At 39.4% G+C, this 57,671-nt stretch carries 49 protein-coding genes (2 of these 49 only partly in view); 23 read left to right on the forward strand and 26 right to left on the reverse strand.

Annotated elements, in window-relative coordinates; all coding sequences use genetic code 11:
• A protein-coding gene (locus tag H5126_RS03480; RefSeq protein WP_182720739.1) for a sulfurtransferase crosses the window boundary here: on the forward strand, nt 1–306 show its final stretch. Its footprint begins 528 nt before the window's first position; 306 of the gene's 834 nt are visible here — the last part of the coding sequence; its start codon lies beyond the left edge, outside the window; it ends in the stop codon at nt 304–306.
• A gap of 449 nt (nt 307–755) precedes the next feature.
• Here the strand turns inward: H5126_RS03480 and H5126_RS03485 are convergent, their stop codons facing one another.
• Entirely contained in the window at nt 756–1,115 is a 360-nt protein-coding gene (locus tag H5126_RS03485) for a DUF5522 domain-containing protein (protein ID WP_182720738.1), read from the reverse strand.
• Nucleotides 1,116–1,158: 43 nt separating this feature from the next.
• On the opposite strand from H5126_RS03485, the gene H5126_RS03490 reads away from it, so the two are divergent.
• Nucleotides 1,159–1,485: a hypothetical protein gene (locus H5126_RS03490; RefSeq protein ID WP_182720737.1), complete on the forward strand. Its 327-nt coding sequence runs from the start codon at nt 1,159–1,161 to the stop codon at nt 1,483–1,485.
• Between the two features lie 94 nt (nt 1,486–1,579).
• On the opposite strand, the gene H5126_RS03495 is transcribed toward H5126_RS03490, so the two are convergent.
• On the reverse strand, nt 1,580–2,548 hold the full coding sequence (locus H5126_RS03495) for a class 1 fructose-bisphosphatase (protein WP_182720736.1): 969 nt from the start codon (nt 2,546–2,548) through the stop codon (nt 1,580–1,582).
• A 154-nt stretch (nt 2,549–2,702) separates the two neighbouring features.
• Between H5126_RS03495 and H5126_RS03500 the strand changes: the two genes are divergently transcribed.
• Entirely contained in the window at nt 2,703–5,132 is a 2,430-nt protein-coding gene (locus H5126_RS03500) for a zinc-dependent metalloprotease (RefSeq protein WP_182720735.1), read from the forward strand.
• A 98-nt stretch (nt 5,133–5,230) separates the two neighbouring features.
• On the opposite strand, the gene H5126_RS03505 is transcribed toward H5126_RS03500, so the two are convergent.
• Both H5126_RS03505 and rapA read right to left on the reverse strand, forming a co-directional pair.
• A complete protein-coding gene (locus tag H5126_RS03505) occupies nt 5,231–6,004 on the reverse strand; it encodes a YggN family protein (RefSeq protein WP_024605080.1) in 774 nt (257 codons plus the stop codon).
• A 326-nt stretch (nt 6,005–6,330) separates the two neighbouring features.
• Nucleotides 6,331–9,225 carry an RNA polymerase-associated protein RapA gene (gene rapA, locus H5126_RS03510; protein WP_024595181.1) on the reverse strand — a complete coding sequence of 965 codons (2,895 nt, stop codon included), beginning with the start codon at nt 9,223–9,225 and terminating at the stop codon, nt 6,331–6,333.
• Nucleotides 9,226–9,530: 305 nt separating this feature from the next.
• On the opposite strand from rapA, the gene H5126_RS03515 reads away from it, so the two are divergent.
• Genes H5126_RS03515 through H5126_RS03525 form a run of 3 tightly spaced genes read left to right on the forward strand, consistent with a single transcriptional unit; the run spans nt 9,531 to nt 15,672 of the window.
• Nucleotides 9,531–10,928, forward strand: coding sequence for a PhoH family protein (locus tag H5126_RS03515; RefSeq protein ID WP_182720734.1), 1,398 nt, complete (start codon nt 9,531–9,533; stop codon nt 10,926–10,928).
• 51 nt (nt 10,929–10,979) lie between these two features.
• Nucleotides 10,980–14,789 (forward strand): PAS domain-containing hybrid sensor histidine kinase/response regulator, encoded by a 3,810-nt coding sequence (locus tag H5126_RS03520; protein WP_182720733.1) that lies wholly within the window; start codon nt 10,980–10,982, stop codon nt 14,787–14,789.
• Nucleotides 14,773–15,672: a diguanylate cyclase gene (locus H5126_RS03525; RefSeq protein WP_024605076.1), complete on the forward strand. Its 900-nt coding sequence runs from the start codon at nt 14,773–14,775 to the stop codon at nt 15,670–15,672. Before H5126_RS03520 ends, H5126_RS03525 begins: the two co-directional genes overlap by 17 nt.
• Before the next feature lie 66 nt (nt 15,673–15,738).
• Here the strand turns inward: H5126_RS03525 and H5126_RS03530 are convergent, their stop codons facing one another.
• Entirely contained in the window at nt 15,739–16,119 is a 381-nt protein-coding gene (locus H5126_RS03530; protein WP_024596200.1) for a DUF3192 domain-containing protein, read from the reverse strand.
• A 185-nt stretch (nt 16,120–16,304) separates the two neighbouring features.
• Nucleotides 16,305–17,249, reverse strand: a complete 945-nt coding sequence (locus H5126_RS03535; RefSeq protein ID WP_182712855.1) for a D-2-hydroxyacid dehydrogenase — start codon at nt 17,247–17,249, stop codon at nt 16,305–16,307.
• A 388-nt stretch (nt 17,250–17,637) separates the two neighbouring features.
• On the opposite strand from H5126_RS03535, the gene H5126_RS03540 reads away from it, so the two are divergent.
• Together H5126_RS03540 and H5126_RS03545 are read left to right on the forward strand one after the other, a co-directional pair.
• Complete coding sequence (locus tag H5126_RS03540) at nt 17,638–18,771, forward strand: 1-acyl-sn-glycerol-3-phosphate acyltransferase (protein ID WP_154903727.1); 1,134 nt, start codon at nt 17,638–17,640, stop codon at nt 18,769–18,771.
• Nucleotides 18,772–18,876: 105 nt separating this feature from the next.
• On the forward strand, nt 18,877–19,122 hold the full coding sequence (locus tag H5126_RS03545; protein ID WP_182720732.1) for a DUF1289 domain-containing protein: 246 nt from the start codon (nt 18,877–18,879) through the stop codon (nt 19,120–19,122).
• Here the strand turns inward: H5126_RS03545 and H5126_RS03550 are convergent.
• Nucleotides 19,119–19,817 carry an ABC transporter substrate-binding protein gene (locus H5126_RS03550; RefSeq protein WP_182720731.1) on the reverse strand — a complete coding sequence of 233 codons (699 nt, stop codon included), beginning with the start codon at nt 19,815–19,817 and terminating at the stop codon, nt 19,119–19,121. The genes H5126_RS03545 and H5126_RS03550 overlap by 4 nt on opposite strands.
• A 119-nt stretch (nt 19,818–19,936) precedes the next feature.
• Here H5126_RS03550 and H5126_RS03555 point away from each other — a divergent pair, with 119 nt between their 5' ends.
• The 3 genes from H5126_RS03555 to H5126_RS03565 are packed head-to-tail and all read left to right on the forward strand — an operon-like array spanning nt 19,937 to nt 25,084.
• Nucleotides 19,937–20,140: a DUF3283 family protein gene (locus tag H5126_RS03555; protein WP_024596204.1), complete on the forward strand. Its 204-nt coding sequence runs from the start codon at nt 19,937–19,939 to the stop codon at nt 20,138–20,140.
• A gap of 14 nt (nt 20,141–20,154) precedes the next feature.
• A complete protein-coding gene (locus tag H5126_RS03560; RefSeq protein ID WP_182720730.1) occupies nt 20,155–20,556 on the forward strand; it encodes a GNAT family N-acetyltransferase in 402 nt (133 codons plus the stop codon).
• Between the two features lie 25 nt (nt 20,557–20,581).
• The gene (locus H5126_RS03565; RefSeq protein WP_182720729.1) at nt 20,582–25,084 is read left to right on the forward strand and encodes an EAL domain-containing protein; all 4,503 of its coding nucleotides are present in this window, start codon (nt 20,582–20,584) and stop codon (nt 25,082–25,084) included.
• Nucleotides 25,085–25,100: 16 nt separating this feature from the next.
• Here H5126_RS03565 and H5126_RS03570 read toward each other — a convergent pair whose 3' ends face one another.
• Together H5126_RS03570 and H5126_RS03575 are read right to left on the reverse strand one after the other, a co-directional pair.
• Nucleotides 25,101–26,054 carry an ion transporter gene (locus tag H5126_RS03570; RefSeq protein ID WP_182720728.1) on the reverse strand — a complete coding sequence of 318 codons (954 nt, stop codon included), beginning with the start codon at nt 26,052–26,054 and terminating at the stop codon, nt 25,101–25,103.
• Nucleotides 26,054–28,723 (reverse strand): bifunctional acetate--CoA ligase family protein/GNAT family N-acetyltransferase, encoded by a 2,670-nt coding sequence (locus H5126_RS03575; protein ID WP_182720727.1) that lies wholly within the window; start codon nt 28,721–28,723, stop codon nt 26,054–26,056. The genes H5126_RS03570 and H5126_RS03575 overlap by 1 nt, the downstream gene beginning before the upstream one ends.
• A gap of 114 nt (nt 28,724–28,837) precedes the next feature.
• Between H5126_RS03575 and H5126_RS03580 the strand changes: the two genes are divergently transcribed.
• Nucleotides 28,838–29,554, forward strand: a complete 717-nt coding sequence (locus H5126_RS03580) for an SIMPL domain-containing protein (RefSeq protein ID WP_182671393.1) — start codon at nt 28,838–28,840, stop codon at nt 29,552–29,554.
• A gap of 320 nt (nt 29,555–29,874) precedes the next feature.
• Nucleotides 29,875–30,318: a hypothetical protein gene (locus H5126_RS03585; RefSeq protein ID WP_039488311.1), complete on the forward strand. Its 444-nt coding sequence runs from the start codon at nt 29,875–29,877 to the stop codon at nt 30,316–30,318.
• On the opposite strand, the gene H5126_RS03590 is transcribed toward H5126_RS03585, so the two are convergent.
• From H5126_RS03590 to H5126_RS03625, 8 genes are all read right to left on the reverse strand, one after another.
• The gene (locus H5126_RS03590) at nt 30,301–30,969 is read right to left on the reverse strand and encodes a hypothetical protein (RefSeq protein WP_182720726.1); all 669 of its coding nucleotides are present in this window, start codon (nt 30,967–30,969) and stop codon (nt 30,301–30,303) included. The two genes, H5126_RS03585 and H5126_RS03590, sit on opposite strands and share 18 nt — an antisense overlap.
• 90 nt (nt 30,970–31,059) lie before the next feature.
• Entirely contained in the window at nt 31,060–32,895 is a 1,836-nt protein-coding gene (locus H5126_RS03595; protein WP_182720725.1) for a DUF885 family protein, read from the reverse strand.
• 79 nt (nt 32,896–32,974) lie between these two features.
• The gene (gene hemW / locus H5126_RS03600; RefSeq protein WP_182720724.1) at nt 32,975–34,111 is read right to left on the reverse strand and encodes a radical SAM family heme chaperone HemW; all 1,137 of its coding nucleotides are present in this window, start codon (nt 34,109–34,111) and stop codon (nt 32,975–32,977) included.
• Nucleotides 34,108–34,707, reverse strand: a complete 600-nt coding sequence (rdgB, locus tag H5126_RS03605; RefSeq protein ID WP_182720723.1) for an RdgB/HAM1 family non-canonical purine NTP pyrophosphatase — start codon at nt 34,705–34,707, stop codon at nt 34,108–34,110. Before rdgB ends, hemW begins: the two co-directional genes overlap by 4 nt.
• A gap of 4 nt (nt 34,708–34,711) precedes the next feature.
• Complete coding sequence (locus tag H5126_RS03610; RefSeq protein ID WP_154903714.1) at nt 34,712–35,155, reverse strand: DUF4426 domain-containing protein; 444 nt, start codon at nt 35,153–35,155, stop codon at nt 34,712–34,714.
• Nucleotides 35,156–35,215: 60 nt separating this feature from the next.
• Entirely contained in the window at nt 35,216–35,749 is a 534-nt protein-coding gene (locus tag H5126_RS03615; RefSeq protein ID WP_002962568.1) for a YggT family protein, read from the reverse strand.
• Between the two features lie 26 nt (nt 35,750–35,775).
• Nucleotides 35,776–36,597: a pyrroline-5-carboxylate reductase gene (proC, locus tag H5126_RS03620; protein ID WP_039488316.1), complete on the reverse strand. Its 822-nt coding sequence runs from the start codon at nt 36,595–36,597 to the stop codon at nt 35,776–35,778.
• Nucleotides 36,598–36,614: 17 nt separating this feature from the next.
• A complete protein-coding gene (locus H5126_RS03625; RefSeq protein WP_002962566.1) occupies nt 36,615–37,328 on the reverse strand; it encodes a YggS family pyridoxal phosphate-dependent enzyme in 714 nt (237 codons plus the stop codon).
• Nucleotides 37,329–37,330: 2 nt separating this feature from the next.
• On the opposite strand from H5126_RS03625, the gene H5126_RS03630 reads away from it, so the two are divergent.
• The gene (locus H5126_RS03630; protein WP_024596218.1) at nt 37,331–38,371 is read left to right on the forward strand and encodes a type IV pilus twitching motility protein PilT; all 1,041 of its coding nucleotides are present in this window, start codon (nt 37,331–37,333) and stop codon (nt 38,369–38,371) included.
• Between the two features lie 9 nt (nt 38,372–38,380).
• The gene (locus H5126_RS03635) at nt 38,381–39,517 is read left to right on the forward strand and encodes a PilT/PilU family type 4a pilus ATPase (RefSeq protein ID WP_002961946.1); all 1,137 of its coding nucleotides are present in this window, start codon (nt 38,381–38,383) and stop codon (nt 39,515–39,517) included.
• 74 nt (nt 39,518–39,591) lie between these two features.
• Here the strand turns inward: H5126_RS03635 and ruvX are convergent, their stop codons facing one another.
• The 6 genes from ruvX to H5126_RS03665 all read right to left on the reverse strand — a co-directional run bounded on the left by ruvX (nt 39,592) and on the right by H5126_RS03665 (nt 44,019).
• Nucleotides 39,592–40,041 (reverse strand): Holliday junction resolvase RuvX, encoded by a 450-nt coding sequence (gene ruvX / locus H5126_RS03640; protein WP_002961947.1) that lies wholly within the window; start codon nt 40,039–40,041, stop codon nt 39,592–39,594.
• 37 nt (nt 40,042–40,078) lie between these two features.
• The gene (locus H5126_RS03645) at nt 40,079–40,636 is read right to left on the reverse strand and encodes a YqgE/AlgH family protein (protein ID WP_002961948.1); all 558 of its coding nucleotides are present in this window, start codon (nt 40,634–40,636) and stop codon (nt 40,079–40,081) included.
• Between the two features lie 115 nt (nt 40,637–40,751).
• Nucleotides 40,752–41,702, reverse strand: coding sequence for a glutathione synthase (gshB, locus tag H5126_RS03650; RefSeq protein WP_154903711.1), 951 nt, complete (start codon nt 41,700–41,702; stop codon nt 40,752–40,754).
• Nucleotides 41,703–41,756: 54 nt separating this feature from the next.
• The gene (gene rsmE / locus H5126_RS03655; protein WP_002961950.1) at nt 41,757–42,491 is read right to left on the reverse strand and encodes a 16S rRNA (uracil(1498)-N(3))-methyltransferase; all 735 of its coding nucleotides are present in this window, start codon (nt 42,489–42,491) and stop codon (nt 41,757–41,759) included.
• Nucleotides 42,492–42,559: 68 nt separating this feature from the next.
• Nucleotides 42,560–43,060, reverse strand: coding sequence for a hypothetical protein (locus H5126_RS03660; protein ID WP_082007357.1), 501 nt, complete (start codon nt 43,058–43,060; stop codon nt 42,560–42,562).
• A gap of 65 nt (nt 43,061–43,125) precedes the next feature.
• Nucleotides 43,126–44,019 carry a hypothetical protein gene (locus tag H5126_RS03665; protein ID WP_002961952.1) on the reverse strand — a complete coding sequence of 298 codons (894 nt, stop codon included), beginning with the start codon at nt 44,017–44,019 and terminating at the stop codon, nt 43,126–43,128.
• A 77-nt stretch (nt 44,020–44,096) separates the two neighbouring features.
• On the opposite strand from H5126_RS03665, the gene glnE reads away from it, so the two are divergent.
• Complete coding sequence (gene glnE / locus H5126_RS03670; RefSeq protein ID WP_182721488.1) at nt 44,097–46,892, forward strand: bifunctional [glutamate--ammonia ligase]-adenylyl-L-tyrosine phosphorylase/[glutamate--ammonia-ligase] adenylyltransferase; 2,796 nt, start codon at nt 44,097–44,099, stop codon at nt 46,890–46,892.
• Between the two features lie 71 nt (nt 46,893–46,963).
• Here the strand turns inward: glnE and H5126_RS03675 are convergent, their stop codons facing one another.
• The 3 genes from H5126_RS03675 to tolC all read right to left on the reverse strand — a co-directional run bounded on the left by H5126_RS03675 (nt 46,964) and on the right by tolC (nt 49,974).
• Entirely contained in the window at nt 46,964–47,536 is a 573-nt protein-coding gene (locus H5126_RS03675) for a toxin co-regulated pilus biosynthesis Q family protein (RefSeq protein ID WP_002961954.1), read from the reverse strand.
• A 41-nt stretch (nt 47,537–47,577) separates the two neighbouring features.
• Nucleotides 47,578–48,507, reverse strand: a complete 930-nt coding sequence (gene lpxL / locus H5126_RS03680; RefSeq protein WP_002961955.1) for an LpxL/LpxP family Kdo(2)-lipid IV(A) lauroyl/palmitoleoyl acyltransferase — start codon at nt 48,505–48,507, stop codon at nt 47,578–47,580.
• A 111-nt stretch (nt 48,508–48,618) separates the two neighbouring features.
• Nucleotides 48,619–49,974, reverse strand: a complete 1,356-nt coding sequence (gene tolC / locus H5126_RS03685; RefSeq protein ID WP_182721142.1) for an outer membrane channel protein TolC — start codon at nt 49,972–49,974, stop codon at nt 48,619–48,621.
• 151 nt (nt 49,975–50,125) lie between these two features.
• On the opposite strand from tolC, the gene H5126_RS03690 reads away from it, so the two are divergent.
• From H5126_RS03690 to parC, 7 genes are all read left to right on the forward strand, one after another.
• Entirely contained in the window at nt 50,126–50,752 is a 627-nt protein-coding gene (locus tag H5126_RS03690) for an NUDIX domain-containing protein (RefSeq protein ID WP_182721141.1), read from the forward strand.
• A gap of 26 nt (nt 50,753–50,778) precedes the next feature.
• Nucleotides 50,779–51,237 (forward strand): DUF1249 domain-containing protein, encoded by a 459-nt coding sequence (locus tag H5126_RS03695; RefSeq protein ID WP_002961958.1) that lies wholly within the window; start codon nt 50,779–50,781, stop codon nt 51,235–51,237.
• Complete coding sequence (locus H5126_RS03700; RefSeq protein ID WP_002961959.1) at nt 51,224–52,009, forward strand: metallophosphoesterase; 786 nt, start codon at nt 51,224–51,226, stop codon at nt 52,007–52,009. Before H5126_RS03695 ends, H5126_RS03700 begins: the two co-directional genes overlap by 14 nt.
• Entirely contained in the window at nt 51,994–52,554 is a 561-nt protein-coding gene (locus tag H5126_RS03705; protein WP_002961960.1) for a YqiA/YcfP family alpha/beta fold hydrolase, read from the forward strand. The genes H5126_RS03700 and H5126_RS03705 overlap by 16 nt, the downstream gene beginning before the upstream one ends.
• 107 nt (nt 52,555–52,661) lie before the next feature.
• Nucleotides 52,662–54,551 carry a DNA topoisomerase IV subunit B gene (gene parE / locus H5126_RS03710; protein WP_002961961.1) on the forward strand — a complete coding sequence of 630 codons (1,890 nt, stop codon included), beginning with the start codon at nt 52,662–52,664 and terminating at the stop codon, nt 54,549–54,551.
• A 29-nt stretch (nt 54,552–54,580) separates the two neighbouring features.
• Nucleotides 54,581–55,675 carry a sorbosone dehydrogenase family protein gene (locus tag H5126_RS03715; RefSeq protein WP_024605067.1) on the forward strand — a complete coding sequence of 365 codons (1,095 nt, stop codon included), beginning with the start codon at nt 54,581–54,583 and terminating at the stop codon, nt 55,673–55,675.
• A gap of 10 nt (nt 55,676–55,685) precedes the next feature.
• Nucleotides 55,686–57,671, forward strand: the 5' portion of a protein-coding gene (parC, locus tag H5126_RS03720; protein WP_024605066.1) for a DNA topoisomerase IV subunit A. It continues 309 nt past the right edge of the window; the window shows 1,986 of its 2,295 coding nt (coding positions 1–1,986); the start codon lies at nt 55,686–55,688; its stop codon lies beyond the right edge, outside the window.

Consider the following 57,671-nt stretch of genomic DNA (forward strand, 5'->3'; position numbering starts at 1 on the left):
ACAGGCGAAGAAAGTGAACCCCGAAAAGGCATGCGTAGCGGGCATATCCCAAATAGTCGCTCGTTGCCTTTTATGGATTTACTTAATAAAGGTGAAGCCAAACCACTTGCCGAAATTAAAGCGATATTTAGTGACGTGGTTGATGATGCGCGGCAGTTACAGTTTAGCTGTGGCTCAGGTATTACAGCGTGTGCTTTAGCGTTATTTGCTACTGAATGTGGTTACAGTAATTTAAGCGTTTATGATGGTTCGTGGAGTGAGTGGGGGGCAAGTGATTCATTACCCATCGCCACAGGAGAAAAGTAGATGTGTTGTGGGTTTAGAGCTTGCTCACGTTAAAGCCGCAGCGTCTCTAAACCTCTTTGTAAATAACAGTACTTAAAAATATTACTCACAAGGAGAAGTGAAAGAGAAGAAAATGAGAAGGTAAAAACCAGTGCTTGCTCGTATTTGAATACTCTTTTTATACAATCACTTACTCTAAAAGCGCAGCGCCTCTAAACCTTCTTGTGAATAACAGTACTTAAAATATTATTCACAAGGAGAAGTGAAAGAGAAGAAAATGAGAAGGTAAAAACCAGTGCTTACTCGTATTTGAATACTCTTTTTATACAATCACTTACTCTAAAAGCGCAGCGCCTCTAAACCTCCTTGTGAATAACAGTACTTAAAAATATTATTCACAAGGAGAAGTGAAAGAGAAGAAAATGAGAAGGTAAAAACCAATGTTTGCTCGTATTTGTATTAAGTAGTTTTTACTTTCTAAAACCATAAGGGCAATTTTTACAACCATTTTTGCAGCACGAACCACGCTTTAAAAAAAACCACTTACTAAATACCATGTAACCATTTTGCATGGTGTAGTCGAGCCCTTCAATTAAATTGTCGTTACCTCTATATTGCTTTGCAAAGTCTATTTGGGTTTTAATAGGTTGTGTATAAACACCCTCTAAAAAAGTATTTATTTTATTAAGCGTGCACTTGCGGCATAAACAACTTGTTGCTGTGATATCAAGCGGTAAAATAGCCGGCAGCTCATTGCACCAACACGCTGATATATCGTCTACATTACACGTTAGAGTACTGTGGCACTGAGTGCAGTTAAGTTGAGTCATTATAATTCTTTTTAGTAACAGTGAGCCAAGAATAACAAATATTATGAATACACAAAAAGCATTAGCTGAATTTATTACATTTGGTGAGCAAAGGGACGAAGCTATATCGGTTATCGTTTCAAGCCCTGCTGATAGCAATCAAACTCATTATACTCTCTCAACCGAGGTTTTAATTGATGTACTTAAGCGCTGTTTAAGTAACGAAATAGACTTAGATGATTTAGAGCTTTGGGCAAACGTAATTGAATTGCGAGATGACATTGATTGTGCTGAGCACGAAGGTTTTATTTATGCGCTCAGTAATAGCGAGCAAATGGGAGAGCTTAATCATCAAAAGCTTGCTCAAATAGTTGCATTAGTAAAAGTTTGATTTGTTTAAAAAGCGAGGTATAAAACCTCACCCACAAAAAACCGCACTTCAATTGAATGCGGTTTTTTAAATTGAGGACAACCGTTTTAAGCGATTATTTATGATATCCCAAGCACGTTTCTACTTCGTTTGTAGAACCTAAAATAACGGCTACTCGCTGGTGGATTGCATCAGGCTGAATATCCATAATACGCTCGGTACCGGTTGATGCGATACCGCCAGCTTGCTCTACTAACATAGCCATTGGGTTTGCTTCATAAAGTAGGCGTAATTTATTTGGCTTTTTAGGATCTTTGGTGTCGGTAGGGTAAGTAAATAAACCGCCACGGCTAAGCACGCGATGTACATCGCCCACCATTGCTGCAATCCAGCGCATATTAAAGTTTTTAGCGCGCGGGCCTGTATCGCCTGCTAGCAAATCATTGATATAGTTTTGCATAGCTGGCTGCCAATGGCGTTGGTTAGACGTATTAATGGCAAATTCGTTTGTATCAGCAGGGATTTCGGCAAAATCTTGTGTAAGTAAAAAGCTGCCTTGTGTTTTATCAAGAGTAAACATGCGCGTGCCTTTACCTGTAGTCAGCGCAAGCATTGTTGATGGCCCGTAAAGTACGTAACCTGCAGCAACTTGCTTATGGCCTGGCTGCATAAAAATGCTTTGATCAGCAGCGTCAGAGCCTTCAGGCGCTTCCATAATAGAAAATATAGTACCCACAAGTGAGTTAATATCCGTATTTGACGAGCCATCGAGTGGATCAAATGCCACTATAAATTTAGCGTCTGGGTTACCTGCTACTGTGTAGTCTTCTTCTTCAGAGGCGATTGCTTTAACCGTACCTGATTCCAGTAAAATATCTTTTAACAGCTGATTAGATAATACATCGAGCTTTTTTTGAGTTTCACCTTGAATGTTTTCATCAAGGGTTGAGCCTAATACGCCAGAAAGCGCGCCTTGACCAACGCGAAACGAAATTTCTTTACATGCCGCTAAAACTGTTCGAATTAATGATAAAAGTTCTCTTGAACAACCATCTTCAAGTAATACTGGAGGGAGTCTACGCATTCTATTTTCCTGATAACGTGTTAAAACTAATCATAATGTGAGAGAGATTAGCTTAGAGCGCTGAAATTCGTCTTAAATAACTGTATTGTTTAAATAGCACCCTATAATGGGACCACCTAATCGTACTTAAAACACAAATAACAAAGATAAGATTATGAAAAAAATACCACTACTAAGTTACATATTCTTTACTGTGCTGTGCTCTATCATAACTCAAGCGCACGCAGCAATTAAGTCAATTGATGAATTTACTACGCAAATGAATCATTTTCCGGGCTATTATTCGTTTTTTTACGACACCCAAAACGGAAAAGTATATTTAAAAGTTGATAAGTTTGAACAACAATTTTTACTGCAACAAAGCTTGCCTTACGGTATCGGCTCTAACGATATAGGCCTTGATAGAGGTCAGCTTGGTAATACTCACCTTGTGCAGTTTGAGCGTTTTGGCGACAAAGTAATGCTGCGGGCTGTAAATACTTACTATCGTGCTAACACAAGTAACAAGGCCGAACAGCAAAGTATTAAAGAAGCGTTTGCATCAAGTATACTTGCTGGTTTTAAAGTAGTCGCAGAAGATAAAGCCACAGCACTTATTGATTATACGCCTTATTTATTAAGTGATGTACATGGCGTAAGTCGCAAGCTTGCTGCACGTAAGCAAGGCAACTTTAGCCTTGATGAATCACGTAGCGCCGTTTATATGAATCGCTCAAAAGCATTTGTAAAAAACACTGAGCTTGAAGCCGTACTTACATTTAAGGGCACAAAACCAGGTGAATTTGTTCGCCAAGTAAGTGCCGACCCTTATGCGCTTACTGTTCATATGCATCATTCACTTATTCAATTACCAGATGATAACTACACGCCTCGTAAGTTTAATCCGCAATCAGGTTTTTGGAGTATAGAACATAAAGATTACGCAGCGCCGCTTGGTGAGTCTATGTATGTGCGTTATATACCGCGCCATCGTTTAACTAAAAAAGACTCAAGTTTACCTATTAGTGAACCTGTTAAACCAATTGTTTATTACCTTGATCCTGGCGTACCAGAGCCCGTTAAAAGCGCTTTGCTTGAAGGTGGGAAATGGTGGAACGACGCATTTACTGCTGCAGGATATAAAAATGCATTTATAGTAAAAGTGCTGCCAAGTAGCGCCGACCCTATGGATATTCGTTACAACGTCATTCAATGGGTACACCGTGCAACGCGTGGTTGGTCATACGGTAGTTCTGTAATTGACCCGCGTACAGGTGAAATACTTAAAGGGCATGTAACACTTGGCTCATTGCGTGTTCGCCAAGATATTTTAATAGCTGAAGCACTCGCTGCTCCTTATTTAAAAGGCAATGAAGTTGCTAAAAACTTGCAAGCAATGGCGCTTGATCGGATTCGCCAATTAAGCGCGCATGAAATTGGTCACACGTTAGGTATTGCTCATAACTTTGCGGCATCGGTAGGTGATAGAGCTTCTGTAATGGATTACCCACATCCGCTACTTAGTTTTAATGAACAAGGTAAGCTTGATGTAACGCGCGGCTATGCAACAGGCATGGGCGTGTGGGATACCCAAGTAATTAAATATGGCTATAGCGATTTCACTAACCAAGATGAAAGCGCAGAACTTGCTGCTATTTTAAAGGAGAACAAAACTAAAGGCCTTGAGTTTATATCAGATAGTGATGCTCGTGCTAAAGGTGGCGCACATCCAACAGCTCATCTATGGGATAACGGCACTAATCCTTCTCAGGAGCTTTTACGAGTTCTCGACGTACGTAAAAAAGCGCTTTCGCAGTTTGGTATTAATAATATTAAAACGGGCGACTCATTATCGCAATTAGAGGAAAAACTAGTTCCGCTTTATCTGTTTCACCGTTTTCAGGTTGAGGCTGCGGTTAAGCTTATTGCCGGTGTTGATTACGAATACGAAACACGCGGTGACTCACCCGTAAAAGGTGCGCAAGTGGTTGATAAAAAAATGCAACAAGAAGCGGTAAACGCTATTTTTGCAACGCTTAAGCCAAGTAACTTATTACTTCCTGAATCGGTACTATCACTTATTCCACCAAAAGCATACGGCGAGTCTAAGTCGCGCGAGAGCATAGTTGGGCGCACAGGGTTAACGCTCGATGCAATGGCATTACCCGAGGTTGCAGTGCAGCATAGCTTGTCGCTTTTATTAAATGCACAACGTTTAAACCGCCTAGCGCAGCAGCAAGCACGTAGTAATGACTTTTATAGTTTAGATGAGTTGCTTGAGGAGCTATATAGCCAAGTGTTTAACGCGTCATCACCTAATACAATGACAGGTAAAATAACTCAGCGCGTGCAATTTTTAACTGCAAAAGCCATGGCTGATTTAGTGGCAAGCGATAGTGTAAGCCCTGAAGTGCAAGCGCAGTTACGTTACTACTTAGTTAAGTTAAGTGAAGACTTTAACCAAAACTCAATGCTGAGCCATACAAGTACTGGCGAGAGTGCGTTTAAGCAATATTTAGCTGAGCAAGTAAATCAGTTTTTAATTAAAGGGCAATGGCCAAACAACTTTAAAGTGCTGCCAATCCCGCCGGGCTCACCAATTTAGAATAAAAAGTAGAAGCGCTTAGTTTTAATCAATTACAAAGCAAAACACCGAGTATATTTATACTCGGTGTTATTTTATTCTAAAAACGAATACGTACTCTAAGATTTTATTTGCACTAAATCGTAATCGGCCATACCAGGTACTATTGCCTGTAAGCGAGACTCGGTTACATCGAGTGCATTTAAACATTCGCAATACTCAGAAGCCTTAAGCTCTAATTGATGCGCCTTTTTTTGTAGCGACTTATCAATTTCTCTTGAGATAATATCCATGCGTTGCCCCATGTCGTTAATGCGATCTTCTATATTACCTTCACGCGATTTAAACGCATCTCCAAGTGATACCAAAATAGCACCTAACGATCCATGAACAGCAGAGTGAATTTGCTGGCTGATCTCTTTAGTGAAAAAATCATCTATTTGCGAAAGTGATTGAGGGGCTATAAAAAAGAAGTCATCTCCGCGCTTAAACTTATCCATTAGCGCGCGCTCTACATACTGCAATTGTGTTTTAAGTACTTCAGGTTCTTTGTCTGACATACCTTCAACTACGTGTTCAATAGCGCTTAAACCTAAGTTAACACCATCGGTAGCAAGGTTTACTAATTCGGGGACTGTGTGGCGAATACCATTACTAAACTGTTCGAGTACTTTGCTTTCGTCATCACTTAAATCAACCCAATAACCGCGAATAAACAGTTGGTTATTGTTATTAATTTGGACACGAGTTTGGCCTTTATCTAATATGCGAATTGCATCGTCAGTAATAATTAAACCATGACGTAATTCAACATCGCATTGGGCTTGAGCAAAGACACTAGTGCTTGAGAGCGCTATGGAAAACGCCAATATCGAACGAGATAGAAACGCCATAAACACCTCAAAAAGACTAAAATGGAAGGCGAGTAGGTTAACAAAAAAACAACTTTATGCAAGGGAAAATAAACCTATCAACTATCTCACAGAATAGTTGTATAGAGTGCAGCTTGAGTTTTTAGATATGGTTATGTTGGGCAAAATCAACAGTTCAACAAAGGGCTTAATATATAGCTAGAGAGGGTAGAAGTGGCTCATAGTAAAATAAGAACACGTGGTTTTTAAATGAAGTTTAAAAAGGTACAGCTATTTATATCAATTAAGCTTAATAGCCGACTCTAAATTTACTCTGGAGTCGGCTCAAAAGACTAAAAACTAAATATTTAGTGTGAAACCACTATTAAGCGAATTGCATCAAGTTGTAACTGCGTTTTTTCAATATACGTAGTTAGGTCGTTACGTTGCTTATCGTAGAAGGTAATTTCTTCTTGGCGAATATTCGGATTAATTTGCTTCAGGGCAACAAGTCGCTCTTGCTCTTCACTGAGTGATGTTTGCATTTTAGCAAGTGACGCTGCGCGAATAACTTCAAGTTTTTCTTGTGCCATATCTTTAGCGGTAGTGATCATTGGGTGAACAGCGCTTTGTAGTGCACCTGCAAGCTTACTTGCTGTTTGGCGGCCTACGGCTGATAACTGCTGATTAAAGCCTTCAAATGCCACGTTTTCACCTAGGTTATTACCTGCTTTATCGAGCAATATACGAATTGGTGTAGGCGGTAAAAAGCGACCAACTTGTAATACTTTTGGTGCCATTGCTTCTGCAACAAAAATAAGCTCAACAAAAAAGGTACCAGGCGGTAACTTTTTGTTTTTAAGTAATGCTACCGATGCGCTACCAAAGTCGTCGTCACAAATCATATCCATGGTGCCTTGCACCATAGGGTGATCCCAGCTGATAAAGTGTACGTCTTCTTGCGAAAGTGCCGTGTCGCGATCAAAGGTAACCGTCATACCGTCTTCTTTAAGCGATGGGAACGATGCATTTAACATATGTTCCGTTGGCTTTAAGATAATGGTGTTTTCGCCTTTATCTTCTTGGCTTACGCCAAATGTGTCAAACACGTTGATCATGTAGCTTGGCAATTCAAACTGGTTATCGAGTTTTTCGATATCAGTCACAAGCGAGTCGGCAGCACCTTGACCCGATGAATGTAGCTCTAGTAAACGATCTCGTCCGCTTTCCATTTTTTTACGCAGTACCGCATTTTGTTGTGCTACTTGCTCAAGTAATGGATCGAGTTCGTCTTCATCGCAGTTATGCGCAGAAATATATTCAAGTAGGTCATCACGGAACTCTTTATAAAGCATTTGCCCAGTTGTTGATGTAGATTCGAATGCATCTAGACCTTCGTTATACCAACGTAGCAGTACTTCTTGAGCGGTGTTTTCAAAATATGGCACATGAATGTTCACATCTTGTGTTTGACCTATACGGTCTAATCGACCAATACGTTGCTCGAGCAAATCTGGGTTTAGTGGTAAATCAAACAACACTAAGTGATGCGAGAACTGGAAATTACGACCTTCTGAGCCAATTTCTGAACACAGTAATATTTGTGCATTATCGTACTCGTCTGCAAAAAATGCAGCAGCGCGGTCACGCTCAATAATCGACATGCCTTCGTGAAATACCGACGCTTTAATTGCTTCACGTTCACGCAGTATTTGCTCAAGGCTGATAGCTGTTTCAGCTTTAGCACATATAAGCAGTACTTTTTCGCGCTTAAGTGTTTTAAGGGTGTCGATTAACCAATCTACACGTGGATCGAATAAACCCCAGCTTGCGCTTTCGCCTTCAAATTCTTGAAATATTTTTTCAGGAAACAGAGCACGGTGTGCACTTAGTTCAGGGTTTTGAATGCCGCCCATGTTACCAAGAACCGACATAGCCGTTTTATACTGCTTTGGTAATGCCATTGGGTAGGCGTGTAATTTACGGCTTGGGTAGCCGTCAATGCCGCTGCGGCTATTTCTGAATAATATACGACCTGTGCCGTGGCGATCGAGTAGCATGTTAAGTATTTCTTTACGCGCTGGTAAATCACCTTGCTGTGCTTTTTCAAGAATATCAGTAATGTCGGTTTCTTTTAATAGCTCAATTAGCGTGGCTTTGGCTGCGTCGTCCAGAGCTTGCTCTTGGAGTAATTGATTTGCCGCTTGCGCTACGTCTTTATAATTTGCTTCTTCTTCTTTAAACACGTCGTAGTCGTAAAAACGATCCGGATCGAGTAACTGTAAACGTGCAAAGTGACTGCTGTGACCAAGTTGATCAGGCGTTGCTGTAAGCAAAATAAGACCCGGAATATCTTGGCTAAGCTCTGCCATACGTTGGTATTCTGAGCTTGGCTTGCCGTTATTGATACTTAGGTGGTGGGCTTCATCTATTACTAAAAGGTCCCAATCAGCAAGCGTTGCTTGTTCAAACCAACGTTTTTTCTTGGTTAAAAACTCAAGGCTGGTAAGTACTAGTTGCTCTGTATCAAATACGTTTGGAGAATCTGCAAACGCTTCATCGCAGCGCTCTTCATCAAAAATAGAAAAACGTAAGTTAAAGCGGCGTAGCATTTCTACTAACCATTGGTGTTGTAGATTTTCAGGCACCACAATAAGTACGCGGCTTGCACGGCCACTAATAATTTGTTGATGTAGTATCATGCCCGCTTCAATTGTTTTACCAAGGCCTACTTCATCTGATAAAAGTACGCGTGGGGCAAAACGTTTACCCACTTCTTGTGCAATATAAAGCTGGTGCGGAATAAGATTAGCACGCTGACCAATTAAACCTTTAATAGGCGATTGTTCACGTTCAAATTTATGTAACCACGTTTGGTAGCGAAGTGTGTAGCGATCAAAACGATCTACTTGGCCTGCAAATAAACGATCTTGTGGTTTATTAAATTTAATAAAATGATCTAAAAAGGTTTCTTTAAGTTTAGCCGTTTCGCCATTATCAACACGGGTGCCGTGATAGCAAAGTAACTCGCCTTGTACTTCAATAGACTCTACTTCTAATTCCCATTCTTCAACGCTTTTGATCACATCGCCAGGATTAAATGCCACACGGGTAACAGGTGCTTCTGCACTAGAATAAACACGGTTTTCACCACTGGCAGGAAATAATATGCTGACCTGACGGCCTTCAATGGCAACAACGGTGCCTAATCCTAAATCTGACTCTGTATCACTGATCCAACGCTGACCTAAGGAAAAATTCATGTATGTCTCGTCTATGATGAAAAAGGCGGCTATGTTACCTGTAAGCTAACACCACTGCAAGGCGCTATTTGGCTCACTTTTAATTAATTTTGTAAGTGTTAATTATTACTATTAAAACAGCTTGTCTATGACTCTTTTTTAGGTAAATCAAAACTAATTACAGTTTGTAATAAAACGGACTTTTATGACAAATAGACTAAACTTACATTATGCCTTAGCAATTAAGTATTGCAGGTTTAAGTTTTGCCCGTTTTACTTAGTTATTTTGGTATAGCATAAAAATCATAAAACGTAAGGAAAGTGCTATGGAAAAGGCTTCGAACCTTGAAAGTAAAATGTATGTGCTAGATACCAACGTACTACTTCACGAACCACTCGCTTATTTGTCTTTTCAAGAGCATGACGTTGTAATTCCGATGACGGTGCTTGAAGAACTTGACCATATAAAAGATAGAAAACACGACGTAAGCCGTGATGCGCGCGTCGCTATTCGTGGATTAGATGAAGTACTTAAAAATGCAACGCCCGAACAAATGCTACAAGGCGTGGCGCTGCCGAGTAACAAAAAGGCAAAAGCGAGCTCTGCCGGTACCCTCATTATTGTAAACGACCATTTATTTGCCGACTCCATTTCTGGTTTGCCTGGTAACGAAAACGACCATCGTATTATCAATTGCGCCGTGTACTTACAAAAGCAGCACAGTGATTCAAAAGTAATACTTGTTACAAAAGATATAAACATGCGTTTAAAAGCCAAAGGCGCCGGACTTAAATATGTTGAGGATTACCGCACCGACCAACTTATTGACGATATCAGCTTACTCACTAGTGGTTATAAAAAAATTGAAGGTGATTTTTGGGACCATGTAGGGGAATGTAATACGCAGCAACACGGACGAGATACGTTTCATCATGTGCCTAAAAACTTAATACCTGATGTATTTTGTAATGAATATTTACTTGATGGAGGGGAGCAGTTTGCGGCGCGTGTTAAATCGTACGATGACGAGCACATAACGTTCAAAGATATTGGTGTTGAGTGTTTAATGCATCAACAAGCATGGGGCGTTAAGCCCAAAAATATTTATCAAGGGATGGCATTAGATGCACTATTGGATACAAGTATTGAGCTTGTTATTTTAACAGGACCTGCAGGGTGTGGTAAAACCTTGTTAGCACTTGCCAGCGCCCTTGAAATGGTCATCGAAAAAGGTATTTACGATAAAGTAATAGTTACCCGTAATACGCCAGAAATAGCAGAGTCTATAGGCTTTTTACCAGGCACCGAGGAGGAAAAGATGGCGCCATGGCTTGCAGCTATCACTGATACGCTGGAGGTATTGCACAAAGGCGACGAAAATCCAATATCGAGTCGAAATTACATAATGGAGAAGGCTAATGTACAGTTTAAATCGGTTAACTTTATGCGCGGGCGTAGCATTCAAAATGCAGTGGTAATTTTAGATGAGAGCCAAAATTTAACGGCATCTCAGCTTAAAACGATTATTACTCGCTGCGGCGAAGGTACTAAATTAATTTGTACAGGTAACTTGGCGCAAATAGATAGTAACTATTTAACGCCAGTAACATCGGGCTTGACGTACATAGTAGAGCGCTTTAAAAACTTTGAAGGCAGCGCAACAATAAACCTCAACGGTGTTGTGCGTAGTCGCTTAGCGTCGTTTGCAGAAGAAAATTTATAACTTGCGCTTAACAAATTGGCTCGATAGTCTATCGATTGATTTTCGAGCCAAATGGCAGGCAGTACATTGAATTTTTTACCTCTGAAGCATTATTATCGTTCATTATTTATTGCGCTGTTAGTGCCATTGATTGTCGCTTTTTTACTGTGCTTGCACTTATATAATATAAAGCTTGAGCGGACGGTTGAAAAACGCCAAGCTGACTTTACAAATGTTTCAGCGCAAGTTACCCACGGGATGGACTCGGTGAGTAATCTACTTACCACCATGTTTAACTTATACGAGCAAGCGACTTATCCCAAAATAAACCAAGATTTGCTCGAAGGTATAAATCAATATGATGGTTACTATTATCGTCATTTTATTGATCAAAGTACGGAAATTGTAGGTAAAGGTGAGTTTGCGTTATCTGCTAAGGCATTAATGCAGTGGCAGCAGGCTATTACATTAGGGCCTTCGTTTAATACAACGCTTGCATTAATGCAGTCGTTATCTGCTGTAGCGTATGTTGATGATAATGGTTTTGCTTATGTAAGCAGGCACAACAAAAGCCAAAGTTTTATGCTTACTGAAATTTTAAATGGAAAATTTAAGCCAAAATTTGCGCAAAACAAACTTACTTCAAGTCCTATTGTTAAAGTGAATGACAATTCGTATTTTGCTATTGGTCGACAACGAAGCACAGGCTCAGCCGATTACATTATTTTAATTTATGATGTTCAAGCAATTTCTGGATGGTTAAAAAAGGTGTCACCGAACAGTGGTGAATACGTTTTTATGAACCAATCGCATCAAATTATCGCCAGCTCTAAACAGATAATAGAGCAAGCGACTGCGTTAAAAAATTATTGGCCAGACTTGGCCGATCATCAGAGTCAAAAAACAGTATTAACTAGTGATAGTAATTACTTTATGCAGCCTATGGATGCGTTACCTATTCACGCAGCATTTTACGAGCACAAACCCCAATTAATAAGCTCAATTAAGTATGAGATATTACTAGAGTTTACTTTTTTAACGCTATTTTTAAGTATTATGTTTGGCGTGTTTTTTTGGTTAAGTCAGCGCATTTTTATAAAGCCGATGACTCACTTAATGTCATACCTTGAGAGTAACGGGACACAACAAGAAGAGCAGCTAAATTACAAAGTACCACTGAGCTGGCAACCTTGGTTTTCTAAAGTGAAGCGTGTATTTACTAAAAACAAACAGTTAGTTGATTCATTACAAAGTGCAAATAAAGCTCTGGACGACCAAGTTCAGCTGCAATCAGAAAAACTAAGCCGCAGTTACGAAGCGAAAGAGCGCCACTTAGCTTTACTCAACACTATGCTAAACAGTGTGCCAGACCTTATTTACTTTAAAAATATTGATGGTTCATTCTTAGGATGCAATAAAGCATTTGAGGCATATATCGGTAAAGATCAAACTGCATTAGTTGGTAAATATGTAGATGATTTAGGTGACAATGATCAGCAAATAAATGCGCTTGAAAAACAAGTATTACAAAACAGAAATAGTGTTGAACAGCGAATAGAAACCGATACAAAATCGTATCAACTTACTATTGCACCTTTTTATAACGAGCACCAACACCTGTTAGGAACCATGGGCATTGGTCGCGATATTACCGAGCAGCAACAAACATTATTGGCCTTAAAATCATCTGAATCTAAATTTAGAAGTGCAATTGAATTTGCGGCTAACTGCGTGGTTTTACTCTCGCTTAAACACACCATATTGCAAGTAAATAAAGCAGCAAGAAAGCAGTTTTCTGATCAGCCAGTACTCGTTGGGGAGCAGTTGAAAGCATTATTTGATGACTCCCAATGGAAGCAGATAAAAAGCACTTTAGCGCAATTGCTAGATGACAAAAAACGCGTATACCATTTAACGCTTGCTCAAGGGGGCTTAACAAGCTGGTTGCAACTAAGTGTATCGCTTGTCTGGGATGAAAACCGCGATCCAGCTTATTATGTTATACACATTCAGGATGTGAGTGCATTAACTAAATCAAAACTAGATGCCGAACGAGCAACCCTAGCTAAAAGCCGCTTTATAGCCAATTTAAGTCATGAAATACGTACCCCTTTGAACGCTGTTTTAGGGTTGCTTGATATGTTAATTGAGCAAGGCTTAACGCAAAAGCAATTACAACAAACAGATCAAGCTAAGCATGCAGCACAAAGCTTGTTATTAATGCTTAATAGAATGCTTGATTTTGCACGTATTGAAGGTTCGCAAACCGATTTAAAACAAGCGTCTTTTAGCATGGTTGAGCTGGTGGATATTTGTGAAAGCTTAACGGCTCCATTGTGCGAAGGAAAAGGTATTGAATTTGTTATTGATATTGACCCGCTAATAGCACCTGATTTGATATGCGACAGTATACGTTTGCAGCAAATATTAGGTAACTTATTAACTAATGCCGTTAAGTTTACAAAAACAGGTTCCATTACTTTAAAAATGGAACTTATTGAAAGCGATAGCCTAGAGCAACAGCATATTTGCTTTAAAGTAATTGATACTGGCATGGGTATAGATGAAGCCGATCAAAGTCGCTTATTCGACGCTTTTACTCAGGGTGATGAATCTTCAACCCGCATACACCAAGGGGTTGGGCTAGGTTTAGCTATTGTTAAACATGCAGTATCGTTAATGGGTGGGGAGATTGCTTTAAAGAGTAAAAAAGGCCACGGCAGCGAATTTTATTTCAGTATTAGCTTGTTAGTTGATACCACTAAAAACACAGTGCTACCGACTAATACATTGGCTATTTTATCTGATCAAAGTAAAGAGCTTAAGCAGGTAACAAATGCATATAACGAACTTGCTAATATTAATTTAGATGAGGTACTAAAATACCCAATTAAGCTCTCTAATACTCAAAAAATAATAATTGATGCAGCTGACTTACCTGCACTTTTAAATGTTGAAGCGATTAATGATTCGTTATCAGCTAAAGAAACATCGGTAATTATTATTAATCATCAGCACACACTTAATTTACCGACAAGCGAGCACTTAGCTGCGCATCACGTTAAAGCATCGGCATTAGGGCAAAGGCTATTTAGTTTGAACTCTCAGCAAAAGCCTATAGTTAATACAAGTGCCGCAGTTCACAGTGCAACTGAAAGTAAAGCTGATATATCGGGTCTACTTGTATTAGCAATTGATGATAATCAGCTTAACTTAGAAATAATTAGCAGTGTTCTTCGCCAAGCAAACGTAAATGTTGTCACGGCTTTAAGCGCATCAATTGGTATGGAATTATTGCAAGTTTTAAAGCCTGACTTAATATTGATGGATGTGCAAATGCCGAAAATCGATGGCTGTCAAGCAACCGCTTTGATTCGTCAACAGTTTGACGCAAAGCAACTGCCTATTTTTGCTTTAACGGCTCATTGTGAACCTGCTGATGTAGAACGTTCTTTAAAGTGCGGCATGAATAAACATTTAACTAAACCGGTTGTTGCTAAAGTACTTATTGATGCAATTGCTGATTTAAACTTAGTTAAACCAAGCTTTTTTGAAAAATCATTTGCTTTAACGCAGTTTAGTATGGATGAAAAACTACTTAATACGATGATTGATAAATTTGCTAGCTTGTGTGAAACCCAGCTATCGCAACTAGAAGAAACAACCAATAAGGATGATTTGGTACGCTTAGTGCATAGTATTAAGGGTGTAGCTGGTAATTTAGGTTTTAGACGATTATCACATTGTGCTTTATTGTGTGAAAGAACGCTTAAAACAACTAATAAGCCTATTGAAATAACACTACAAGAGCTTATCATACAGCTAGAACAGGTAATTGTTTTTATAAAAGGGCTAGGGGTTAGGGATGTCGAAAAGAGCTAAAGTACTTATTGTGGATGATGATCCAATCAACAGATTAGTACTTGAAAAAACACTTAAAGCAGAACACGACGTGTTCTTAGTTGAAAGTGGTGAAAAAGCACTGACCTTTGTAAAAACAGCGCAAGTTGATTTAATAATCCTTGATGTAATTATGCCTGGAATTGACGGCTATCAAGTACTTGTGGAGCTTAAAGAAAACCCAATAACTCAGTCTATTCCTATTATATTTATATCAGCCAATCGTAGCCATGATGATGAAGCAAAGGGCTTAGAGCTCGGTGCAATGGACTACATAACCAAGCCATTTAGCCCTTCTATTGTTCGCGTTAGAGTGCGCAACCAACTCCTCATAAAGCAAAAAAATGATTTGCTAGAAATGCTAGCTTCGATAGATGGCTTAACTGAAATACCAAATAGACGCTACCTTGATGAAAACTTATCTCGAGAATGGCGCCGCAGCAAGCGAAGTGGAACACCGCTATCGGTGTTACTTATGGATATAGACCACTTTAAACGTTACAACGATTGCTACGGACACCGTGCTGGCGATGAGTGTTTAAAGAATGTTGCGCAAGCACTTGCAGCTCAATGTGAACGTGGCAGTGACTTTATTGCTCGTTATGGCGGAGAAGAATTTGCTGCTGTGCTACCAGGAATTGATAAGCATGAAGCTATGGAGTTTGCTAATAAATTACGCAATGCTGTAAATGCTTTGAATATAGAACATAAAGCTTCATTAAATGCAGACCACATCACTATAAGTATAGGTATTGCCACTACACAAAGTGGTAAAGTGTATGCTGAGCAAGCATTATTAGAAGAGGCCGATTTAGGCTTATATGCCGCTAAAGATGCAGGGAGAGATAGAATAGTCGCACGCTAAAAACTTAATATACAAAAACGCCAATATTCATATATTGGCGTTTTTGTATCAAACATTTTTTATTGGTTACTGCGTGATCATACCTAAAGCGGTGTCACCAATGCCCACTAACTTATCATTTTTAAATACAAGTGGCGTACATTCATCTTTTGTTGTTTTTGAATCTGAATGCTTGCTATGCGTTACATAAAAAAGTACTTGGTATACATCATCATCTTTTTTTAATAGCTCAGTGAAATTAGGCGTTTTTAATTGCGTTAAAACAGACTGATAGCTGCTATCCATTTTTAGCTCCGATATAACTTCACGATTATTTTTATGCTGTGCTTGCCAGCTTGATGAGTTTTTCCCTGCCCAATGAGTCTCAGCTTCGCCATCTGACACGGCAATAACACAGCCTGTTAAAAATGGAGCGATTAAAGCGGCTGCTAACAGTGATTTTTTCATTTTTATTTACCTTAATAAGATTTTTAATTGGTTATTAACTGTATTAAAGCAAAGAGTAGACCATATTGATAAGTTGTTATGAATCAGTTTGTTAAGTGAGTTAAGCTGTTTTTATCTAATAAAATATTAAATATATTAGTAAAAACAGCCACTTTTTAGCTTATTTGATTACTACAATAAAATGATTAAACCAAGCGGTTGCGTGATTCACCTTTAGTAAATGCCGCAATATTCAAACTTACTTCATTAATTAAACGCACAATAGATTCAGTACTTGCCCATGCAATATGTGGAGTAAGTAATAAGTTATTGCCTGTGTAATTAGCAAGTGGATTTGAAGTTTCAGCAGGTTCTTTAGTTAGTACATCAACACCCGCTCCAGCAATTAGGTTTTGCTTAAGCGCTGTTGCTAAGTCGGCTTCGTTAATAATACCACCACGTGCTGTATTAATAATTATAGCGCTTGGCTTCATCATTTTAAGCTCATTAAGTGCGATTAAATCACGTGTTTCATCTGTAAGCGGGCAGTGTACGCTGATTATATCGGCTGTTTTAATGACGTCTTCAAAAGGCGTACGACCATCGCGACATTTAACCCCTTTACGCTCTGCAACAATAACATTAGCGCCAAATGCCTCAGCCACTTTAGCAACGCCTTTGCCTAGCGTACCGCCGCCTATAATGGCAAATGTTTTACCTTGCAAGTCGTTAAAGCTGTAATCGAGTATGCAAAACATTTCACTTTTTTGCCATGCGCCTTGCTGGCAATCCGCCTGATAGCGGTGGGTGTTACCCAGTAAGTTAGTAATTAAAGAAAATGTATGTTGAACAACTGAAGGGGTTGAGTAGCCAGCTACATTAGTTACGGCAATACCAAATTCTTTAGCGGCTTCTAAATCAACATTATTAGTACCGGTTGCACTTACGCAAATTAATTTCAGTTGTGTTAGCTGACTAATTGTATCGCGATTCAAAACTGCTTTATTAGTGATTAATACATCAGCGCCTTGGCAATGCTCAATAACTTGCTCTGGGCTGGTAAGTTCATAAGTCGTTAATTTACCAAGTTGTTCTATACACGAAAGAGATGTTTTAGCTAACGTTGCGTTATCAAGAATAGTAATGTTCATTATGAGCCCTAAAATAAGTGGATCTGAAAGAGTTTAAATCGTAAAAAGAGGCTTACGATCCATCAAAAATCTAAAATATGGGCTTAAGGTACTACGAAAGAAAGGCTTTGTTAATGCTATTACTACCAAATGATTAGAGGGCTATGTAGTAGTGGTCTGCCCACTAGCAGATTGAGAACATGGTATTTTGCTAGACTGATCAGTTTTTTTGCACTTATAAGCAAGCCTGTGGTCATAGAAGGTAATTAAACTCGGCTTTAAAGCAAGTTGCTAAAATAAAAAATCGTTTTTTTGGTTATTTCGCATTTTAGATTGGCTGAGTTATAATCGGATATAGACATAAACGGTGCGCTTTAGCGTGCCGTTTTTTAACATTGTAGATGTAGTAATGAGTGAATTAGAAGATAAATACGCAGATATACGCCCATACAACGACGACGAAGTTGCGGCGTCGCTTACACGTTTGATTAACGATGATGCGTTTATTGATGTAATAGCAAAGTATAATTTACCGCGCTTTTTATCGGCAGTGCCTTTTATTGCACGTCCAATGGTAAGAAGTCAGTTACGCAAAAAATGGGGCAAAGTAAGCACCGTTGAAGATGTGCAAAATGAAGTGGCGCAATACTTAGATAAACTAGTGAAGCGCACCACATCAAAAGTTACCTTTTCTGGGCTAGATCAGTTAGACGCTAATCAGGCCTATTTATTTATTTCAAACCACAGAGACATAGTGCTTGATCCTGCATTAGTTAATTGGGGTTTATATCAGCATAAAATGAAAACAGTGCGTATTGCTATTGGCGATAATTTATTGCAAATACCTTACATTACTGAGCTTATGCGTTTAAATAAAAGTTTCATTGTTAAGCGCTCTGCTAAAGCACCAAAAGAAATGTTAAAAGCATTAACCCAGTTATCGTCATATATCTATGACTCTTTAATCGGTGGAAATTCTATTTGGATTGCACAAAAAGAAGGGCGTGCAAAAGACGGTTTTGATCAAACAGATCCTGCCCTTTTAAAAATGTTGCAATTAAATGGACGTAAACAAAAGAAAGAATTTGGCGATTATATTAAAGAGTTAAAAATAGTGCCTGTTTCTATTTCTTATCAATATGAACCGTGTGCAATTGCTAAGGCTAAAGAGCTTTATCATAAACAGCATCATGGTGAATATATTAAGTCAGCGGGTGAAGATATTGCCAGTATTGTTGAAGGTTTTAGTTCAGCTAAAGGGCATGTGCATTTAGCATTTGGACAGCCAATCGAATCTAAATGTGATAGTGCTGAAGAGCTTGCTAAAACAATTGATAGGCAAATTGTAGATTCGTTTTATTTGCACCCAGGTAATTACATTGCTGGTGGCTGTAAAGAGGCGGTAATAGACTCTCCAGATACAGCGACGTTTGAACAGCGTTTAGCCTGTGTACCAGAAGAGTTAAAACCGTTAGTGCTGGCCATGTACGCTAAGCCATTTCACCGTAAAACAGAGATAAATACCAATAGCTGTGAGTATTAATAATCCCAGCTCAACAAAACTAAGCAGCAATTAAATTGCTGCTTTTTTTTTGCTCAAAAATAACGCTATACTAATACCTCCTCTTCAACTGGGCGGTACTTATGCATGCAACAAATTGAAATATTTGATATTCCAAGTCCTTGCAAAAGTATTTGCTTAGTTAACAACAGAGGGTATTGCAAAGGGTGTTATCGTAGTCGGGATGAGCGCTTTTCGTGGAATATCTTATCGAACGACCAAAAAAAGAAGGTGCTTAGTTTGTGCCAGCAGCGCTACAAGCGCTACCTTCAAAAAAAGCAGCAAAATGCAGTGCCAAGCACGCAGGCGCAGCAGCAAGGGTTCGACTTTTAAAAGCTTAATCCATATTTGGCTCTTAGTGCGTACGCAGTGCCATTGTTAGTTAGGTTAATTAATGACATTTTAAGCTTTTCTACTAAGTTTTCATTACGTTTATTTAAATAATGATAAAGCGGATAAGTACTCAATACTTCTTTTACAAAACAGCCTTGAGGTGACGGGAGCTCATTATTTTGCATTATAAAGTTAATCATCAAAGCTCCCTGTACTTTTTTCTGAGCAAGCAAATTAAGTTGGGTATTCATGCTTTTAACTTTAATAATATTCCCTGCAAATTGTGTGGTTGCTAAATAATGCTCTTGCACAGGGTAGCCATCAACAATTGCGACGCTATCGAGCTGTTCTAAACTGTTAGGTAAACAATTTTTATATAATACTAAGTCAAACTTAAATAGCTCATAATCGACTCTAATTAAGTTTTCGTAATTTTCTTCAATGCTTGCATCTCTTCCTAACTGCCCATCAAGTACGCCATTATTTGCAGCGAGCAAAGCATTTTGGTGACTAAAATCGATTGTATGTATTTTAAAACCGATATCTGCGTATGCTAACTTTAATAGCTCGAGGGCATAATCAGCTTGAGGTGTACTTTGCGGACGATTAAAAGTGAGGTTGTATTGATGACTAAAACAAGAGGCACTAAAAAATAAATTTACCAATAATAACAAGATACTAAAATGTCTATTCATTATCAGTTCCAATTACTACAGAAATAAATAAAATAAGACGCGTATAATAACAAGGAGATTACCTCTTGCCCAGTTTAGAGGGGGAATCAAATAATCTTAAAAGCGAATGAGGAAGTATTGTGAGTTTTAATTTATGCCTATTACCACGTGAAGAAAAATATCAAATTCAGTTAGATTATGAAGCGTCTTTTTGGGCGTATCAAATTAAGCGTAATAAAAAAACGAGAGAGCAAGTTTACAACACAATCCACAGCCGCCCAGTGGCAGAGCAAATGGTTTTGAAACAAAAATTTGAACAGTATTTAGCGCTAATGCTTAGCTAAATATCGATATAAAAATGTATAAAGTTGAAGTGTTAAATGAACTAAAAACCCCACTTGTGAATAAATTCTACAAAAAGCACAGCGTAAGAGGGCGTGCTAATAAACAAGATAAGGTATGGGTTACTTACTATAATAATGAAATAGTGGCAGCATGTAGGTTACAAGATAAAACAGAGTTTTTATTTTTATCTACCATGTTTGTTGCGCTGGAACATCGCGGTAAAGGGATTGCAAAACAATTGCTTTTAACACTCTTAAAGTCGCAAAATAGAGAGATAAAGACCTTCGCATATGAAAACGTAGCTGATTTATATTGTGCTATTGGTTTTAACCAGGTGTTAACATATACTCTTGCTTTACAAGTACTTTTTGATACTTACAAACATCGAAATATAGTCGCTCTAGAGTACCCATAATAATAAATAATAATATGGAATAAGCATGAGTAAATACGTTAATGGGATCATTAGTTGCTTTGTAGTTTTAATAACTATTCTAAGTTGCCAAGTAGGGGCACAAGTAAAACGTTTATCTCCTAGCGAAGGCTTATCACAAAGCTACGTTAATACAATGCTTATAGACACTAACGGTTACCTTTGGCTTTCGACAGAGGCCGGGCTTAATCGTTATGATGGCTATCAAGTTATTCCAATAAACGGCCCTAATGGTGAGTTAGAAGAGGCGATCATCGATCGTATTTACCAAGACCCTCAAGGGCACATTTGGATAGCCTCTTTACTTGCAGGCCTATTTAGATACGACCCCGTAACAGATTCATATCAGCAATTTCTAGAAAAACCCACCAGTGAAGAAGAAATTATCAATCAGTCTGTTTTTAGTATGGTGGCTGTTGATAAAAAAACACTTTGGATTGGGCGAGGCCGCGACTTTGCAAAGCTTGATATCGCAACCGGAAAAATAACAACTATTTTTGAGCTGCCTGCTAAATATAAAAATACCCTTGTGAGAAAGCTGTTTGCCTACAATGGTTATATATTTATAGGTACAAGCCATGGTGCATACGTATTTGATATTGCCACCGAGCAAGTTAGACCTCTACAGCATTTAAAAGGTGAAGCTGAACATATTTACCAAAATAATGTGAAGTCTTTCGCATTAGGTGAAAATAAACAGTTGTTAGTAGGGGCGGTACAAGGCTTATACGAAGTTGATATTAGTAACTTATCAAAAATGTTTGAACGCCCAGATTTACCTTTTAAAAGTAAGGTATTACTAAGTGACTTAAATGTTTGGAGCATAGTAAACGAACACGGAACAATAGATTTAGCTACCGACAAAGGCTTGTTTAAATTTGATTTAAACACAAAAGAGCTGATTAAAAATACTCGAATAGCCAAAAGTAAGTACACACTTGCCGATACCAGTATTATTGATATGGCTAAAGATAAATCGGGTGGTACATGGGTTGCGACTAAGACTGATGGAGCGTTTTACTTATCTCACGACAGCTATCATTTTAATAATGTCGATGGCACTTTGCTCGGGGGGGATGGTTTATCACATCACTCTATCTGGGGGATTACCGAATATAAAGACAAGCTTTGGCTTGCAACGCATAACGGTATTACCGAGGTTGATTTAAAAACAAATATTGGTAAAGCTTATTTAAAAGACTACAAAGTCGACTTACTCACCACTGAGTTTACCGTATATGAAATAACGCCCTATAAAGATAATTTATGGCTTTATACAAACCGTGGTTTATTTATTTTTGACCCTGTAACGCATCAAGTTAGCGAACCAAAAGTGCATAACCCTGCTGATCAAGAGCTGATTACTGGTATAGTGCATGGCGTTACACTCATGCCAAATGGCGATCTATACTTTGTGCACTCAGATCATGGGGTATTTATATACAATATAGATTCTCAAGTAATAACGCGTCTGGGTGGCCAGTTTGACCAGTTTGAACCCTTTTTAGCTCATGGCTTTTTACCCGCGTTGAGCAATAAGCCAGACTCGCCACTATTTTTTAATGCTGGAATTTTATATCAAGTAAACCCAAGTGATTTAGCACTTAAAATGATTTACAAAGTGCCAAAGCAGCACGAAAACGTAGCCATTAGCGTGCTTTCTTATTTAATTGATAACAACAATATATTGTGGATATCACTTTCTAATTTTGGCTTGATAGGCCTTGACGCATCTACTTATCAATTAGTACATACAATCGATTTAGAGAAGAATAAATTAGGCACATTGCTTTACGATATGGTGCTAGATGATGATGGCATGATCTGGATGAGTAGCCATAAAGGCATTTGGCGATTAAACCCAGAAACACTTCATTTTCAACAATTTTCTACGTCAGAAGGGTTACTCTCTGCTGAGTTTAATAGTAACGCCATGGCACAGCTTAAAGATGGCCATATTGCGTATGGTAGCTTAAAAGGTTTTACTTATTTTCACCCAATGGAAAACCAAAATTACCAGTCACTTATTGATCACGTAAATATTACGCGAGTTGATTTAATGTCACGAGATCTATCGCTTGATTTAAAACAGCCTCTTAACGAGGTTGTGTTAAACCATGATGATATTGGGCTTGAAGTGGCATTTTCGGCTATGGCATTTAGTAATCAAGAACGCATTATTTATGAGTATCAACTCGATAACGGACAAAAAAGTTATACTCGAAATAACAACCGCGTATTGTTTCCAAAATTGAATCCAGGTAATTACCAATTAAAAGTTTGGGCTAAAGACCCCCTGACTGGCGAATATACCTCGCCTGCTATTTTAAAAATAAAAGTAAAGTATCCGCTTTGGCGTGCACCTTATTTTATGGTGCTTTACGCCATGCTGTTTATTGGTTTTGTTGCTATGTGGGTTATGCGCCGTAATAAAATTCAGCGTATTTTATTGGCAGCAAATAAAGAAAGTAAAGAAAGCGAAGCGCGTTTAAAATTAGCACTTGAAGGCAGCGAATCGGGTGTCTGGGATTGGGAGTCGAGCAACCCAAGCATTTACCAACCCCGCTTAGCGAGTGAGTTAAGCTACGAAAATGAAACCGTAAGCCTTGATGAATATTTATCTAAAATTCATCCGCAGGACAAACAGCTATTTCGCTTAGAGTGGCTTGAATTTTTATCTACCGATAAAGGCTACTTTAATTGTACCTACCGCCTGCGCCATGCAAAAGGCTATTGGCGCTGGTATAAGGACTTTGGAAAAGTAGTTGAGTGGGATGATAAAACTCCACAAAAAGTAGCGGGTACTTATACAAATATGACCCGTGAGATGGTGTTTGAAGAACACGCTTTACTATTTACGGCAGCATTTGAGCAAACACGTGATTGGGTGTTTATACTCGATAAAAACTTAAATATTCGGGCTTCTAATAAATCACTGCAAACCGCCTTTAACTTCACCGCTGAGTCGTTATCTAGCCGGACTTTAAATTTAGGTATATCGCGCAGCAATCGTTTTGATTATTTACGCATTATGCAAAAGCTATCTGTTGGGGAGCATTTTTCGTGCGAAGACAGTGTGGTTTTAGCTAATGGTGAATCGCGTCATGTACTTGTGAAAATAAGTGCAGTGGCCGATAACGAGCAGCGCCTTAATAGTTATGTCATTATTTTAACCGATATAAACGCACAAAAATCAGCTGAAAACGAGCTGCACCTATTGGCCAACTACGATGCCTTAACTGGGCTGCCAAATCGTACATTATTTAATGACCGCGTTGAACACGCCCTTGAACAAGCAAAACTGCATGGATGCAAAGTGGCTTTGTTACATATCAATATTAAACGTTTTAAATACTTTAATGACTCATTAGGGCACGAAGCGGCTGATGAGCTAATTAAAGAAGTTGCTGAGCGCTTAAAGTGCTCTTTGCGACCATCGGATAGTGTTGCGCGATTTGGTGGCGATGAGTTTGTCGTGTTAGTAGAAGATATTCATCAGATAGAGCAAGTACTTATAATATGTACTAAGTTGATGGATTGCGTGAATCAAAATATTGCGATTAATGGTCAAGTTGTAAACGTTAATTTAAGTATTGGTGTGTCGATATCGCCAGATGACGCAGAGCAAGGCCCCGCACTTTTAAAAGCTGCGAGCATAGCGTTATATCATGCAAAAGACTCTTTAGAAGGGCGCTACCAGTTTTATAAGCAAGAGATGAACCAGCATGTTCAAAGAGCGCTGCATCTTGAATCTCAGCTTACTAGAGCGTATCGAGAAGAAGAGTTTTGTAATTACTATCAGCCTATTATTAATGCTAAGAGCCAAAAAACAGAAGGCTTTGAAGTGCTGCTGCGTTGGCCCGAAAATAAACTAGTACAAACTCAAGAGTTTTCGCTGGCTGCAGAGGGGATAGGCTTAATTACAAAAATTATGCTGCAGACCTTTGCGCGCGCTTTATTGGAGTTAAAAGAGTGGCGAAAAGCCTCACCTAACCTGTATTTATCTATTAACTTATCAGCACTAGATTTTGAGTTTAAAGAACTCGTACCTGAAATTAAAAAAGCGTTAAATAATTCAGGTGTATCATCTGAGGCAATTGTTTTTGAAATAACCGAATCAATATTAATGCGTGATTCAAAAGAAGCGCTGCACAGCATGGAACAACTTAAAAAGTTGGGTTGTAGATTGTACATGGATGATTTTGGTACAGGTTACGCATCACTTACTTATTTAAAGCGTTTCCCTATTGATGTACTTAAAATAGATAGAAGCTTTGTACAAGACATAGGCATAGACTCTGATGATGAGGCCATTATCCAATCAACACTCGCGCTTGCAGATAGTTTAGGCAAAGAGTGTGTCGCTGAGGGCGTAGAAAGCTCGCACCAACTTGCTTTTTTAAAGGCGAGAGGGTGCAAGCATTTCCAAGGGTATTTATTTAGTAAACCGGTACCTAATACCGAAGTACTCGCGCTTATTAATCGCGATTGGAGTGATATATTCAATTGAGAATAGTCGCACGGATTTAGGGCCTTTTACCGCAGTGTCTGCAAAACAAATGGCTGTTATGCTCATTTAACTGCGTTTTAATGGCCTTATTAGCTTCAAGTTTACTCAAGCCTAGCTTATGGCGTAGCTCTTCTAGGTGTACTTGTTGGGTGTCATTAAGTGTGCCATCTTGAATTGACTCGTGCACAGCGTCTTCAAAAAACTGACGGCGTTTACGTATCTGTTCTGAAAAACTAGATGCCAGTAATCCGGTAGGAATAGCGACCATACCCATGCTCAGTAGTGTGATAACGCCACCGAAAAACTTACCCAATGGCGTTATAGGTACTACATCGCCATAACCAACGGTCGTTAGTGTTGCCATTGCCCACCACATAGCCGCAGGAATAGAGCCAAATTTATCGGGTTGTATATCGTGCTCAATTAAATAAATTCCGCATGAAGCTAAAATAAGCACAACGGCCATTATAAAAAAAGCAGCCATTAATGAACTACCTTCATCGTTAAAGGCTTTTAAAAGTAGTTGCATGGCGCGTGAGTAGCGAGTGAGTTTAAATACTCTTAATAATCTGAGTATGCGTAAAAAACGTAAATCGAGAGGAAATAAAAACATCATTAAGCTTGGCAAAATCGCTATTAAGTCGATTAACGCAAGTGGTGAGAAAAAATACTTTAATCTGCGTTTACTGTTTGAGCCTTCCATTGCTTCATATTGTGTTTTATCTACACAGGCCCAAAGCCTGGCTAAGTATTCAATAGCAAAAATAGCGACCGATACAATTTCTAAAACTAAGAATTCGTAGTAATACTGCTCTGCCACACTTGGGATTGACTCAATAACAATGGCTACAACGTTAATCATTATTAAGCTAATGAGTGCAATATCAAGAATATGCCCTGAACGTTGATATTGACCTGTACCTTCAAACAGGCAAGCCATTTTTTGGCGTAAAGTTTGCGGTTCATTCATTATTTAAGTTTAAGTACCATGTTAATACTGCCTTCTTCAAAGTCGCGACTAATTTTAAAACCTAGCTTACGGGCAAGTTCAATCATCCCTGTATTCTCTGGTAAGGTTATGCCTTCAATCGATTCCACACCTTGGCGTTTACAGTGGTTAATTGCTGCACTCATTAGTATGCGACCAAGCCCTAAACCTTGGCAATCTGAGCGTACTACAATGGCAAACTCAGCATGCAGGTTATCGGGGTCCATAATGACGCGAGACACACCCAGTGTACGGGTTTTACCTTCAAAGCGTTGGCACACAATAAACGCCATTTCACGGTCGTAATCAATTTGCGTCATTTTAGCGAGTTGATCGTGGTTAAATTGTGGTAGTTCGCCAAAAAAGCGTTTATATCTGTCTTCTTTATTAAGTGACTCGTCAAATGCTTTATGAGCTTGTTCATCTTCTGGCTTTATTGGTCTGAGCGTAGCTTGAGTGTTGTTTTTAAGTGTTACCACTTCAACAAGTTCTATAGGGTAGGGACGAATAGATAAGCGCTTACGATTGCTCTGAGTTTGATAACGGCTAAGTGTCATGGTGGCATCGAGTACTAAAAACTGTCCATTACTGGCAAGTATAGGATTAAGTTCCATTGAGCTTATGTCAGGTTGATCAATAACTAACTGAGAAATACGCGTTAGCAGTGCACACAAACGATACTTATCAACTTTTTCGGGTAATATGCGCTCCTTTAGTACGCCTTTATCGTGCGCTGCGGCAATTAAATACTTTGCTAAGTTCATATTTAGTGGAGGCAGAGCAACAGCGGCTTGCGCATATTCAAGGCCGGTTCCTGCTTCACCTAATAATATAACAGGACCAAAATTAGGCTCGGTTTTAATCGCAATTCGCAGCTCATTTGCGCCTGCTCGCGGCGCCATTTTTTGTAATGAAAACCCTTCAATAACAGCATCCGGATAAGTGTTTTTAATACGGATAAGCATTGCAAAAGCGGTTTGTTCAACCTCGTTGGCATCGTTTAAGTTAAGCACCACACCACCTACTTCAGACTTTGAAGCAATGCTTGGGCTAATAAGTTTTAACGCGACCGGAAAACCAAGTTCTATGGCTTGCTCTCTGGCTTCTGTTGGGGTGTAAGCCACCTCAGTTTGAATGCATGTAATACCATAGTGATTTAATACTTGGCCTGCCTGATGGGTAGGTAAGTAGCTTTGTCCGTCATCTAAAAACTCATTAATAAGCGCTTTAGCTGCTACTTTATTTATTTTTGCGTCATCTGTATTCGACTCAGGTGTTTGCGTTAAATGCTTTTGGTTACGGCGATACGTTACCAAGTGCATAAACGCGCCAACAGCACCCTCTGGTGTTCTATAAGTGGGTATTGCGTTGTTTGAGCACACTTTTCTGGCGGCGTAAGATGCGTCTTCACCCATAAAATTAGTTATAACGTAAGGGCGCGCCATTTTAGGTAATGTTTGTAAGGTTTCTACAATAATGTTGGCGTAGTCTTCGCTGGGCGCAAGCGCTGAGGGAGTATGGATAATCAGTAAGTTTTTAACTTCTTTTGCGTGCAGTAAAATTTCTAATGCTTGCTTATAACGCGCAGGTGCTGAATCGCCAAAAATATCCACAGGGTTTGAGGTGGTTTCTGATTGCGGAATGACTTTATTTAGCGCATATCGGGTTTCAATGCTTAGTTCTGCTAATTTACCGGAGCTTTGAATTAGCTCATCAACGGCCATAACACCTGGGCCGCCACCATTAGTTAAAATTGTCAGTTGTTCTACTTTTAATAATTTTGGATGCATGGCGAGTGTTTGTGTCGCTGCAAATAGCTCTCGTAAATCATTTACACGCAGCATACCCGCTCGTTGAAATAACGCATCGTAAACAGCGTCAGAGCTTTGCTTTCCGCCGGTGTGAATTTCGGCTGCAAGTGCGCCTGCAGTTGTTTTACCTGTTTTAATCGCAATTACAGGCTTACTAAAGGCCGCGGCTCTTGCTGCTGATATAAAACCACGAATATCTTCAATGTTATCTATGTAGAGTAAAATAGCTTTGGTTTTAGCATCACGACCTAAAAAGTCGAGTAGTTCATTAAAGTTTATATCAAGGCAATCACCTACTGATACAAAATATGAAAAGCCAATTTCTTTGTTTTTAGCCCAATCTAAAATGGTTGAGCATACTGCTGCTGATTGCGATACAAATGCTATTTTACCTGGGCTTGCCACGGTATGTGAAAAGCTCGCATTTAACCCAATATGAGGGATCAGCAAGCCTAAACAGTTGGGTCCAAGCAAAGTAACTTGCTTGGCTTGAGCGCATGCTTTAAGCGCGCTTTTTTGCTCCCCAGACAGCCCATCGGCAATAACAATAGCGGTTTTACAGCCAAGCTCTCCAAGCTGCTCAATAATATCAATTAAGGTGTTTTTGTTAGTACAAATAACAGCAAGGTCAGGTACTTTTGGTAAGTCAGCAATAGAGGGGTAAGCAAGTACGCCATGTACTGCGCTATGGCTTGGAGTAACAGGCATTATCGGCCCTTTAAAGCCACCTTGAAGTAAGTTGCGCATAACCACAAAACCAGCCCGAGTTGATATGTTAGAGGCGCCAATAACGGCCACTGAGCTTGGGTTAAAAAATTGGGTTATACGCTTAAGGCTCATGGTTTTTCCTAGGCTGATTAAATTTTGCGTTATTTATAGTCTCAATGTACCCTGTTTACTGTGTTATTTCGAGCGTCTCGATGCTTATTATTGATATCAATCAAGGAGATTATTGTGAATAAAAACCCCGGTTTTTACATTGTTATAGCGGCTATTTGTTTAAGTATAGGCTTAATTAGCTTAGGGTTTATTTTAAAAAGTACCGCTTTGAGTGTGAAAGGGATGGAACGTACTGTGCAGGTTAAGGGATTGGCCGAGCGAGAAGTAATAGCCGATACGGTAATTTGGCCTCTGCAATTTAGTGATGCCGACAATAACCTTGAAAAATTAGTAAGCCGGGTTGAGAAAAAAAATGATGCTGTAACTGCTTTTTTAAAACTCCATGGTTTTGACGATGATGAAATAACAATAGGTAGCCAGTCAGTTATTGATAAGCAAGCACGTGAATACAGTAATGAAAATCAACAATTTAGATACATAGTACGCTCAAATATTATTGTTTATTCTGCTGCGCCAGATAAAGTGCAAAACGCGCTGAGTAAAGTGAGCCAGCTTGCTAAACAAGATATCGCAATAGTGCAAGATAGCTACGAAACAAAAGTTGAATACATCTTTACTGGCCTCAATGATGTAAAGCCTGCGATGGTGCAAGAAGCAACTGAAAAAGCGCGTGAAGTCGCTAATAAATTTGCTAAAGACTCTAATTCAAAATTAGGCAAAATAAAAACAGCTCGCCAAGGGCAATTTAGTATCAGTAATCGAGATTCAAACACACCGCAAATAAAAAATATAAGAGTGGTAACCAGTGTTGAATATTACTTAAATGACTAGGGCCTGTTGACCTTTCAGAATTAAAATTTGTTCAATCTAGGTGCGATTTAATCGCGGCGTGAGGTTTGTAACCTAGCGGGCTAAGTAAAAACCGAGCTAAGCTTCCGCGTCCTGCTCACGCCCCTTACCTACATCCATGTAGGCAACAAAGAGTAAATTGTCCCTAGGCAGAACCCTTCGGCAGCGCATGTTTGGCATTTATTCCACGTTACCGCCTATTTATGGGAAATAACCACACTGCATAGGCTCTGCCTTGCCTAAATACCAAACATACTGCTGCAAATTTAACCTCGAAAGATAAACAGGCTCTAGGAAATAATATGTCAGAGTCTAAATATGGTCAGTTTGTACTGGCGCCCCGTTCGTATTTTTTCACTGCTATAGCGAGCGTAGTATTTGCGTTTATAGGCTTTAGTTATAATGCATGGCGGATGGAGGCAAGTGAAGATAACAACAATACACGCATTGCTAGCTTTCAAATCTTACAAGAACTAGCCGAGCTTGAGCTTATTGTATTTGCAGCACATTACGATAATAACAAAATAGATGGCAGCCCCAGAAAAGGCTGGGTTAAAGTTAACTTAATTCATGACTTAAGCTACTTAGCCGTTGATAAAGTACATTTAAAAACAAAAGACTTACAAAAGGTCTGGCAAACAAATTGGCCAAATATGGTTGATCACCAAAGTGCTGCGCAATCTATTACACATGCCATAGACAGTGTGCGTACAGAAGTTGTGAGTGAATTAAAGCGCCTTGATTAAGTGAGCAACTTGCGCCGTTGAGCGTTGCAAGTAAGCGGCGCTCAGTAAAATTGTGGTCTCGTTAACTTTTTGCTCTTTTATTACGTTGGCAAGCTGTTGTTTAGCGTTAGGATTTTGTTTTTGCTCTATTTCCATTAATGCTAACAAAGCTGAAAATTCATGCTTTACCGGTGTGCTAGGTTTATTTGCATAGGCTATGTAGCAGGCGACCGGTGTTAAGCCATGAGAGTTGGGCTGCGCCAGCGCTTTAGCTAACTCATCATTTGATTCAAACAACATCAAAGAGCGCACATAGTTAAATGGCAGCTTTGTCGCATCGGCATGCTTAAACACATTGTGCAGTACGTTATTTCCTTGTGTATCTTGTACTAAAAAGCCTTTATTTACTTTCAGCGCTGGGGTAAAAAAGCTCAATGCGTCAATATTAGTGAGTTGATTAATAAATGGAGAAGGCGCTGTGTTAGAGCTTAATATCCGCGTTGCTATATTTTGCATAAAGTCATACTTAACACTCAACCGTTGGGCGCTGTCATATAAATGGTTAAGCTGCAAAGTTTGCTGAGCAGGGCTTAACTGCTTAAAGTCGTTATCGAGCTCATTTAACTGTTGCTTTGAAATACGCGCATTAAGTAGTTGTATGCTTAAATCCATTATTATTTCCAAAAATCTTTTTTACTACTATAAAACAAAAAAGGCCGCAAATGCGACCTTTCATATTTAAAGCAATTGTTTAAATTGGTTTTAAGCTTTTTTGCTTGCTACCCATTCATTAACAAAGTTCTCTAGTACATTTAGTGGTACAGGACCATTTTTAAGTACTACGTCGTGGAACTGGCGAATATCAAACTTATCACCAAGTTGCTTTTTAGCGTCTTCACGAAGTTCTAAAATCTTAAGCATACCCACTTTATAAGCCGTTGCTTGTGAAGGCATTACAATGTGACGCTCAACCATTTTAACACCGTCAGATGTTGCATTAGGCGTGTTATTTACGTAGTAATCAATACCTTCTTGGCGAGTCCACTTCATCGCGTGAATACCCGTATCAACCACTAGACGACATGCGCGCCATAGCTCCATTGAAAGACGACCAAAATCTGAGTAAGGGTCTGAGTACATGCCCATTTCTTTAGGAATAAACTCTGAGTATAAACCCCAACCTTCAATATACGCTGTGTAACCACCAAATTTACGGAACTTAGGAACGCCTTCTAGCTCTTGCGAAATAGCGATTTGCATGTGGTGACCCGGAATACCTTCGTGGTAAGCAAGTGCTTCCATTTGATATGTTGGCATAGCTTCCATGTCATAAAGGTTAGCGTAGTAAATACCTGGGCGTGAACCATCTGGAGCTGGCTGTTGGTAAAATGCTTTGCCCGCTGCTTTTTCACGGAATGCTTCAACTGCTTTTACTTTTAAATCAGCTTTTGGTTTAACAATGAATAACTCATCTAAGCGTGTTTTCATTGTATCAATAAGTCCAGTGGCTTCATCAAGGTAGCGTTGCTTACCTTGTGCATCATTAGGGTAGTAAAATTGTTTGTCAGTTTTCATAAACTGCATAAACGCTTTTAAGTCGCCTTTAAAGCCTACTTTATCTTTAATTTCACGCATTTCATCATGAATACGTGTCACTTCAGATAAACCAATTGCATGAATTTCTTTAGCCGTTAAATCTGTTGTTGTAGTGCGCTTAAGTGCGTTGTTATAAAACGCTTCGCCATCTGGTAATTTCCATGCGCCATCGCGATCATCAGCACGTTTCTCAAGCTGCGCTAGGTAATTAATTAGCTTAGAGTAAGATGGTTTAACAGCCGATTTTAATGCATCTGATGCATCACTGATTAACGAGTCTTTTTCGTCTTGGCTAATTTCAAGCGCTGTTACTTTGCGTTTAAAGTCAGCAAGCAATGTAGAATCATCGCCTTTTTCAAACGGTGCACCGTGAATAATGTTTTTGCTTGAATCAATAACATGCGGGAATACAAATTTAGGGGCTATGATGCTTTTTTCTGCACGTACAGTTAAATCAACGATAAGCTGATCAATAACACCAGTTACACCATTTAGGCGTGAAATGTAGTCTTTAGCTTCTTTTACATTACTAATTGAGTGCTGATTAATTAAAAACGCAGGGATCATAGAATGCGTACCAAACATTTGGTTTACAGGGTAATTATGGTAGCGCCATTTAAAGTCAGCAATTGAGCTTTCAAGATCCTGTTTTTTTAAGTCGTAGCTAACTTTTGTTGCATCATCTAACAAATCACGATTAATTGCTTTTAATGCAACTAGGTCAGCTTTTGTTTGTGCTAAATCTTTAAGCTTTCTTTCTTCGCTGCCATCGTCCCATTTATCGTAATCTTGCTTAATCCCCATGTATGTTTGATATACAGGGCTGCTCATTACATCGCGGTTAAATGTATCTTCAAAAAATGCATTGGCTTTGTCTATTTCACTTTGTTGTGATTGAACTGCTTGTGCAATAGGGGCTGAAGTAGATTGTTGTGTTGTTTGCTGGCAGCCAGCAAGTAGTGCAACGCTTACTGCGGCCGCAATAAAAGTGAGTTTACGCATTGTTTTCCCTTTTGTTGTTAGAAACCCATTAGGGTGATTTATATTTATTAGTTTTATATTGTTGTGCAGTGCCTTAGCGCTACACAAACAATTCTAGCAGGTCATTTAAAAAGCGATGACCTTTTAAGGTTACCTGCCAATGGCTGTCTGTTTGAGTCAATAAACCTTTATTTATTGCTTGGTTTAATGCACTTTGCTGACTTTGCAGCGGCAGTGTTGTTAGTTTATTAAAATCATTAATTGGGCAAGGCTCAACAAGGCGAAAGCGATTCATAAAAAATTCAAACGCTAAATCGTCCTGCTCTACATGCCAGCTTTTATACATATATGGTTTAATTAAATCCATATAGCCGCGTGGATGTTTAACCTTTTCGGTACGCGTTATAAGCCCTGTATTTGCATCAGTAACCTTACCATGTGCGCCGCAGCCAATACCGAGATAATCGCCAAAACGCCAATAATTTAAGTTATGTTGGCATTGATAGCTCGGTTTTGCATAGCCCGATATTTCGTATTGCACGTAACCTGCTTGCGCGAGTAACTCAACCCCTTGTTCTTGAATGTCCCACAGTGTTTCATCTTGTGGCAAGGTAGGGGGCTTTGAAGCAAACTGAGTATTGGGTTCAATAGTTAGTTGATACCAAGATATATGCGGTGGATCGAGCGCTATTATTTGTTTTAAATCACTCAGAGCATCATCAAGTGTTTGCCCAGGTAAGCCATGCATTAAATCAAGGTTAAAGCTATTTAAACCGGCTTCTTTAGCTTGTTGCGCGGCATAGTTTGCCTCGTCGCTGCCATGAATCCGACCAAGTGCTTTTAACTTGTCGTTTTGCATGCTTTGCACACCGATAGAAATACGGTTAATGCCTGCTTTTACGTAATCTTTAAAGCGACCTGTTTCTACTGTACCAGGGTTGGCTTCAAGGGTGATTTCGCAGTGTTCTTCAAGCCCAATTAGGTTGTCGACTTCATTTAATAAACGGGTATAAGCTGCACCAGTTAATAAGCTTGGTGTGCCGCCACCAATAAAAATGCTGTGAATTTTACGTCCTTGCACTAAGTGCAAATCTGCTTTTAAGTCATCAATTAAGTGTTGAACATATTCAGCTTCAGGTATTTCACCTTTTTGTCCGTGGCTATTAAAATCGCAGTACGGGCATTTTTGCACGCACCAAGGCACATGCACATATAAGCTCAGTGGTGGAAGGTTCACAGGCCGCCTTTTTGCTGTAGTTCTAGTAATAATTTTTGCAGCGCTTGTCCGCGATGACTCACTGCATTTTTTTGCTCTTTTGTAAGCTCAGCACTCGTACAATTTTTCTCTGCTACAAAAAACACAGGATCGTAACCAAATCCACCGTTGCCATTTTGAGTGAGCGTAATTTCGCCCTCCCAACTAGCACTACAAATAAGCGGAGTAGGGTCGTCTGCGTGGCGCATTAACACCAGTACACACCAAAAACGTGCACTGCGAATAGGGTTATCACCTAAATCTACAAGTAACTTATCAATGTTATCTTGAACGCTGGCACCTGGGCCTGCAAAACGGGCTGAGTAAACACCGGGTGCGCCATTTAGGCCATCAACTTCCAAACCTGAGTCATCGGCAATAGCAGGCATGCCAGTAATTTTAGCAGCATGGCGCGCTTTAATAATGGCATTTTCAACAAAGGTAGTGCCGGTTTCGGCAACTTCACCTACGTTAAAATCGCTCTGTGGAACTACATTAATATTCAAAGGGCTTAGCATGTTAGCTAGCTCTTTTACTTTGCCAGGGTTACCTGTAGCAAGTACTAAAGTTTTGGTCATGTTGTTAATCTACGTAAAATTTTTGCTGAAACTGTAACTTTTGAAATTGATTACTTTGTTGTATTTCAATCTCAAAGCGTAAAATCTCTTCGTTGGTGTAATCAACTTGGGCAAGGTAATAAATTGACTCACCTTCTTTTACTTCTTTAAAAGTAAGCGTTTGTTTGTTGCCAAGTAGGTTTTTAGCTGTGCCTGTAAGCTTTGCCGTTTGTGCTGTTTTATCGGCATCATTTTTTAATATAGAAATGTTTACAACCCCTTTGTAGCCACTGCGCTCAAGGTTGTACGCTTTTGCTATTTTTGGCTGAATAAAAGTAGAAGGAAAGGCGATGTAATGCACTTGCCAAGGGCCAAGCTCTTTGTATTGTGCGCCCTGCATTTCTTCGCTTTGCGCGTTAAATGCAAATGCTAAACAAGCAATAAAACAAAACTTAATTAAACGGTTCATTATGTATTCCTCAAAACATATAAAAAAGAGGCCTTTGGGCCTCTAATTAAAAAATCCATATTAGACTAAAAAATCCATAAGCAGCATTTGCAAAAACTGAATACCAATAATAAGCACTAAAACTGATAAATCTAAGCCACCCATTGATGGTAATATTTTACGAATTGGTTTTAGCATTGGTTCAGTAAGCTGGTGGAAAACCGCTTCTATAGGGTTATAGCCTTGGCTAACCCAACTTAAAATAGCGCGAATAATAAGTACCCAAAATACTAAATTAAGGCCTTCTTTTAGTACCGTTATAAGTGCTTGAATAAGTACAGGTTGTATTGCCCACGCATTATATATAACAAGCATTAAAGTACTAATTTTGGCTACAGCCACTATAAATGCCAGCAACAGAGATGCTAAATCAAGTCCGCCAAACCCCGGAATGATTTTACGCAGTGGCTTTACCGCAAACGAAGTGGCTTTAACCACAAACTGGCTCATTGGATTATAAAAGTCGGCTTTTGCCCACTGCAGCCAAAAGCGCAGTAATACCACCATTAAAAACAAATCAAACAGGGTACTGATTAAAAATTGCATGGCATTCATAGTGTAACCTTCAATAAAAAGTGGTTTTAAAGTTCTTTTTCCATTTGCTCTGCACGCGCAATACACGCATCCATTGCATCGCCAACGGTTTTAGTTAAGCCTTCGTCTTTTAAGTGCTCAACAGCTGCGTGAGTAGTGCCGCCTTTAGATGTTACGTTTGAACGTAGTTGCGAAATACTAATATCAGGCTGGCTAAGTGCCATTTCGGCAGCGCCAAGGGCTGTTTGTTGTACCAGGCGACGAGCGTCTTCATCGTTAAAGCCCAGCGCTTTTGCTTTTTCTTCTATGGCTTCCATAAATAAGAAAAAGTAAGCAGGTGATGAGCCGGTTACAGCAATAATATCGTTAATTTGTGACTCTTTTTCCACCCATACAACAATGCCCGTGCATTCAAAAACTTGTTGTACAAATTCGTGTTCGCTTGGTGTTTCGCCCGCACCATATAAACCTGATACTCCGCGACCTAATAAAGATGGCGTGTTTGGCATACAACGTACCATTTTAACGTCTTGGCCTAGCATTTCACGCAAACGTTTTACAGTTAAGCCCGCAGCAACAGAAATAAACAGTTTATCGCTAAAATCTACGCCCGACTCTTGAAACGATTTACATAAATCGCCCATCATTTGTGGTTTAACAGACAAAACAATTACATCAGCATCGCGCAGGGCTTCGTTATTGTCACTGGTGGTTTGCACCTTGAAATCAAATGCTACCTTTTCAAGCTTTTCTTGGTTGCGGTTAGTCGCAATTATGTTACTTGCGTTAAAGCCGTTTTTTACCATGCCACCAATAATGGCGTAGCTCATATTACCTGTGCCTATAAATGCGATTTTTTTATCTGACATAAATCTGTTATCACCTTTTAAGTTCGTGTTCCAAAAATGTCTGTGCCGATCCTTACCATAGTTGAGCCTGCGCTAATGGCAGCTTCAACATCGTTACTCATACCCATCGACAAAGTATCTACTTGAGGATATTGGGTCTTTAGTTTATCAAAGCAAGTTTGTAATTGCTCAAAAGATTGAATTTGCGTATCCAGTTTGTCGCTTTTAGCGGGAATTGCCATTAAACCTCGAAGTGTTAAGTGCTCACATTGGTTAATATAATCGGCAAGTTCATCTATTTCATCGCGGCGGCAACCTGACTTTGCTTCCTCATTACTTATATTTACTTGAATAAGTATATTAAGAGGTGGTTTATCGTCTGGGCGCTGGGAATCTAATCGCTTTGCTATTTTTATGCGATCAACACTTTGCACCCAATCAAAGTTAGCAGCTACTAATGCACTTTTATTTGATTGAATAGGGCCAATGAAATGCCAAATGATGTCGCTATATGACTGTAGTTGAGCTATTTTATCTATAGCCTCTTGAACATAAGATTCACCAAATTCGCGCTGACCATGCTCATAAGCTGCAATAATATCTTCGCTTGGTTTAGTTTTAGACACTGCTAGTAGAGTAACTTCGTTAGTGTTTCGCTGTGTGTTTTTTGCCGCGTCTGCAATTCTAGCGTAGGCGGATGTGAGTCGTTCTGCTATTGTAACCATATATTTATCAGTTAGTTGTGGAGTCATAAATGGATATTACCGAATTATTAGCGTTTAGTGTGCAACACAAAGCATCCGATTTACATTTATCGTCGGGTGTTTCACCTATGATACGCGTAGACGGTGATGTTCGCCGCATTAATATACCAGCCCTTGCAGACAAAGACGTAAACAGTCTGGTTTACGATATTATGAACGATAATCAACGCAAGGACTACGAACAAAACCTCGAAGTGGATTTTTCGTTTGAAGTGCCTAATTTAGCACGTTTTCGTGTGAATGCGTTTAACTCTAATCGCGGGCCTGCTGCGGTATTTCGTACCATACCAAGTGAAGTGTTAACGCTTGATGATTTAGGTGCGCCAGATATTTTTAAAACAATCTCTGATACCCCACGTGGACTCGTGTTAGTAACAGGGCCAACGGGTTCAGGTAAATCAACAACACTTGCCGCTATGGTCGATTATATAAATCAAAATAAACATCACCATATTCTAACAATAGAAGATCCAATCGAGTTTGTTCACGATAATAAATTAAGTTTAATTAACCAACGTGAAGTTCACCGCGATACACATAGCTTTTCAAACGCGCTACGTAGTGCATTGCGTGAAGACCCTGATGTAATACTTGTGGGTGAGTTACGTGATTTAGAAACAATTCGTCTTGCAATGACCGCTGCTGAAACGGGTCACTTAGTGTTTGGCACGCTACATACAACATCTGCACCCAAAACTATTGACCGTATTATTGATGTATTCCCAGGTGAAGAAAAAGCTATGGTACGCTCAATGTTATCTGAATCTTTACGTGCGGTAATTTCACAAACACTGCTTAAAAAAATTGGTGGTGGGCGAGTTGCAGCACACGAAATTATGATTGCAGTCCCTGCTATTCGTAACTTAATTCGTGAAGATAAAATTGCACAAATGTATTCGTCTATTCAAACCGGTGCGTCTGTGGGCATGCAAACAATGGATCAGTGTTTAACTAATTTAGTTAATCACGGTATTGTTACAAATACGGCAGCGAAAGAAAAAGCGCAAGACAAAACACAATTTGGTGGGTAAGAAATTATTATGGCTTTATCTTTAAACGACTTTTTACTCATAATGATTGAGAAAAAGGGTTCTGACCTATTTGTATCGAGTCAGTTACCTGTAAGTGCAAAAATAAACGGCGAGCTAATAGCTCTTAGTGACGATAGACTGACTGATGAGCAATCGCTTGAGTTAGTAGAATCTGCAATGAGCGAAAAGCAAAAAGCAGAATTTCATACAACGAAAGAATGTAACTTTGCGATTGCTACCGACGAAGGGCGTTTTCGTATTTCTGCTTTTTGGCAGCGCGATAGAGCAGGTATGGTTATTCGCCGTATTGTGACGCAAATTCCTGATGTGAGTGATTTAGGTCTGCCGTCTACGCTGACAGATGTAATTATGTCTAAACGCGGTCTTGTCTTGTTTGTAGGTGGGACAGGCACGGGTAAATCGACCTCACTAGCTGCACTTATTGGTTATCGAAACCGTAATCAACGAGGTCATATACTGACCATTGAAGATCCGATTGAGTTTGTTCATGAGCATCGTAAAAGTATTATTACTCAGCGCGAAGTAGGGCTTGATACAGAAAGCTTTGAGTCGGCACTTAAAAGCTCATTACGCCAAGCTCCAGATGTTATTTTGATTGGTGAAATTCGATCGCAAGAAACCATGGAATACGCCCTAAGCTTTGCTGAAACCGGGCACCTGTGTGTTGCAACACTACATGCTAATAATGCGAACCAAGCGATTGACCGTATTATGCATTTAGTACCAAAAGAAAAACACGATAAGCTTAAGTACGACTTAGCACTTAACTTACGTGCCATTGTTGCTCAGCAATTAGTGCCGACTGCTGATGGTGAAAGCCGTGTTGCAGCTATTGAAATATTGCTTAACTCACCAATGGTCGCTGAACTGATTAAAAATGGTGATATTGGCGGAATTAAAGAGGCAATGGCTAAGTCGAAAGAAATGGGCATGCAAACCTTTGACCAAGCGTTATTTGAGTTGTACAGACAGCAGCGAATTAACTACGCTGATGCACTGCACCATGCTGACTCGCCAAATGATTTACGCTTAATGATAAAACTGCGCAATAACGAACAACAAGGTGCGGGCTTTTTACAGGGCGTTACTATTGATGGCCTTGATGATAAAAATAGCGATCAATAATTTAAAAGTAATTAATAAAAAAGCGCCAATTGGCGCTTTTTTTATTTGTATTAAGGGTTGTTTATATAGCCAGTTTATTCACCGTAACTAGATTCAAAAAAGCTTTCTAAAATAATAACCGCAGACATATTATCTACGTTACCTTTACCTAAGTTTTTATAGCCGCCACTTTCAAAAAGTCGCGCTTTAGCATCCGCTGTCGTTAAGCGCTCATCCTGTGTTTGCACAGGAATGCCATAATGATTATGCAATCTGTTGGCAAACTTTTTTGCTTTAAAGGTAACCTCTTGTGATGTTCCATCCATATTTAGTGGTAAACCAACAACCATTAAGTCAGGCTGCCACTCGGCTACTTGTACGGCGATATGGTCCCAGTTAGGAATGCCATCTTGTGCTTTTACAGCCTTAAGGCTAGACGCACTGCCGGTTAACTCTTGCCCAATAGCAATACCAATACTTTTGGTGCCAAAGTCAAAGCCCATTACAGTGCGTTCGCCTTGCGGCTTAAGCGATTTTTTTGTCATGTGTATCTTGTTTAAGTTTGCTAAGGGTTAGTTACTATTATGCGTGACCAGCTTCAGGGCTGAGTTGGCTAATATCAAAGCCCAACATTGAAACTGCTTTTTCCCATCGTTTTTCAACGGGGGTATCAAAAATGATCTTCGGATCGGCTTCTATGATCAACCAGCTGTTATCAAGTAACTCTTGTTCGAGTTGTCCTTGCTCCCACCCTGAATAACCAAGTGTAATAATAAACTGCTCTGGTGCTTGTGCAGTGGTTAAGTTTGCTAGAACGTCTTTTGAGGTAGTGATCATAATATCGCTACTGAGTTTTTGACTTGCTGAATAACCCGATTGGGGAGAGTGCAGTACAAAACCACGGTCAGTTTTAACGGGTCCACCTGCAAACACACTTACTTTTGCTGCGTTTTGCGTTTTGTCGTTATCAATTTCTATTTTATCTAAAAGTTCGCCAACAGTAACATCAATAGGTTGGTTTATTACCAAGCCCATAGCCCCATCTTCATTGTGCTCACAAATATAGGTAACAGCACGTTTAAAAAAAGGGTCTTGCATTGACGGCATCGCGATTAAAAAATGATTTTCTAATGACTGCATAGATTTCACCCTTTTTAGTTAATGAACTTTCAGTATGGCATAGTTATTTAAATTGACATAAAAAGCCCATTAATTGCATGAAAGGCTTAAACTAATGGGCTTTTTATTGTGGTAATTACTTACCTAATTTACGCTCAATTGCATCAAATAAAATACCTGTGATAGAAATATCATAAGCAGCTTCAATTTCGCGTACGCACGTTGGTGCAGTTACGTTAATTTCAGTTAATTTATCGCCAATAATATCTAAACCTACAAATATTAAGCCTTTTTCTTTGAGCGTTGGTGCAACAGCTTGCGCTATTTTTAAATCTGATTCGCTAAGTGGACGGGCTTCACCTCGACCGCCTGCAGCCAAATTACCGCGTGTTTCACCATTTTGTGGTATACGCGCTAAACAATATGGAATAACTTCGCCATCAACTACTAGTACGCGCTTATCGCCTTGTTTGATCTCTGGAATGTAATTTTGCACCATTGCGAAGCGGCTGCCGTGCTCGGTTAACGTTTCACAAATTACACCAATGTTGGCATCGTCTTCTCTGATGCGAAAAATCGATGCGCCACCCATGCCATCAAGCGGCTTTAAAATAATGTCTTTATGCTGTGCTAAAAATTCACGAATTTGTTTTTGGCTACGTGTAACAAGTGTGTCTGGCGTATGCTCGCTAAACCATGCTGTAAACAGCTTTTCGTTAGCATCGCGAAGGCTTTGTGGCTTGTTAATTATTAACGTACCTTCTTGTTCAGCACGTTCTAAAATATACGTCGCGTAAATGTATTCAGTATCAAAAGGAGGGTCTTTACGCATTAAAATTACGTCAAGATCGGCAAGGGCTATAGTGGCTTTTTCTTCAAGCTCATACCATTTTTCTGCATTATTAAACACTTGCGCTTTAGACGCTGTAGCGTACGACTTGCCTTTACGAAGAGATAAATCGTCCATCTCCATATAATAAATTTCGTAGCCACGTTCTTGCGCTTGCATCATCATTGCAAAACCGGTGTCTTTTTTGATGTTAAATCCACTAATAGGATCTGAAATAATACCTAACTTAATTGCCATGCGCTGTGCCTTACTATAAATGTTACTGTTTATATGAGGGTGCTTTTAGTTATTTCAATTAGCTAAATCGCCAAATTGAAGTTGTAATGCACTTAAGACCGTTAAAGCGGCTGTTTCCGTTCGTAAAACGCGCGGGCCTAAGCGAATATCTACAAACTCTAGTTGTTTGGTTAGTGCCATTTCATCGTCGGTAAAGCCACCTTCTGGGCCTACTAAAAAGCGTACGCCATCTTTAGGTACCGTAATGGTTTTAATGCTGTGCTCAGCACGAGGGTGAAGAGTGAGCTTAATTGCATCGGTTTGTTGTGCAAGCCATTGTTTTAAATCTATAGGTGGGTGAATAATTGGCACAAAATTACGCCCTGACTGCTCAGCCGCAGCAATTGCAATTTTTTGCCATTGTTGGTGTTTTTTCTCAAGACGATCGCCCATTAGTTTCACACCACAGCGCTGACTAAAAATAGGGGTGATTTCGGTAATACCTAGTTCAACTGACTTTTGAATTGTAAAATCCATCTTATCACCACGAGATACACATTGACCTAAATGAATTTTAAGTGGAGATTCTACATCGTGAGGGTTAAGTTCTAATGGCATTACGACGACTGTTTTTTTTGTTACCTCAATTATTTCACTAAGGTATTCGCCACCTTCGCCATTAAAAATAGATACATGCTCGCCTACTTTCATGCGCAGCACTCTGCCAATATGCCCTGCAGCATCGTCATCTAAAGTTACAGGGGTGTTTAGGGCAATACTCGATGTTTGATAAATATGAGGAACTCGCATAGGGCGTCACTTACTACATAGCGTAAAATATATATTGCTATGGTAAGTAAGCTGGGGGCTGTGCGCAATTATTTATTTTTATTAAGTTGTTCGGCGAGATCTATTAAATCTTGTGGGGTGTGTGCTATATCGTGATGATTTTGCGAAGGTTCCGTTAACGTCTCGTCGGTAACCCGGCTGAGTGTATAGCCTGTATCATCAAGATTTATTAAAAAGCGTTCTTCATGTAAGGAGTTATAAATAAAGCGCTGCTTATCACTTGCGAGTAAATAATCGGTGCTATTGAAAAGGACTCCGTGTAAATCGTGATGATCTTTTAAATAATTAATTAACTCAGAAACGCTTATTTCGTTTTCAAGATCGCAATAACTGTAGTCTTTAATAAGCTCGTCAAACATCATTTTTACTAATTGGCGGGTATTACTGCCTGCAGCAATAAGTGTACTCGCTTTTGTTATGCCATTACTATTTACATAGTATTCGGCAAATGCGCGGCTAAATTCGTTGTCTATGTCAATTAACAAATAGTTCGTTATTTCAGGCGGCATAGAGCTAGGACCTTGTTGCATCTAAGTAATTACCATTATTACTTAAATGCAGACGTTTTAATTGCTGTATTTTCAGTAAAAAAGGTCTAAAGAGAAAACATACTAATAAGTAAATAACCTATAGCACAAAAAACAGCAAATTCTATGCATGCTACCCCAATATTATCTTGATGGTCTATTTCAAGAGCCGTATCAATATTTGGTAAAGAGATAACTTTTATCACATACGTTAAGCCGTAAAGTAGTATCCACATTACACCGCAATGCATTACAAGTGTAAATATGTTTTCAACCATTTTACCGTTTTGAAATGCTGCGCTAGATAAACCAGCATATACAGCCAACGCTAAGCCAATTGATTTTCCAGCATATCTTATACCAATAGATGTATTTTCTAGGTTAAAGTTACTTTGTAGTGACGCACCTTGGTTTGCTTTTGCAAAACGGTGTTCTCGTATTTTGCTATCAAGTGCAAACATCCCCTGAAGTGTAAAAAAGCTAACGCAAGCAATAAGTAAGTTGCTAAACCCTTGCGTGTGGGTCCACGTGTACAAGCCCAGAGCAATAATACAGTTAGCGATTAACATTCCTGAGTCTACCAATGCAGCACATACATTTTGTTTTAGTATGGCAGCTTCTTCATTAAACCTGTGGAGTATCCATTTTCTGTGAATTAAATGGCCCACTTTTATAAAAGTGAATAAGAGAACAATAATAATTAATACTTTTAACGGGTTTGACTGTGCAGTGCTTACGCTTATTTCGTCAAATAAAAAGGCTATAGTGGCTATAACAACCGATATTTCAGATGCAAAACTAATACCCATGGCAAAGTTGTCGTGTTGCGCTAACTCATCTTTAAGCGCTTGTTTTGCTTTGATTTGAGTGACAACTCGTAAACAAAAAATAGTTATGCAAATAACCGCAAAACTAATGGCAATCGCAATAAAACTAGTGTTAGATAAAGACAAATATGACATGGTGATCCTAATTAAGTTAACCTTTCTAGGTTTTAATCATTCTAGTACGGTTATTGATGATATAAAAGAGAGGATTGATGAGTAACGTGAAGCAACTTCCTATTCAATTACAAAAACTTGGCTTGATGCGCTTTGAACAGTTATACCCGCAGCAAAGTAAACAAAGTGAAGTTGTAAGGTTATTAGCATTAAGCGACTTTGCTTGGCGCAGTTTAGAGTCACAACCTGATTTAAATACCTGGCTATTATGCAAAGACGAAATACAAAATAGAGTAATAGATTCTCCTTTTAAAAACCTGAATTTAGCTGACCTTGATGAAGCACAGTGCCATAAAGTACTTCGTCAATATCGTGAAAAGTACTGGCTTAAAGTCGCCTTTTTAGATTTATGCTGTAATAACCCCATTGCCGATAGTATTAATTACATAAGCCAACTGGCTGACATGCTAATTAATAGCGCCAACCAATGGGCGCATGCACAGGTGGCAAAAGTAAATGGTGAGCCGCTTGATGAGCAAAACCAAGCAATGCCGCTAATGGTATTGGGGATGGGGAAGCTTGGCGGACAGGAGCTAAATTATTCCTCTGATATTGATCTTATTTTTGCGTATCCACGCAGCACAAAAACCCAAGGTGGCCGCAGAAGCCTTGAGGCCCAAGTATTTTATACCAAAGTTGCACAAAAACTGATTGCAGCACTTAACCAAGCCACCGGTGATGGGCAAGTATTTAGAGTTGATATGCGCCTACGCCCGTTTGGCGAAAGCGGCCCTTTGGTTATGAGCTTTAATGCCATTGAAGATTACTACCAAGAACAAGGGCGCGACTGGGAACGCTACGCCATGTTAAAAGGGCGCTTAATTGGCACTCCTAATAAGTATTGGGATGAATTTATTAAGCTTTTAAAGCCGTTTGTTTACCGCCGGTATATTGATTTTTCGGTGATTGAATCCTTGCGTAAAATGAAGTTAATGATTGCACAAGAGGTTCGCCGTAAACGCTTAACTAATAATATAAAACTAGGCGCTGGTGGTATTCGTGAAGTTGAATTTATAGTGCAAGCCCTGCAAATGGTAAGAGGTGGGCGAGAGGCTAATTTACAAACCCAATCTTTACTCAAAGCATTAAATGAGTTGGCACTTAACCAAGTTATAGATGAGCAAGAAGCAAGCGAGCTGAGGCGCAATTACCTTTATTTACGTAAAGTTGAGCAGTATCTTCAAATATTTGACGATCAGCAAACGCAAACACTCCCCGATGATGAATTGAATCAGCAGCGCTTAAATTTATTATTAGAACAAGCTGATTTTTCTGCCACTTTAAACACTATAGAAAAGGTGATGAAACAAGTTAACGGTGAGTTTGCACTTGTGATTGGCGAGGAAACCGTGCCACTTGATACCTGTGAAGGCGCATTTATTAGTGCTTGGGATCATGGTGATGTGAGCTTTTTAAAAGAGGCCAGAGATGAATGGCAAGCACCCCTTAACGATTTTAAATTAAGGCTGTCTAAGGTAAATATAGGTAACCGAGGGCGTGACACTCTTGATAAGTTAATGCCTGTTTTACTAAATCAATTAAATGACTTTAATGCCAGTGCAGCAGCTTTCACAATGGTTTGCCAAATTTTTAATAAGATAATTTCGCGTACTGCCTATTTAGAATTGCTTTACGAAAACCAAGGTGCATTAAAGCAACTTGTTTTACTGTGTTGTCATAGCAAATGGATAGGGGAGCATATTTCTCGCTACCCCATATTACTTGATGAACTAATAGACCCCGCAGTTCTTTATAAGCCAACCCCGCTCACAGCGTATAAAGATGAAATAAGACAGTATTTTTTACGAATAGAGCATGACGATTTAGAACTGCAAATGGAGTCGCTTAGGCAATTTAAGCAAACGCATCAATTACGAATTGCTGCCGCCGATGCAACCGGTGTTCTTGACGTAATGAAAGTAAGCGATCATTTAACCGTACTGGCAGAGGCGATTGTTGACCAAGCTGTTAATATTGCATGGCATAACACTGTTAAGCGCTTTGGTATGCCCCCTGGCACAGATGATGAAAATAAAGGTTTTGCTGTTATTGCATATGGTAAAACAGGTGGCTTAGAAGTCGGGTACGACTCAGATCTAGATTTGGTGTTTGTGCATAATCATGATGGCTCAAGCTTAACTAATGGTGAAAAACCGATAGATTCTCGCCAGTTTTATTTAAAGCTCGCTCAGCGCCTAATGCATTTATTTAATACCCGTACTGCATCGGGCATTTTATACGAGCTTGATACACGATTACGTCCTGAAGGAGCCTCTGGTTTATTGGCTATCAATTTAGAGAGCTTTAATCACTATCAGCAAACTCAAGCATGGACGTGGGAGCATCAAGCACTTGTTCGGGCTCGATTAATTTTAGGTCAAAACGATCTGATAGATCGTTTTTCACAAATTCGTAAAAATATACTTTGCCAGCAACGCGATGATACCGTGCTAAAAGCTGATGTAATAAAAATGCGCGAAAAAATGCGCGACCATCTAGCGAAGGGAAATGCTGAGAAATTTGATTTAAAACAAGATGTTGGTGGCATGGCTGATATTGAGTTTATTACGCAATATTTAGTACTTAAACACGCAAACGAGTTTGAACAGCTTACAGTTTACTCAGATAACGTAAGAATATTAACGGATGCGGCAAATATAGGTTGTATTACTAAAGAGCAAAAGCAGCAGTTGATAAAAGCGTATATTGATTACCGCTCGTGTTATCACGTGTTGAGCTTGGAGCAAAAAGGCAAATTGATCCCGCGAGAAACGTTTTTACAAGATATTACTAACGTAACTAATATTTGGAATAGTATTTTTGAATTGAATTGAATTGAATTGAATTGAATTTAATTGAACTGAAAAACCCAAGCGCTTGCTTGGGTTTTTGTATGTGTAAACCCTTAAACCTTTAGTTTTAAACAGTTTGTACGTACAAATTCTGATGGTAACTCGGTAATAACCGCTGCTCTTTGTTTATGGCAAAAGTAAGTATAAACCTCATGCTCAAAGTCATCATTTATAGCGCGCCCAATTTGGTACAGTGCTGAAGTAAAGTTACTGTCTACTCTAAAATGATCTTTAACTACGTAATCTTTACTTAAGTACCAGTAGAGCTCAATCCCCTCGTTTTTAGCATATTGATTAAGTACATCTTTAAGAGTTGTGCCATTTTCAAAGCGCCTAGGTTCAACTTCTCCAGTCCAATTTGTAGGCATTGGATCTACTGTTCGCGCACGTTCAGCCAATACTCTATCCAAGGTTTGTTCTGGTGTTTTAAGTTTTAAAACAAATTGATCTCGTTCTTTATTACTTTTTACTTGGTTACGAATGGAGGAGTAAAAGCGTGATAATCCTTCGGCGGCTGCATTTTTAGATTTTTTAATATCAAATACAGAACCATCACCCACTAAGAAGTATACGGCGAGTGCTATTAGCACGGCTGCAAATGATAAATGTCTAATCCAAAACCACATGATTATTACCCACCTTATTTGTTCCTATTATTGTTATACCATTACTTTTTGTAAAAAGAAGGGGTATTTTTATCCGGTCGAGTTTTAAAGCGACGGTGTAGCCACATGTATTGCTCTGGTGCTGCATTAACAGATTGTTCCATGCGTTGATTTACACGTGTTACATCAGCCTTATCATCACCACTTGGGAAGTTTTCAAGCTCAGGTACTACCTCTAAATGATACTTTCCATTTTCGTCACGACGCGAGATTAAGCTCATAGTTTCGCAGTTTTTACTGCCAGCAAACATAAGAGTACCTGTTGTCGTTGCTGTGTCAGGGACGGCGTAAAATGGCACAAACTCACAGCGGTTACGGCCGTAATCTTGGTCAGGTAAGTAATAGCATACTTTTTTGTTTTTTAATGATTTTAGTAAACCTTTTACATCTTTTCGGCCAATTAGGTATTCGTTAGAACGAAGGCGGCCATTAGTTGTAAAGTATTCCATTAGAGCGTTGTTGTGAGGGCGGTAAAAGCCTAAACCTTGGCATTTTAATCCCATTACACGACTCGCCATTTCAAGATGCAGAATATGAGGTACAAGTAATAAAACACCTTTACCAGATGCCTGTACGCGCTCAAAATGCTCCAAACCTTTGATTGAGCCATATACACTTTTTACTCGCCACTGCGGCCACCACCAAGCCATGCCGGTTTCAACCATTGCAATGCCGGTGTTTTCCATATTTTTGAGTACAAGGTCTTTTTGATCTGCTTCGCTCATATCAGGAAAACACAGCTTAATATTGACTTCTGCAATATGGCGACGGCGCTTCATAAATTTATGGACTAAGCGGCCAAGTTGCTTACCCATTGCCAGCTGTAGCTTTTGTGGTAGCCAAGAAATTAAGTATAAAAATAAAACGCCAACCCACGTTAGCCAGTATCGAGGGCCTAAAAAAGATGCTTTAAAAGGAGATGAGGTGACCACAAAAATCTCTCTGAGAATAAAAACGATAGTTTAACGCTAAGCGCTATAAAATACAAAAAGCCAGCTACATGCTGGCTTTGAATAAATCTATATTATGTTTAGCTGTAAAAGTTAAGCTGATTTTAAACCTTGGTTTATAGCAACCAAATCTTCACTTGTTAGTGTACCCGCAGCTTGTTTTAAGCGAAGGGTAGATAACACATAACGGTAACGCACATCAGCAAGGTTACGTTTTGCATCGTATAAGTTTTGCGTACTCACTAGTACGTCAACAATGGTACGAGTACCTACTTCAAAACCGGCTTCAGTTGCTTTAAGGGCACTTTGAGCTGAAACAACCGCTTGCTCTAGCGCTTTGTAAGTCGCAATATCTGAAACAACTTGATTATAAGATGTAATTACTGTGCGAGTGACTGCGCGGTAATTTGTTTCATAATCTTGGCTCGCTGATACGTAAAACGCACGCGCTTGGTTAGTTGCAGCAACCGTTGCGCCACCTGAATATAAAGGTACGCTAAAGTTAAGCCCAACAGAACTAGAGTCTGAACGCGGTTGGTCATCAAAATTAGCGCCATTTATTTGAGTGTCTGTAAGAGAGTCACCATAACTTGCACTTAGAGTTAGTTTTGGATAATGACCTGCTTTTGCTAATTCAATTTGATCTTTTGCAATATCAACCGTTACTTTAGAGACTTGTAAGTTGATATTTTTATCTTCAGCTACTTTAACAAAGTCGCTTGAGCGCTTAGTTGGCTTAGTTGTTGAGAAAGTATCTGTATTTAAAAAGTCTAATTTTTCGTGATATTTACCAGTTATCTCACGAAGTTGCTCGCGTGCAGTTTCTACAGCATTACTGGCAATAATTTCTTGGGCTACTGAGTTATCAAACTGAGCTTGTGCTTCGTGTACGTCTGTTATAGCTGTTAAACCTACTGCATAACGTTGTTTTGTTTGCTCAAGTTGACGTGCAATGGCACGTTTTTCAGCTTCGACAAATTCAAGGTTATCACTGGCACTTAATACGTTAAAATAACCTTCAGCAACGCGTATAATTAAATTTTGTTTAGCTGCATCATATAGGCCGCTTGCTTGTAGAGCTTGCTTATCGGCAATATCTAAAGTGTTCCAAGCACCTAAATCAAATAATGTTTGGCTTAAACTTACACCGCGAGAGAATTGGTCTGTATCACTTTCAACTTTTACTTGGTTAGATAGGTCGCCAACGCTTTGGTACGACGTTGCATCGCTTTTCGTATAACCCATAGTTAAACCAATTTGAGGTAATAGTGCACTCATCGCCAAATCGCTTTGGTAAGACTGCGCATCGGCTTGGGCTTTTGCTTTTAAAACAGTAGGATCGTTAGCTGTCGCTATTTCAAAAACTTGTAGTAAATCTTCAGCTTTCACTGCTGTTGCACCTAATGCGCATGATAAACTAACTAGCGCCGCAAGAATGTTCTTTTTCATGTGGGGTTCGGTCCTTAGACAATTTTTGTACTAAAAGCATGTTAACCTGTTTTACTGCATAACAAAAAAAATAATTAGTAAAACAGTATGTTCAAGTGTAACAGAATATATTAACGCATTTTAAAGCTTTAGATAAGTAGGAGGTAGGCACGTGGTTGATAAAAAGCTCGTTCAATTTACACATAAAGATGTAAATTTAAAGCCAATAAAAAACCTTTATAAAGGTTTTTTTCAGGTTGATTTGTACCAGTTTGAACATGCTCTTTTTGCGGGTGGAAAATCAGAGCTAATTAGCCGAGAAATATTAGAACGTGGCGATGCAATTGCAGTACTCCCTTACGACCCAATATCAGATACTGTTCTTTTAATTGAGCAAATACGTATTGGCGCTATTAAAAGTAAGCATTCGCCGTGGCTACTAGAATGTATAGCCGGAATGACTGATGGCAGTACGGATTACGAATCAGTTGTAAAAAAAGAAGCGTATGAAGAAGCTGGGCTTGAATTAACTGAACTTGAATTTATGCTTTCATACCTATCAAGCCCTGGTGGTACAACTGAGCGCTTACATTTATATTTAGCGCGTACTGACTTAAGCCAAGTGAAATCAGGTGTATATGGTCTTGAAACTGAAGGCGAGGATATAAAAACTCATATTTTATCGGTTGATGATGCGCTAATGCGCCTCAATAACGGTGAAATGGATAATGCGGCAACGGTTATTTGTATGCAGTGGCTTGCGCTAAATCGCGAAAAAATGGCAAGCAAATGGGCATAAACTCTTACTAATATTATGGCGGAACTTTGACAGCACAATTAGCAACAAATCGATATATTCAAAGCCTCCCAAAGTATTTAACACTTTGTGAGCATAACTATGTGCGACTATTAAAGTTGTTACCGAGCGAGCGCAATATAGGAAGCATTCGTGAAGTAAAACTTGGCAACAGTGAATTTGCTACAAAAATTGATGGCAGCGCAAAATACACTATGGATATTTCAATTAAGCAGCTAACAGGAATGGTTAAAGGGATAGCGCCGCTGTATTTAACGGCTCGCTTGTATCATGATGCGAAAGTAGCTGAAATTATTCATCACGATTACCATCAACGCATAAAACCATCGTACGGATACCCCAACCCTAAAATGCATCAAAAAGATGAAAAGTATCAACTTAATGCTTTTTTATACGACTGGTTAGTGGCCTGTGTAGAGCACGGGCAAGCAACATTAAATTGGGATGTAAATAATGGCTTGGTTTGATGATACATATACATTTGATAAATCATCTTTGTGCATTGCGCATATTACCGACAGCCATTTATTTGCAGATAAAAATGGTGAATATTTTAATGCAAATACTGCAGCTCATTTTGAACAAGCTTTGGCACACATCGCTGAGCAGCCAGTAGATTGCGTAATTTTTGGTGGTGATTTAACACAAGACCATAGTTTCGAATCGTACTTATTATTTAGTGAACTTATAAATGCCAGTGACATCACTTGCCCTGTATTTTGGGTACCAGGTAATCATGATGAACTAGTAATGCTTAATCGCATAAGTGGCGGAAAAATAAATTCGGCTAAACATATTATTGCTAACGGGGTTGAGCTGCTTCTTATTAATTCTAAAGGGCCCACGCCCGCAGGATGGGTTACTGGCGCGCATTTAGATGAAATAACTGATACTTTAGTCAACTCGAATAATAGTAAAGTTATCTTTTGTCATCATAATCCGCTGCCAATAAATGGCTATCTTGATAAGCACTTATTAGAAAATGGTCCACAGCTTTTAAATATTTTAGTTAATAGTAATAATGTATCTGCGCTTTTTCATGGTCATGTACACAACGATTATGAACAAAACTTTAGAGGCTTGCCTATATATGCAAGTCCTGCCAGTTCAGTGCAGTTTGTAAAATACACTCCAAAGTGGGAGCAAAAAAATGCAGGGCCTGCTTACAGAATGCTAAATATAAAGAGTAAAAAAGATAAAGTCGAAGTAAAAACGGAAGTGGTATGGCTAAGCGCGTAATTTATATTCATGGCTTTAATAGTTCACAAAAATCATATAAAGCTGTGCGCTTTGGTGAGCTTATGGCAAACTATGACGTTGATTATTGTGTACCGAACTTAAACCACGAGCCCCTACAAGCTATAATTGAGCTTGAACAATTACTAACGCCAGATACCGTTTTATTAGGTAGCTCGTTAGGTGGTTTTTTTGCCACGTATTTATCGCAGCGTTATCAAATTCCTGCAGTGGTCATTAATCCCGCGGTCGCACCCTATAATTTATTACAGTCATTACTTGGGCCTAATTATAATCCGTATCAAGATTATCATTACGATTTAAATAACAGTCATATTGAGGCGCTGAAATTACTCGCTGTAGATAAATTAGCACATCCTGAGTTACTGTATTTATTGCAGCAAACAGGAGATGAAGTGTTGAACTTTCAACACGCAGTAAAATATTATTCGCAATGCAAGCAATTGATAGAGTTTGGTGGCGATCATAGCTACGTTGAATTTGAACGCACCTTTGCAAGTATTGTAGATTTTCTTAAAATCACGTAAAACTAGTTAGCCTGAACTGAGGTTAGTTACTATATTAACGCTTTAGCGCATATAACAATAAAACTAGTAAACGTATTAGAGCCTTAGCGGATATAAAGACAAAAACTATGAGTGATCAAAATTATAACGCCGAAGCCATTGAAGTACTTAATGGATTAGATCCGGTAAAACGACGCCCAGGGATGTACACCGATACCGTACGCCCAAACCATTTAGGCCAAGAGGTTATCGATAACAGTGTCGATGAAGCTATGGCGGGCCACGCTACTCGTATCGACGTAATTCTCCACGAAGATAACTCGCTCGAAGTGAGCGATGACGGACGTGGTATGCCTATTGATATTCACCCTGAGGAAGGTATCCCTGGGGTTGAACTAATCTTCACTAAGTTACACGCCGGTGGTAAGTTTTCTAATAAAAACTACCAATTTTCGGGTGGTTTACACGGTGTAGGTATTTCTGTAGTAAATGCCTTATCTACACGTGTAGAAGTAACCGTAAGGCGCGACGCTCAACAATACAGAATGGCATTTGAAAATGGCGATAAAGTAGAAGATTTGAGCGTAATTGGTACTGTTGGTAAGCGCAATACAGGTACCACCGTTCGTTTTTGGGCTGATGTTAGCTACTTTGATTCACCAAACTACTCAATTACCAAGCTTAATCATTTATTAAAAGCCAAAGCGGTTTTATGCCCAGGACTGCGTATTAAGTTTGTTAATAAGCAAACAAAAGAAACCAAAGAATGGTTTTACGAAACTGGCTTAAAAGATTACCTAATTGAAGCCGTTAAAGGGTTTGAAACATTACCGCAAGACCCATTTGTAGGTGAATTTAAAAGCTCAATTGAAGGCGCTGATTGGGCTGTTGTATGGCTACCTGAAGGTGGCGAATCAATAGCGGAAAGCTACGTAAACTTAATTCCTACTGCGCAAGGTGGTACACATGTAAATGGTCTGCGCCAAGGCTTGCTTGAAGCAATGCGAGAGTTTTGTGAGTTTAGAAATTTACTACCTCGTGGCGTAAAGCTAACACCGGATGATATTTGGGAGCGTTGTAGTTACGTATTGTCGGTTAAAATGCAAGATCCACAATTTGCAGGGCAAACCAAAGAAAAACTTTCATCACGTTCATGTGCCGCATTTGTATCGGGTGTTGTAAAAGATTCGTTTAGTTTATGGCTAAATGAACATACCGATACCGCAGAATTATTAGCTGAGTTATGTATTTCAAACGCGCAAAGCCGTTTGCGTGCAGCTAAAAAAGTCGTACGTAAACGAGTTACTGCAGGGCCTGCATTACCAGGTAAATTGACCGATTGTAGTGCTGCCGATAATGACCGAACCGAGCTGTTTTTAGTGGAAGGTGATTCTGCTGGTGGTTCTGCTAAACAAGCGCGAGACCGTGAATTTCAGGCAATTATGCCGCTACGTGGTAAAATTTTAAATACCTGGGAAGTAGAGTCGGGGCAAATACTAGCATCACAAGAAGTACATGATATTTCAGTGGCACTGGGTATTGACCCAGAATCAACAGATATGTCGGGACTGCGTTACAATAAGATTTGTATACTGGCCGATGCTGACTCGGATGGATTACACATTGCAACATTGTTATGTGCACTGTTTGTTCGTCATTTTCCAGAATTAGTAAAAACAGGGCATGTGTATGTTGCAATGCCGCCATTATTTAGAATAGATATTGGCAAAGAAGTTTATTACGCCCTAGATGAAGAAGAGAAAACCGCTATTTTGGCGCGCATAGAAGCCGAGAAAAAACGCGGAAAAGTAAACGTACAACGATTCAAAGGTCTGGGTGAAATGAATCCGTTACAGCTTCGTGAAACCACTATGGATCCTAATACACGACGCTTAGTGCAGCTTACGCTTGATGAAGAAGTAGAAACCATGGAAATGATGGATATGCTACTTGCTAAAAAACGATCGCCTGATCGTCGTCAATGGTTAGAAGATCATGGTAACAAGGCGCTCGTTTAATTGCTTGTGCCTAACACTAGGAGAGACGAATGAAAAAATTACTAGGAAGTTTGCTGTTACTTGGGCTGACTAGCGCTCCTGCAATGGCTAAAAATATACTTGATAAGCTCACCGTAGCACCTGGGTTTGAAATTAGTTTATTTGCAAATGATGTAGAAAATGCACGTCAAATAGCCGTTTCAAAAAAAGGTATTGTGTATGTTGGCTCTCGTAAAGCAGGCAACGTATATGCGCTTATTGATCACAATAGCGACGGCGTAGCAGATAAAAAAATTGTTGTGGCTAAAGGCTTAAACATGCCCTCTGGCATAGCAATTAAAGATGGCGATTTATATGTAGGCGAAGTGCATCGTATTATTCGCTTTAAAAATATTGATACCCAATTAAAAGATCCAAAGTTTGATGTGGTCTATAACAAACTACCGAGTGAGCGTCATCATGGTTGGAAATTTTTACGTTTTGCACCAACGGGAGAATTAATCATTCCGGTGGGTGTACCGTGTAATATTTGTGCTGAGGATGAGCGTTTTGGTCGTATTTTTGCCCTTAATGTAGAAACAAAACAAATAAAAACAATAGCTAAAGGCGTTAGAAACACAGTGGGTTTTGATTTTCATCCTGCTACTCAAGCCTTATGGTTTAGCGATAATGGTCGCGACATGATGGGCGATGATATTCCGCCTGATGAGTTAAACCGTGCAACGCAAGAAGGTGAGCATTTTGGCTTTCCGTATGTTCATGCCGGTGCAATTATTGACCCTGAGTTTGGTGAAGGTAAAAACATTGCCGATTACACATCGCCAGCACTTGCACTTCCAGCGCATGTGGCGCCACTAGGTATTCATTTTTATAACGGTAAGCAATTTCCAGCAAGTTATAAGCAACAATTATTTGTTGCTGAACATGGCTCATGGAACCGTTCTAAAAAGTCTGGCTATAAAGTAGGCCTTGCAACAATCGAAGTAGGTCGCGTAACTAAATATACGCCATTTATTACTGGCTTTATGAAAGACGAAACAACATTTGGACGCCCTGTTGCATTTGCAGAATTAGGTGACGGCAGTCTGTTAGTAAGCGATGATTACGCCAATGTAATCTACCGTGTAAGCTATAAGAAAAACTAGGTAAGCTTTAATGAGTGATACAGATACCTTGCTAATGCAAGGAATTGAGCAACAAACAATGGGGCGTTTTACCGAAGACGCCTATTTAAATTATTCCATGTACGTAATCATGGATCGTGCCCTACCGCATGTAGGTGATGGTTTAAAACCAGTACAGCGTCGTATTATTTATGCGATGAGCGAACTGGGCTTGTCAGCTAACGCTAAGTACAAAAAATCAGCCCGTACAGTGGGTGACGTACTTGGTAAGTACCATCCACACGGCGACAGTGCCTGTTACGAAGCTATGGTATTAATGGCGCAGCCGTTTTCTTATCGCTATCCTTTGGTAGATGGACAAGGAAACTGGGGTGCGGCAGATGACCCTAAATCTTTTGCAGCAATGCGTTATACCGAAGCGCGTTTATCTAAGTTTTCTGAAGTTCTGCTTAAAGAGCTTGGCCAAGGCACTGTTGATTGGACGCCAAACTTTGATGGCACCATGGATGAACCTGTAGTATTGCCTTCTCGTTTACCGCATATTTTACTCAATGGTATAACGGGTATCGCCGTAGGTATGGCAACAGATATTCCGCCACATAACGTACGTGAAGTGGCTAGCGCATGTTGTTTATTACTTGATAAACCAAAAACAGAGCTTGAAGAATTACTTGAGCTTGTACATGCACCAGATTACCCAACAGATGCTGAAATAATTACCCCAAAAGCCGATATTCATAAAATATATAAAACCGGTCGTGGGTCTATCAAAATGCGTGCGGTTTACACCGAAGAGCATGGCGATATTGTTATTACAGCGCTGCCGCATCAGTGTTCAGGTGGTAAAGTACTTGAGCAAATTGCAGCGCAAATGAACGCTAAAAAATTACCTATGATTGCTGATTTACGTGACGAGTCAGATCACGAAAATCCAACGCGTATTGTAATTATTCCGCGCTCAAACCGCATTAAAGCTGAGCCATTAATGGCGCACTTATTTGCAACCACCGATCTTGAAAAAAATTACCGCGTAAACTTAAACATGCTAGGCCTAGATGGTCGCCCGCAAGTTAAAGACTTGCGCTGTATTTTAAGTGAGTGGCTAACATTTAGACGCGAAACAGTGCGTCGTCGTTTGCAGTATCGTTTAGATAAAGTATTAGCACGTTTGCATATTTTAGAAGGTTTATTAGCAGCCTTTTTAAATATCGATGAAGTGATTGAAATCATCCGCAGCGAAGACAAACCAAAGCCTGTATTAATGGAGCGCTTTGATTTAACTGATACGCAAGCAGAAGCTATTTTAGAATTAAAACTTCGTCATTTAGCAAAACTTGAAGAGTTTAAAATTCGCGGTGAGCAAGATGAACTAGCCAAAGAGCGTGATAAATTAGCGCAAATTTTGGGCTCAGAACGTCGTATGTCGACACTGCTTAAAAAAGAAATTCAAGAAGCCGCTGAAATGTACGGTGACGATCGTCGCTCGCCAGTGATTGAGCGCTCAGAAGCGAAAGCACTTAACGAAAAAGATTTAATTCCGTCAGAGTCAGTTACTGTTGTGCTATCAGACAAAGGCTGGGCACGCGTTGGTAAAGGTCATGACTTAGATGTACAAGGCTTAAATTATCGCTCAGGTGACGGCTTTAGAGCCTCTGCTCGTGGTAAGAGTAATCAACCTGCGGTATTTTTAGATTCAGCAGGGCGGGCGTTTGCAACTGATGCGCACAGTCTACCTTCGGCGCGTAGCCAAGGGGAGCCAATGACAGGTCGTTTTAACTTAACACCAGGTGCTAATTTTGAGCACGTGGTAATGAGTGAAGACGAGCAAGTATTGCTTATGGCGTCAGATGCAGGTTACGGCTTTATTACCGACTTTAAAGACTTAGTGAGTAAAAATAAAAATGGTAAAGCGCTGGTAAGTGTCCCTAAGGGTGGAATATTACTTTCTCCTATTAGAGTGAACGATGTTGCTAGCGATTACTGTATGGCTATTTCTAACGAAGGTCGAATGCTTTTA

Origin of the sequence: Pseudoalteromonas sp. SG45-3 (assembly GCF_014164075.1) — a bacterium.
Lineage (GTDB): Bacteria > Pseudomonadota > Gammaproteobacteria > Enterobacterales > Alteromonadaceae > Pseudoalteromonas > Pseudoalteromonas distincta.

Excerpts from the sequence above, each read along its gene's own strand:
- H5126_RS03665 (WP_002961952.1), bottom strand. The coding sequence starts at position 44,019 with ATGTCATATTTGTCTTTATCTAACACTAGTTTTATTGCGATTGCCATT.
- H5126_RS03525 (WP_024605076.1), top strand. The coding sequence starts at position 14,773 with ATGTCGAAAAGAGCTAAAGTACTTATTGTGGATGATGATCCAATCAAC.
- H5126_RS03545 (WP_182720732.1), top strand. The coding sequence starts at position 18,877 with ATGCAACAAATTGAAATATTTGATATTCCAAGTCCTTGCAAAAGTATT.
- ruvX (WP_002961947.1), bottom strand. The coding sequence starts at position 40,041 with ATGACAAAAAAATCGCTTAAGCCGCAAGGCGAACGCACTGTAATGGGC.
- H5126_RS03610 (WP_154903714.1), bottom strand. The coding sequence starts at position 35,155 with ATGAACCGTTTAATTAAGTTTTGTTTTATTGCTTGTTTAGCATTTGCA.
- H5126_RS03530 (WP_024596200.1), bottom strand. The coding sequence starts at position 16,119 with ATGAAAAAATCACTGTTAGCAGCCGCTTTAATCGCTCCATTTTTAACA.
- parE (WP_002961961.1), top strand. The coding sequence starts at position 52,662 with ATGAGTGATCAAAATTATAACGCCGAAGCCATTGAAGTACTTAATGGA.
- H5126_RS03625 (WP_002962566.1), bottom strand. The coding sequence starts at position 37,328 with ATGACTCCACAACTAACTGATAAATATATGGTTACAATAGCAGAACGA.
- H5126_RS03595 (WP_182720725.1), bottom strand. The coding sequence starts at position 32,895 with ATGCGTAAACTCACTTTTATTGCGGCCGCAGTAAGCGTTGCACTACTT.
- H5126_RS03585 (WP_039488311.1), top strand. The coding sequence starts at position 29,875 with ATGTCAGAGTCTAAATATGGTCAGTTTGTACTGGCGCCCCGTTCGTAT.
- H5126_RS03590 (WP_182720726.1), bottom strand. The coding sequence starts at position 30,969 with ATGGATTTAAGCATACAACTACTTAATGCGCGTATTTCAAAGCAACAG.
- H5126_RS03495 (WP_182720736.1), bottom strand. The coding sequence starts at position 2,548 with ATGCGTAGACTCCCTCCAGTATTACTTGAAGATGGTTGTTCAAGAGAA.
- tolC (WP_182721142.1), bottom strand. The coding sequence starts at position 49,974 with ATGAAAAAGAACATTCTTGCGGCGCTAGTTAGTTTATCATGCGCATTA.
- rsmE (WP_002961950.1), bottom strand. The coding sequence starts at position 42,491 with ATGCGAGTTCCTCATATTTATCAAACATCGAGTATTGCCCTAAACACC.
- H5126_RS03535 (WP_182712855.1), bottom strand. The coding sequence starts at position 17,249 with ATGAACATTACTATTCTTGATAACGCAACGTTAGCTAAAACATCTCTT.
- H5126_RS03675 (WP_002961954.1), bottom strand. The coding sequence starts at position 47,536 with ATGTGGTTTTGGATTAGACATTTATCATTTGCAGCCGTGCTAATAGCA.
- H5126_RS03705 (WP_002961960.1), top strand. The coding sequence starts at position 51,994 with ATGGCTAAGCGCGTAATTTATATTCATGGCTTTAATAGTTCACAAAAA.
- H5126_RS03615 (WP_002962568.1), bottom strand. The coding sequence starts at position 35,749 with ATGAATGCCATGCAATTTTTAATCAGTACCCTGTTTGATTTGTTTTTA.
- H5126_RS03700 (WP_002961959.1), top strand. The coding sequence starts at position 51,224 with ATGGCTTGGTTTGATGATACATATACATTTGATAAATCATCTTTGTGC.
- H5126_RS03550 (WP_182720731.1), bottom strand. The coding sequence starts at position 19,817 with ATGAATAGACATTTTAGTATCTTGTTATTATTGGTAAATTTATTTTTT.
- gshB (WP_154903711.1), bottom strand. The coding sequence starts at position 41,702 with ATGGCAATTAAGTTAGGTATTATTTCAGATCCTATTAGTGGATTTAAC.
- H5126_RS03520 (WP_182720733.1), top strand. The coding sequence starts at position 10,980 with ATGGCAGGCAGTACATTGAATTTTTTACCTCTGAAGCATTATTATCGT.
- H5126_RS03500 (WP_182720735.1), top strand. The coding sequence starts at position 2,703 with ATGAAAAAAATACCACTACTAAGTTACATATTCTTTACTGTGCTGTGC.
- H5126_RS03575 (WP_182720727.1), bottom strand. The coding sequence starts at position 28,723 with ATGAGCCTTAAGCGTATAACCCAATTTTTTAACCCAAGCTCAGTGGCC.
- H5126_RS03570 (WP_182720728.1), bottom strand. The coding sequence starts at position 26,054 with ATGAATGAACCGCAAACTTTACGCCAAAAAATGGCTTGCCTGTTTGAA.
- H5126_RS03645 (WP_002961948.1), bottom strand. The coding sequence starts at position 40,636 with ATGCAGTCATTAGAAAATCATTTTTTAATCGCGATGCCGTCAATGCAA.
- H5126_RS03560 (WP_182720730.1), top strand. The coding sequence starts at position 20,155 with ATGTATAAAGTTGAAGTGTTAAATGAACTAAAAACCCCACTTGTGAAT.
- H5126_RS03505 (WP_024605080.1), bottom strand. The coding sequence starts at position 6,004 with ATGGCGTTTCTATCTCGTTCGATATTGGCGTTTTCCATAGCGCTCTCA.
- H5126_RS03490 (WP_182720737.1), top strand. The coding sequence starts at position 1,159 with ATGAATACACAAAAAGCATTAGCTGAATTTATTACATTTGGTGAGCAA.
- H5126_RS03715 (WP_024605067.1), top strand. The coding sequence starts at position 54,581 with ATGAAAAAATTACTAGGAAGTTTGCTGTTACTTGGGCTGACTAGCGCT.
- H5126_RS03635 (WP_002961946.1), top strand. The coding sequence starts at position 38,381 with ATGGCTTTATCTTTAAACGACTTTTTACTCATAATGATTGAGAAAAAG.
- H5126_RS03540 (WP_154903727.1), top strand. The coding sequence starts at position 17,638 with ATGAGTGAATTAGAAGATAAATACGCAGATATACGCCCATACAACGAC.
- H5126_RS03565 (WP_182720729.1), top strand. The coding sequence starts at position 20,582 with ATGAGTAAATACGTTAATGGGATCATTAGTTGCTTTGTAGTTTTAATA.
- proC (WP_039488316.1), bottom strand. The coding sequence starts at position 36,597 with ATGTCAGATAAAAAAATCGCATTTATAGGCACAGGTAATATGAGCTAC.
- H5126_RS03485 (WP_182720738.1), bottom strand. The coding sequence starts at position 1,115 with ATGACTCAACTTAACTGCACTCAGTGCCACAGTACTCTAACGTGTAAT.
- H5126_RS03630 (WP_024596218.1), top strand. The coding sequence starts at position 37,331 with ATGGATATTACCGAATTATTAGCGTTTAGTGTGCAACACAAAGCATCC.
- rdgB (WP_182720723.1), bottom strand. The coding sequence starts at position 34,707 with ATGACCAAAACTTTAGTACTTGCTACAGGTAACCCTGGCAAAGTAAAA.
- rapA (WP_024595181.1), bottom strand. The coding sequence starts at position 9,225 with ATGAATTTTTCCTTAGGTCAGCGTTGGATCAGTGATACAGAGTCAGAT.
- glnE (WP_182721488.1), top strand. The coding sequence starts at position 44,097 with ATGAGTAACGTGAAGCAACTTCCTATTCAATTACAAAAACTTGGCTTG.
- H5126_RS03660 (WP_082007357.1), bottom strand. The coding sequence starts at position 43,060 with ATGCAACAAGGTCCTAGCTCTATGCCGCCTGAAATAACGAACTATTTG.
- H5126_RS03515 (WP_182720734.1), top strand. The coding sequence starts at position 9,531 with ATGGAAAAGGCTTCGAACCTTGAAAGTAAAATGTATGTGCTAGATACC.